Source organism: Pseudomonas sp. 14P_5.3_Bac1, from assembly GCF_025466135.1.
Lineage (GTDB): Bacteria > Pseudomonadota > Gammaproteobacteria > Pseudomonadales > Pseudomonadaceae > Aquipseudomonas.
Window position 1 is genome coordinate 1 of record NZ_JANLOF010000010.1, and the last position, 55,393, is coordinate 55,393.

A 55,393-nucleotide genomic window follows, 5' to 3' on the forward strand; every position below is an offset into this window, starting at 1 on the left:
GGCACCCCCCCCCCCCCCCCCCCCCCCCCCCCCCCCCCCCCCCCCCCCCCCCCCCCCCCCCCCACAAAGGGTCCCAGTCGCTAGAGGGCGCGGATCACATGCTTGATCTCCTGAAACGCCGCCAAGCCCCAAGGCCCCAACTCGCGGCCGATGCTGCTCTGCTTGTAACCACCCCATGCCGTTTGCGGGAAGATCACCTGCGGGGCGTTGATCCACACAAGCCCGGCCTGCAAGGCATTGGCCACGCGTTCGGCGGTGTCGACATCGGCACTCACCACACTGGCGACCAGGCCGAAATCGCTGTCATTGGCCAGGGCAATGGCTTCCTCGGCAGTGGTAAAACGTCGTACACACAGCACCGGGCCGAAGATCTCTTCGTTCCACAACGCACTGCTCAACGGCACATCGGTAAACACGGTCGGGCGAATGAAATAGCCCTTTGCCAGTTCGGCCGGTCGTTCACCGCCGCACAGCAAACGCGCGCCGTCTGCGATGCCACGCTGAATATGCCCCAGCACCCGCTGATACTGCGCACGGTTGATCAACGCGCCCATTTCCACCTCATCGGCAAACGGGTCTGCCACGCGAATCCCTTCGGCCCGCGTCTGCAAACGCTGCAGGAACGCGTCCGCCAAGCTGTCAGCCACCAGCACGCGGCTGGTGGCCGAACACATCTGCCCGGCGTTGAAAAAACCACCACCACAGGCCAGTTCCACCGCCAGGTCGAGGTCGGCATCCGCGAGCACCAGCAACGAGGATTTACCGCCCAGCTCAAGGCTTACACCCTTGATGGTTTCTGCCGCGCGTTGCATCACCTGCACGCCGACGGCGTTACTGCCGGTGAAGGACATCTTCGCCACGCGGCGGTCTGCCGCCAGCGGTGCGCCGACCGCCAGGCCCGTGCCGCAGACCAGGTTGAACACACCCGCCGGCAGCCCTGCCTGGGCAATAATTTGCGCCAGTTGCAACTCGGCCAACGGCGTGACTTCCGATGGCTTGAGCACCACGCAACATCCGGCCGCCAGGGCCGGGGCGAGTTTCCAGGCGGTGGTCACCATCGGGAAATTCCACGGCACAATCAGCCCGACCACACCACAGGGCTCACGGCGCAGGCGTGCGCCGAAGTCCTCGCCGGGCAGTGACACCGGGCGGTCTTGCGCGGCGTCCATGTCGTCGCACATGCCGGCGTAGTAGTCGAAGGTGGCGATCACATCGTCCACATCAATGCCGGCCTCAAACAGCGGCTTGCCATTGTTGCTCGACTGCAACTGCATCAGCTGCTCGCGCTGGGCGCTCACGCCCTGGGCGATCTTGCGCAGCACGGCGGCGCGGTCCCGGCCGGTGCTTTTCGACCAGTCGATGAACGCCGCGCTGGCCGCCTCCACCGCTTGGGCCACGGTGCTCGCATCGCCCACGCTGACGTGGGCCAGGCTGGCTTCGGTGGCAGGGTTAATCACCTCGATGACGTCATGGCCTGCACGCCATTCGCCCGCAATAAACACACCGTTCAATACTGCGCTCATACCGCGACCTCCTGCATCCACAGCCTCTGGTCGATTTCGATCAGCGTCGGCCCCTGGCGATCAGCGGCGGCGCGCAATGCCGTGCGCAGCTGCGCGATACCCTGAATGCTCTCGGCGGCGCAGCCCAAGGCTTTGGCCACACCGATAAAGTCCGGGGTGTAGATGTCCACACCGACCGGCTCGATGGCGCGGTTGAGCATGTACTTCTTGATCTCCTCGTAGCCCTGGTTATTCCACAGCAGCACGATGACCGGCACGCGCGCCTCGACCGCGCTGGCCAGTTCCGGCAGGCTGAATTGCAGGCCGCCGTCGCCGATCAGGCACACCACCGGTTGCCCGTCGCCGCGTCCCAGCCAGGCGCCAATCGCTGCGGGCAGGGCGTAGCCCAAGGTGCCGTAGCCGGTGGAGGAATTGAACCAGCGGCGTGGGTGGTCGAGGTTCAGCGTCAGGTTGCCGCTGTACACCGGTTGGGTGGAGTCGCCCACCAGCACGGCGCCGGGCAGTTCCGCCAGCACGGTGTTGAGAAACAGGGTTTGCGCGCGGGTGGCGGCGTCCCAGGTGGGCGTCAACTCAGCCCACAGGCGCGCGACGCGTGGGCTGCCCCAGTCGGGATCGCGCTCGCCCAATACCTGGCTGTCCAGCGCGGCCAACAACGCTTCGGCTGCGATCTGCGCATCGGCCACCAGTGCGACCTGAGGCGGGTAATTGCGCACGGTCTGGTCGGGGTCGATGTCGATGCGCAGCAGCGCGCCGGGGATCTCGAACCCCCCGGCGAAGGTCACGTCGTAATCGGTTTCCGCCAGTTCGGTGCCGATGGCCAGCACCACATCGGCTTCGGCGACCAGGGCGCGGGTGGCGACCAGCGTCTGGGTCGAGCCGATCAGCAACGGGTGCGCGGCCGGCAGCATGCCTTTGGCGTTGATGGTCAGGGCCACCGGTGCGCCAAGCCGTTCGGCCAGGCGGGTCAATTCGGGGGCCGCCTCGATGGCGCCGCCGCCGGCGAGAATCAGCGGGCGTTTTGCTGCCGCCAGCAACTGGCTCATCTGCTTCACCGCCGCCGGCGCGGCACCGGCGCGCGCCACGCTGATCGGCTCGCTGCCGAGCAGGGCATCGGCGTTTTCAACCAGCACATCCAGCGGAATCTCGATGTGCACCGGGCGCGGTCGCCCGGCCTGGAACAGCGCAAACGCGCGGGCCAGCACGCCAGGCAACTCCGCCGCCGACATCAAGGTGTGCGAGAACGCCGCCACGCCCGCGATCATCGCGCTCTGGTTCGGCAGCTCATGCAGTTTGCCGCGCCCGCCACCCAATTGGCTGCGCGATTGCACACTGGAAATCACCAGCATCGGGATCGAGTCGGCATAGGCCTGGCCCATGGCGGTGGTGATGTTGGTCATGCCGGGGCCGGTGATGATGAAACACACGCCAGGTTTACCGCGGGTGCGCGCATAGCCGTCGGCCATGAAGCCTGCGCCCTGTTCGTGGCGCGGGGTGACGTGGCGGATGCTCGAGCGCGCCAGGCCACGGTACAACTCGACGGTGTGCACGCCGGGAATGCCGAACACCTGGTCTACGCCGTAGCGTTCCAGGAGGTTGACCAATACTTCGCCGCAGGTCGCCATACATGTCGCTCTTGTTGTTGATTCGAGGCGCTATTGGAGCGGCAGGCCGGTAGCGCCAACAATCGATAAAAAGTCATACTAGCCATGTCCCCACGTCATGGCTGCGCCCAATGAAACGCTTGCCACCGCTGCCCGCGCTGCACACCTTCTGGGTCACGGCCCAGTGCTGCAACTTCACCCGCGCCGCTGAGCAACTGCACATCACCCAAGGTGCGGTGAGCCGGCAGATTGCCGGGCTCGAAAGTCATTTGGGCTATGCCTTGTTCCAGCGCCAGGCGCGGGGCTTGAGCCTGACCGAAGAGGGCCGCGAGTGGTCGCTGCGGGCGCAGCAAGTGTTTGGCTTGATCGGCGACGCGGTGGAGCAGATCGGCGGCCGCCGCCAGACCCTGCAACTCAAGGCCTCCACGTGTGTGATGCGCTGGCTGCTGCCGCGTTTGCTGCAGTGGCAAAAGGAGCGCCCGGACGTGCCGGTGGAACTCACCACCACCGTGGCCTACACCGTGGACTTTCGCCGCGAGCAATTCGACGCGGCGGTGATCTATGCGCCCATCGCCGAGCAGTCGGCGCAGGCGCGGCATTTATTCGATGAACAACTCACCCCGGTCTGCGCGCCGGTGTTGCTCGCCAGCCTGCACACACCGGCTGATTTGCAGCGCCAGGTGCTGCTGCACCCCACGCGGGACGAGCGCGATTGGGCGTTGTGGCTGAAGGCTGCGAACACGCGCTTGAGCAACCTGGCCCAGGGGCATCATTTTGAAACGCTGGACCTGGCAATGACGGTGGCGTCCCAGGGCTCGGGAGTGGCGATTGGCGACAGTGCGTTGATTGGCGAGGATGTGAAGGCGGGGCGGCTGGCGACACCGTTTGAACTGCGCGTGCCGACCGGGATGGGGTATTACCTGGTGTACCCGCCAGGCACTGAGCCTTCGGCCGGGCTTGAAGCGCTGATGGAGTGGCTGGTGAGCCAAGCCCAACCGTCGTAATACCGCAGACCCAAAAGTGGCAGCGGGCTTGTGTGGGAGCTGGCTTGCCTGCGATGCAGGCACCTCGGTGTGTCAGTCATGCCGCGGTGATGCTATCGCAGGCAAGCCAGCTCCTACAGGGGTCGTCAGTAGCCGACGGTGAAACGCTGGCGCGAGTGCTTCGGCGTTTCTACTTCGTCGATCAACGCGATGGCGTAGTCAGCAAAGCTGATCCAGCTGCGCCCTTGCGCGCTCACCAGCAAATCATCCTGGCCCACGCGGAATGTTCCGGTGCGCTCGGTCTCAACGAACTCCGCCGACGGCGACAGGAAGGTCCAGTCCAGCTCTTTTTCCTGGCGCAGCGCATCAAGAAATTCAGCGCCGGCGCTGGCCTCGGCCTTGTACTCCGCCGGGAAGCCAGGGCTGTCGATGACTCGGCTGCCATCCGGCAACAACAACGAACCTGCACCGCCAACCACCAGCAGGCGTTTCACCCTGGCGTTCTTCACCGGGCCGATCACCGCACTGGCCGGCAGTGTGGCGAAGTGCGCCGCACTGATCACCACGTCGCTGCCGCTGACAGCCTGTTGCAGGGCGTTGGCATCCAGGGCGTCGACCTGTTTGACGGTGACGCCCGGGCGTGCGGTCAGCGTGCCGGTATTACGCGCAAGGGCGGTGACGGTATGCCCACGACGCAGCGCTTCTTCCAACAGTTGGCTACCGGCGCGGCCGGTGGCACCAATGATTGCGATCTTGCTCATGACGCTCTCCAGTACGTTAAGGTTTAAAACCATTCACCACTTCATTTCGCCCTTGGCGACTTTGGCACCGAGTTCCAGGCTGCTCTCATCTTCAAGTTTCGGGTAACGCTTTTTCATGGCCGCGATCAGCGCAGTGGAATCCTTGGCCTTGGCGGTTTCCTCATCGAACGCTTTGATATAGCCCGCGGTGAATGCCACGGACTGCACAGTGGGTGTACCCAGGTAGTGACCCGGAATCACGGTGCGCGGTTTCAGGTCTTCGATACGTTGCAAGGTTGCCAGCCAGTCAGCGTGGGACTGGGCGGTTTGCGTATCGGCCATCCACACGTGGGTGTTCTCGAACACCACAACGCCGCCCACCACGGCCTTGATCGATGGAATCCACACGAACGTGCGCTCCGGCTGCGGGCCGTCCAGGCCGACCACTTCCAGCGTCTTGCCTTCCAGGGTCAGGCTATGGCCTTGGAGCACCTGCGGGATGATGGCTTTGGCCGGTTTGTCGGCACCCAGCTTAGGGCCCCAGAACGCGAGTTTCTGCTCGGCGGTGGCCTTGATATGGTCGACCACCGGCTGGGTGGCTACCACCTTGGCGGCGGGGAACGCCTTCGTCAGCACTTCAAGGCCGAAGTAGTAATCCGGGTCGCCGTCACTGACGTAGATGGTGGTCAGGCGCTTGCCGCTGGCGCGAATCTTTGTCACCAGTTGCTCGGCTTGGGCATTGCCGAATTGCGCGTTCACGAGGATGACGTCGTGCTCGCCGCTGACCAGTACCGAGCTGACGGGCATCATTGCCGAGGTACCAGGGTTATAAGCATCCAGCGTCAGATCGGCTGCCGCGGCATGGGCGGCGAATGCCAGGGCGGCCATGGCCGTGGCCAATCGTTTAAGCGTCGAGATCATGTGCAGCTCCAGCAGCAGGTAAGTGATGCCCAGAGCTTAGTTGCACCAAACGTCACAAAAAATGCCATGCTTGAACATAGTTTGTTTCTGAAAGCGTGCAAATCATGGATCGTCTTCAAGCAATGCGGGTGTTTGTCACGGTCGTCGACCTGGGTAGCCAGTCGGCGGCGGCGGATCAGTTGGACCTGTCGCGGCCGGTCGTTTCACGTTATCTGGCAGAACTTGAGGATTGGATGGGCGCGCGGCTGATGCATCGCACCACGCGCAAGCTCAGCCTCACCGCGGCGGGTAGCGAAATGCTGCCCCGAGCGCGGCAGTTGCTGGAGTTGTGCAACGACATGCAGGCCGCCGTCAGCGAGCCGGACGAAGCGCCGCGCGGCCAGCTACGGCTGAGTGTCAGCAGCTCGTTCGGCCAGGCGCAATTGGCGGACGCCGTGGCCGAGTTCGTCAAGCGCAACCCGTTGGTCAGTATCGATCTGCAGATGCTCGACCGTACGGTGAACCTGGTGGATGAGCGTATCGACCTGGCCATTCGCACCAGTTTTGAGCTGGACCCCAACCTGATCGCTCGCAAGCTGACCCTCTGCCGCTCGGTCATTTGCGCGTCCCCGGCCTACCTGCTGGAGCACCCGCGTCCGCAGCACGTGCACGACCTGGCGAAGCATAACTGCCTGACGCACACTTACTTCGGCAAAAGCCTGTGGCACTTCACCGAAAACGCAGAGCCGGTGTCGGTGGCGGTACAGGGCAATATCAGCGCTAACGAGGCGACCGCCCTGTTACGGGTGACATTGGCGGGGGCAGGGGTGGCGCGGCTCCCCAGTTATCAGGCGGGGGATTACATCCGCAGCGGCGAACTGATCCGTTTGCTGCCCGAGGCGGAGCCCCAGCAAATGAATGTCTACGCGGTGTACGCCTCGCGCAAGCACATGCCGTTGGCGCTGCGCAGCCTGCTGGATTTTCTGGTGCTGCGCTTTCCTGAGGAGCCGGTGTGGGATGTCGGCCTTTGAATCCGACATAAAGATCTTGAATGGCGTCCAATAATGGCAACTCTTGCTGGCTGACCTATGCTTTAAACAGCACCGAGTCGATCAGTTCAGAGGTGTGCCATGACTCTAAAAATCAGAAAGTACCTGATGATTTTCATCCTGTGCGCCCTGGCTACCGCGCTGTACGGCACTGCTGCGTACCGGGTTGAACAGACCCGCATGCAGCCGACCTTTGCGGTCAGTTGCCATCAGGACATGTGCCTGCCGCGTACCGGCAGTTTCAGCGCGCTCAGGTAGGCTGTTCGGCCTTCAACTGCTCGCGGAATGCTTTGGGCGAGAACCCGACCCGGCGCCGAAACAGTCGCGAGAAGTTGGTCGGGTCGGAAAACCCCAGCACCTCCGACATCTCATTGATGGTCATGCTGGTGTAGGTCAGCAGGCGCTTGGCTTCCAGCAACTGGCGGTCATGCATGATCTGCAGCGCAGGTTGCCCACCCAATTCCCGACACGTGCCGTTCAGGTGTGAAACCGAGATGCCCAGCTTGTGGGCCAGGTCTTCGATCTTGGGGTGTTCGCGATAATGCTGTTCGACCAGTTGGGTAAACCGCCGGAAATATTCACGCCCTCGCGGTGCCCGCGCGTGGCGACGCTGGATGGCCTGGCGGCTGATCCACACCAGCAGCACGCTGACCAAGGCGTGCATCATCATGTCGCGCGCCGGTTGCTCATCGGCGTATTCGTCCTGCAGGCGCGCAAACAGGCTGTTGAGGTAGTCGCTGTCCTTGCCGGCCGGGTAGTTGCCCAAGGCTTGCAAGCCGTCCACCGTCGAGCCCAGCTGCGTCTGCAAATGGCTGACCAGCGGCGCTGACAGCGTGACGATGAACCCTTCGACATCTTCGGCAAACCGAAACCCATGCACACACAAGGGCGGCAGCACCTGCAAGGTCGCCTCGTCGAGCGTGGTGCGCTGGCCTTCGATTTCCAGTTGCGCCTGGCCTTTATGCACGTACAACAACTGGCACAGGTCCGCGTGCCGGTGGGGCTGGATTTCCCACTGGTATTCCCGACTGCGCCGGGAAATGGTTTCACAGTGCAACAAATCGGGCGTCGGCCATTGCTGGCTTTCCCCGTAAAGCTTGAAGACCGGAATCGCGGTACTGGCAGTTTTGGTCATGGTTTCAATCCGATACTCAGGATAGTGGTTCGGTAATCGCCCCGATTGGCAAAAAGCGCAGGCTTTGTCTCAGTTTTCACCTTCTTATGGCGGTCACTCAAGTGAAAAATGTCAGCAACAAGATCAATGACAACTCTTTCACCTCATCCGTTCGGGTGAGCCTTGCGGACCCTAAAAATAATGAAAACGCTGAAAACCCAAGTCGCCATTATCGGCGCCGGTCCCTCCGGACTGTTGCTCGGTCAACTGCTGCACAACGCGGGTATCCAGACCCTGGTGCTAGAGCGCCAGCGGGCCGATTACGTGCAAGGCCGCATCCGTGCCGGGGTGCTGGAGCAAGGCATGGTCGACCTGCTGCGCGAAGCCGGTGTCAGCCAGCGCATGGACGCCGAAGGCCTGGTGCATGACGGTTTCGAGCTGGCGCTCAATGGCCAGCTCAGCCATATCGACCTCAAGGGCTTGACCGGCGGCCGGTCGGTGATGATCTACGGCCAGACCGAAGTGACCCGCGACCTGATGCAAGCGCGTGAAGCCGCCGGCGCCCTCACGCTGTACGAAGCGCACAACGTGCAGCCCCATGACCTTAAAAGTGATCGACCGTGGCTGACCTTCGAGCATCAGGGCGAAGCCTTTCGTGTGGAGTGCGACTACATTGCCGGCTGTGATGGTTTCCATGGCGTGGCGCGCCAATCCATTCCGGCTGATTCGTTAAAGGTTTTCGAGCGCGTCTACCCCTTTGGTTGGCTGGGCGTCCTTGCCGACACGCCACCGGTGCATGCCGAACTGGTCTACGCCAAGCACCCGCGCGGCTTTGCGCTGTGCAGCATGCGTTCGCCGACCCGCAGCCGTTATTACCTGCAAGTGCCGGCTGAAACGGCGCTGGATGAATGGTCGGATGAGCGTTTCTGGGATGAGCTGAAAACCCGCCTGCCCAGCGCCCTGGCCGCACAGTTGGTGACCGGGCCGTCGATCGAAAAAAGCATCGCGCCGCTGCGCAGCTTTGTGGTGGAACCGATGCAATACGGGCGCCTGTTCCTGCTCGGGGATGCGGCGCATATCGTGCCGCCAACCGGGGCCAAGGGGTTGAACCTGGCGGCCAGTGACGTGAATACGCTGTTTCGCATCCTGCTCAAGGTGTATCGCGAGGGGCGCGTGGACTTATTGCCGCAGTACTCGGCGATCTGCCTGCGCCGGGTGTGGAAGGCCGAGCGGTTTTCCTGGTGGATGACCTCCATGCTGCACCAGTTTGCGGACGCGGATGGCTTCAGCCAGCGCATCGCCGAGAGTGAGCTGGCGTATTTCGTCGATTCGCAGGCCGGGCGCACAACCATTGCAGAAAATTACGTCGGGCTTGCTTACGAAGCTATCGAGTAGCCTGCTATCGTATCGAGCATTCCCGCGGGCCCTTTCTGCCCGTGGGCCTTGCTCGAAGGTTCTGCCGTGACCAACCTCAACCAGCCCACCCAACCCGTTCCCGCCGTGCGCAGTGTGCTCGCCGCCTTGATGATGGCGATCTTCCTCGGCGCACTGGACCAGACCATCGTCGCCGTGTCCATGCCGGCCATCTCCGCGCAGTTCCATGACGTCAACCTGCTGGCCTGGGTGATCTCCGGCTACATGGTGGCGATGACGGTGGCGGTGCCGATTTACGGCAAGCTCGGTGACTTGTACGGGCGTCGCCCGATGATGTTGATCGGCATGAGCGTGTTCACCCTGGCGTCGCTGTTTTGCGCCATGGCGCAAAACATGGAGCAACTGGTGCTGGCGCGCATTCTGCAGGGCATCGGCGCCGGCGGGATGATCTCGGTGAGCCAGGCGATCATTGGTGACATCATTCCACCGCGCGAGCGCGGGCGTTATCAGGGTTATTTCAGCAGCATGTACGCGGTGGCCAGTGTGGCCGGGCCGGTGCTGGGCGGGTACATGACCGAGTATCTGTCCTGGCGTTGGGTGTTTCTGATCAACCTGCCGCTGGGCGCCGGCGCCTGGTATGTGGCGCATCGCACCCTGGTCGGGTTGCCGGTGCCGCAGCGCAAGCCGATCATCGATTATGTCGGCACCTTGCTGATGATCATCGGCCTCACGGCCTTGCTGCTGGGCATCACCGAGATCGGCCAGGGCCATCATTGGCGCGACCAGCAAGTGCTCGGGCTGCTGGTGTGTGCGGGGGTGGCGCTCACGCTGTTTGTCTGGCATGAACGCCGCGCGCGCGAGCCTTTGCTGCCGATGCACCTGTTTGCCAATCGCAGCGCCGTGTTGTGCTGGTGCACGATTTTTTTCACCAGTTTTCAGGCGATTTCCCTGACGGTGTTGATGCCGCTGCGGTATCAGACGGTGACCGGTTCGGGGGCGGACAGCGCCGCGCTGCACCTGCTGCCGCTGGCCTTCGGCCTGCCGGTGGGGGCTTATTTTGCCGGGCGCATGACCTCGGTGACCGGGCGCTATAAGCCAATGATTCTGAGCGGCGCGTTGCTGAGCCCGTTCGCGATTCTGGGCATGGCCTACAGTGCGCCGCAGGCGGTCGGGATGACGGCGATGTTCATGTTGCTGTGTGGGATTGCGGCGGGGATGCAGTTCCCGACGTCGCTGGTGGGGACGCAGAATTCGGTCGAGCAGCGCGACATTGGCGTGGCGACCAGCACCACCAACCTGTTCCGCTCCCTTGGCGGGGCCGTAGGCGTGGCCTGCATGTCGGCCTTGTTGCTGGCGCTGTTGCAGGATTCGAGCTTTGCGCATTTGGCCAGCGGCGCGCTGGTGGCCGAAGGCAGTTCCGGCAACGTCTTGCTGGACGGCTTGAACGCCGCGCCCGGCCCGGCGCAGGATGCCCTGCGCGGGGAGTTGGCGGTGACGTTCCGGCATTTGCTGATGGTGAGTGCGGCGGTGTCGTTGCTGGGGTTGGCGGCGGCGATTGCGATGCCTAACCGAGTGCTGCGTGGGCGTGAAGACAAGGCCAAGTAACTGACCCCATGATGATCAAATTGTAGGAGCTGGCTTGCCTGCGAAGGCGGTGTATCAGTGCCGGCTATGCAAACTGACCCACCGCTTTCGCAGGCAAGCCAGCTCCCACAGGTGACTGCATTCCAAGCCTGATCAGGGGCTGTAATACCCGACCGCCACCATGAAATGTCCGGTCTTGCGCAAGTAGGCGTGCTTGTTCTCGACCTTGTTGGTCACCGGGTTTTTCCAGCGGTACTTGTACTCACCTTGATCCTGCTCGGCCATCAGCTTCAAAATCGGCTCGCCCACCGGCTTGCCGTCCGGGTCCCTGATCTTGGCAAAATCGGTGTCCACCAGCCGCAGGTTGGTGCCGTGGGCCACATAGCGCCCGGTATTCAGGTCAACCACGAACACATACAGGTCATCCTGCAGGAAGTCGCCCTGCAACGAATTGATCGCCTTGAGCGTGCCGGCTTCATCTTTGACCAGTGCTTTCACCGCCTTGTCGCGCAAACCGCGAGCCTGCTCTGGCGTGGCGCGTGGCAGGTAATAGCCGACGGCCAGAATCCGCTCGCCGATGCGTTGATAAAACACATGTTTGTGCTCAACCTTGCCGTCGTTCCAGTTCTGCCAGCGATAATCGGCCTGCTGGATGCCTTGGCCTTCGGGCACCGCCAGCGCTTGTTTGAACGAGGCTTGCAAGTCGGGCCCGAGCAACTCGGACACATCGCGGCCGATCAAGGCCGAGGAGGGCCCGCCACTGGCCAGCAACACGCCCTGGGTGTCGACCACAAACACATAACGGTCATGGTCGACAAACTCCCCTTGGCGACTGAACGCGGCAAACGCCTTGTCGCCATTGCTCTGGTAATAGGCCAAGGCCTTGGTCAGCAGCGCCTTGGCGGCCTGGGCGTCCTCCTCCTGAGTGGCCGCGTGCACCTGGCTGCAACACAACAGCAGCAGCCAGGTGATTCGGAGCAGTCCCTTCATTACTCATCCCTCGTTATTGTTTGATGTGAGCACAGCGTAGACCGCTGCGGCTCAGGGCGCCGCCAGCCATTGATTGACGATGGCGTCGTACGCCCCGGTGGCGACGCTCAAGTGCAACCACTGGTCGACATAGCTTTTCCACGCCACGTCATCGCGGGGCAGCAGGAAGGCTTTTTCGCTGTACTGCATCTGCTGCTGCGGGTTGACCGCGCACAGCCCGGGCTTGAGCTTTTGCTGGAAGCGCGCCTCGCTGGCGTCGGTGATCATCACGTCCGCCTTGCCCGCCAGCAACTCGTCGAAGATGGTCACGTTGTCATGCAGGCGGATCTGCGCCTGGCCCAGGTGAGCGCGGGCAAACACTTCGTTGGTGCCGCCGGCCGGCTCGATCACCCGCACCTGCGGCTGGTTGATCTGCTCGACGCTCTGGTAGCGCTGCACGTCGGCGCATCGCACCAGCGGGATTTTGCCGTCCACACCCAGCGTCTGGCTGAAGAAGGCCTTTTTCTGGCGCTCCAGCGACACCGAAATACCGCCCACGGCGATGTCACAGCGTTGAGCCAGGAAGTCCGGCATCAGGGTTTTCCAGGTGGTCGGCACCCACGTGATCGTCGCATTCAGGCTTTTGGCCAGCGACTCGGCCATGGCAATGTCGATGCCTTCATAACGGCCATCGGCGCGCAGCGACGTGTAAGGCTTGTAGTCGCCGGTGGTGCAGACGGTGAGCGTGCCGCGCTGCACCACCTCATCGAGGCGCGAGGGCGCGGCATCGGCCAGGGCGGTGGTTGCCAAACCCGCCAATACACACAGGGCCAGGGGAGCTTTCATGCGGTCGAGTCCTTGGGGCAAGATCGGGGCGGCCATTATTTCCAGGAGCGCGCCGAGGTAGCAAGCGGCGTGAATGTTTAGCCAAGCTGCAACCAAACTCCGTCAACCCTGAATTTAAACCCCCTGTGCAGGCGTGTGACGCTGCCGGGCATCTACCTCACTGTGAATCCCGCATGGACGGTTCCCCCGACACTCATCCCGCGACATTGCCTGGTGCTTTAGTGCCCAGCTGTACCGCGGTTGTCGAGGCCCTTCCTTCCGAGCTGGCCTTCTGGGCCTTGTTCCACTGCCGACACGCGCGCCCACCGGATACCGCTCTCCTACGTTGATCTTTCCCATAGACCCAGCGCCCCTGCGCGCGTTGCCTATGTTCCTGCCTGACGCAAACGTATGAGACTTGCCATGAGTGATTTCGCCTGCCTGCACGAAGCCCGATCTTTCCTTGAACAGCACCCGGACATCGAGATGTTCGAGCTGTTTATCCTCGACAACAACGGCGTGCCGCGCGGCAAATGGCTGCACCGCGATGAGCTGCTGGCGGTGTACGAAAGTGGCCGGCCGTTGCCCAGCACCATCCTCGGCCTGACGATTAATGGCGACGACGTGGAAAACTCCGGGCTGGTGTGGGAGGTCGGGGATATCGACTGCCGCGCCTACCCAATCAGCGCGAGCTTGCAGCGCATGCCGTGGCGCCTGATTCCCACGGCCGCCGTGCAAGTGAGCATGCACCCCACCGAGGGCATGCCCGCCACCGTGGCCGACCCGCGGCATTTGCTCGCCAAGGTCATCGACGGGCTGAAAGCCGACGGTTACTACCCGGTGATGGCGGCCGAGCTGGAGTTTTACCTGCTCGACCAGACACCCGACAGCAACGGCCGCCCACAACCGGCGCGGGATGTGGACGGCAATCGCCCGCGCTCGACCCAGGTGTACGGCCTGCGCGAGCTGGAGCAGATCGAACCGTTCCTCGCCGACCTTTATAGCGCGTGCAAACTGCAAGGCATCCCGGCGCGCACGGCAATCTCCGAATACGCCCCGGGCCAGGTTGAAATCACCCTGGAACATCGCGCCGATGCTTTGCAGGCCATGGACGAAGCCGTGCGCTACAAGCGCCTGGTCAAGGGCGTGGCGCATAAACACGGGATGACCGCCTGCTTCATGGCCAAGCCGTTCGACGACCTGGCGGGCACCGGCATGCACATGCACGTCAGCCTGGCGGATGCCCACGGCAATAACCTGTTCGCCAGTGAGGCTGCCGACGGCACGCCGCTGCTGCGTCAGGCCGTGGGCGGCATGCTCAGCACCTTACTCGATTCGTTGCTGATGTTCTGCCCCAACGCCAACTCCTATCGCCGCTTCCAGACCAACAGCTACGCACCGCTGGCCGCCACCTGGGGCGTGGACAACCGCACCGTGAGCCTGCGTGTGCCCGGCGGGCCGGCCAATTCCCGGCACATCGAGCACCGCATCTGCGGTGCTGACGCCAACCCTTACCTGGCGGCCGCCGCAATCCTGGCGGGTATCCATCGCGGTGTCCGCGAGCAACGCGACCCCGGCGCCCCGGTGGAAGGCAATGGCTATGCGCAAGCCAAACAATTGCTGCCCACTGACTGGCTCACCACCCTGCGTGCGCTTGAAGGGTCAAGCTGGGCGCGGGATGCGTTCGGCAGTGAGTTCCTGGGTGTGTACCTGGCGGTCAAGCGTGCCGAATATCGGCAGTTTATGGGCGAGGTAGGCGAGCAAGACTGGCGCTGGTATCTGCACCAGGCGTAATCCACTGTGGGAGCCGGGCTTGCCCGCGACAGCGGTGTGTCAGCCAGTGGTGGGTTGCCTGACCCACCGCCATCGTAGCCTCGCTGAAGCTCGACAACTCCCACAATGGATCTTGGATGTTTGGTGGCCGTGACGGCTTCGACCTTTTTTTCACGTTGCAGTGGGTAAGCTGCGGTTCAAGGTCGTTCACTACCGTTCCACACACATGAGCCCGTGATGCCGTCACAACCACCTTCCGCCATCGAAATTGAATTCACCGAGCGCTGTGACCGTGAGCATGCCAGGGTCTGCGGCGACACACGCCCGCCGCGCCTGCGCCAGCGCGTAGCGGCGTGGCGTGATGAGCGGTTGGTGCGCCAGGCGTTGAAAGTGGCCGGCGAGCCGGGGCTGATCCTCGACCTGGCCTGCGGTTCCGGCCGGTTCTGGCCGGTGTTGGCAGAACACATCAACCGCGTGATTCTGGCCTCTGACAATTCCCAGGCCATGCTCGACCATGCGCGCACTCATCACCCGGCAGCGCTGCTCAAGCGCGTCAAAACATTCCAGGGGTCGGCGTTTTCCATCGGCTTGTCGGCCAATGCGGTGGACTGCATTTTCTGCATGGAACTGTTTCGCCATGTGCCCAGCAGTGAAGGGCGTTTGGCACTGCTGCGCGAGTTCCATCGGGTCAGCCGCGACACCGTGATCGTTTCCGTGAACGCACACACACCTGTCGAGGGCGAGTTTCGCCAAGCCGGTTTCAAAATACTCAACCATCAGGAATTCCTGCCGGGCTCCAAGCTGTGGCGGGTTTACGTACTGCGTAAGAGAAGCTAACTCCCGTCCGTCGGACTATTCTTCCTGTCTTGTCGGAGTTTTCATGAAGGCGTGTGCACTGCGGATGCTCGCAAGCGTCTTTCGCGATATATACTGCGCGCCATTCTTCAAGGGAGAGCCGTGTGGCCATCGATATTCACTGGATCTGCGACAACGATAGCCTCGGCCAGCATTGCGCCGAATGGCAGCAGTTGCCATTCGTCGCCCTCGACACCGAATTCATGCGGGTCGATACCTTTTATCCCATTGCCGGGCTGATCCAGATCGGCGATGGCGTACGCGCTTACCTGATCGACCCTCTGACCATCGACAATTGGCAACCCTTGGCCGCCTTGCTGGAAAACCCGGCGGTGATCAAGGTGGTGCACGCCTGCAGCGAAGACCTGGAAGTGTTGCTGCGCCTGACCGGCAGCCTGCCGGTGCCGTTGTTCGACACCCAATTGGCGGCGGCTTACCTGAACCTCGGTTTCTCCATGGGCTATTCGCGCCTGGTGCAGGCCGTGCTGGATATCGATTTGCCCAAGGGCGAAACCCGCTCGGACTGGCTGCAGCGGCCGTTGTCCGAGACCCAAGTGAGCTACGCCGCCGAAGACGCGGTGCACTTGGCCGAGGTCTACATCCGCCTGCGTCCGCAGCTCTCAGACGACAAATACGCCTGGGTGCTGGAAGACGGCGCCGAGTTGGTCGCCAACCTGCGCCGCGAAGTCGACCCCTACGAGGTGTACCGCGACGCCAAGCTGGCGTGGAAGCTTTCCCGCGCCCAGCTCGCCGTGCTGCGTGAACTGTGCGCCTGGCGCGAGCAGCAGGCCCGTGCCCGCGACCTGCCGCGCAACCGCATTATCCGCGAACACTCGTTGTGGCCCCTGGCCAAATCCCAGCCGGACAACCTTGCCGCGCTGGGCAAAATCGAAGACATGCACCCGCGCACCGTACGTCAGGACGGCCAGTTTCTGCTGGACCTGATCAAGCGCGCCGGCAGCGTGCCCATGGACCAATGGCCGCCGGCGGTTGCCGAGCCGCTGCCGGTGGACGCCGCCACGCTGATCAAGCATCTGCGGGCCTTGGGCCAGGCCGAAGCCGAACGCCTGGACATGGCGCCGGAACTGATGCTGCGCAAGAAAACCCTCGAAGCCCTGGTCAAAAGTGGCTACCCCGATGGGCCTTATAAATTGCCAGACTCGCTGCGTGGCTGGCGCCGCGAGTTGATGGGCCAGGCGCTGCTCGACAGCCTGGCCACTGCCGGAGAACAGCCTTGAAACGTATTTGCTCCATCTACCGCAGCTTGAAAAAAGACGGGATGTACCTCTACGTGCTCAAAAGCGACGCGTTGGAGCGTGTGCCGGAACCGTTGATGGCGGCCTTCGGCAAGGCCCATCTTGCGTTCGAGATGATCCTGACGCCGGAGCGCAAGCTGTCCCGCGAGGACATCAGCGTGGTCCTGGAAAACCTCGACAAGCAGGGCTACCACCTGCAAATGCCACCGGCCGAGGATGAGTACATCGAACACTTGCCCGAAGAGCTGCTGCGCCGCAACGACCCGATGTGATCGGTCAGTGCCCAACCCGGGCACCTTCTTCAATGCAAACGTATTCGTTGGCGGTGGCCGTAAGGATGCGGGCGGCCGTCTGCAGTGTTTTTGAAAGGTTTGAACCATGCGTGTTCTGATTGCTGAACAGGATTACCCGCTCTACGCCAAGCTGCTGAGCGAAGCGGCACCGGACCTTGAGGTGCTGACCAGCGGCGACTCGGCCGAACTGTCGCGCCTGGCCGCCGATTGCCCGGTATGGCTTGGCCAGCCGGATCTGCTTGCCACCCTGTTGCGCCAGGGCCACCAGCCGCAATGGCTGCAATCGACCTGGGCGGGCATCACGCCGCTGCTGGCCGATGGCTTGCCACGCGACTATCGCCTGACCCGTGCGGTGGGCATTTTTGGCCAGGTCATGGCCGAATTTGTACTCACCTACATGCTCGGCCACGAGCGCGAAGTGCTCGCGCGGCTGGTCAGCCAGGTTGAGCGCAAGTGGGACAACCGCATGGGCCAGAGCCTGGCCGGGCGCAAGGCGCTGATCGTCGGCACCGGCGATATCGGCCAGAGCGTTGCCGATTTTCTGCTGCCGTTTGGCGTCAAGCTCTACGGCATCGCCAGCACCGCGCGTGAGCAGGCGCCGTTTATCGAAGTGGCCGGGCTGGATCAACTGGGCCGTCTGGTGGGCGAGGTGGATTACGTGATCAACCTGCTGCCCAACACGCCAAACACGCATGATTTGTACGATGCGGCGTTGTTCAAGCAATTCAAGCCGACCGGCTTGTTTATCAACGTTGGTCGCGGCGTGGCCGTGGTTGATGCTGACCTTGTCGAGGCGCTGAAAGAAGGGCACCTGGCCGGCGCGGTGATCGACGTGTGCCGCCAGGAACCACTGCCGCAACGCCATCCGTTCTGGACCGCGTGGGGGCTGCTGCTGACCGGGCACAGCTCGGCGCCAACCTCGCCGGGGATGATGGTGGAGTTGTTTGTGCAGAACCTGCGGGCGTATCAAGCCAAGCAAGCGTTACGCGGAGAAGTAAGCTTCGAACGCGGTTACTGATGTGGGAGCGGGCTTGCCCGCGATAGCGGTGTGTCAGTCAAGGATGCAGTGACTGACCTTGCGCTATCGCGGGCAAGCCCGCTCCCACAGGGGATATCAGCAAGGCTTACAGGCTGAAGTCGCCTTCGGACACCAGCTCGCTCAACGGCTTGCGTGGGCTTGGCGCTTCACGGCCCTGCAGGTACTCCGGCAGGCTCGACTTGTCGCCCAGCTTGCCCACGGCCACCGCCGCGTGCAGCGCGTAGCCTTCAGGAATCTTCAGTTCTTTGCGGGTCAATTCCTGATCGAAACCGGCCATGCCGTGGGTGTGCCAGCCGCTCAGGCTGGCTTGCAACGCCAGGTGGCCCCAGGCCGAACCGGTGTCGAAGGTGTGCCACAGCGCCGGGGTTTCTTCGCTGGCGCCGGGGGCGGTGAAGTCGGTTTTTGACGCGATGATCACCAAGGCCGACGCATGCTGCGCCCAGGTACGGTTGAATTCATTCAGCAGGCCCAGGAAGCGTTCCCAATCCGGCGTGTCACGGCGCGCGTAGAGAAAACGCCAAGGTTGCGAGTTGTAGGCCGATGGCGCCCAGCGCGCGGCCTCGAAAAAGCTCAGCAGGGTGTCTTTCGGGATGCTCTCGCCGGTAAAGGCGCGAGGCGACCAGCGTTCGGTAAATTGGGTGTGGATCGGGTAGTCGGCAACGCGTGTCATGGGGCAGTTCCTGAGGTGCGATTCGGCGTTCAAAGCTACTGCGCGCCCACTGCACTGACAAGTGTTGTTACACCGCCAGTCGCAAGCGCTTGGCCCCAGAGGCCTTGGGCACTAGACTGGCGGCCTTTTCACCGACCGATACTGATGTAGAGCCATGGCCGCTAAAGTCGAACCTTTCTGGATACGCAAAACCCTTGAACACCTCGACCAGAAGGAGTGGGAGTCGTTGTGCGACGGCTGTGGCCTGTGCTGCCTGCAAAAGCTTGAGGACGAGGAGGACAACAGCGTTTATTACACGCGCATTGCCTGCAAACTGCTCGACTTGAACACCTGCCAGTGCACCGATTACCCCAACCGCCGCGCCTCGGTGCCCGACTGCATCCAGCTCACGCCGGGCCAGGCCGACCAGTTCAAGTGGTTGCCGCCAACCTGCGGCTATCGCCTGGTCAGCGAGCGCAAGGACCTGCCGCTGTGGCACCACCTGGTCTGCGGCGACCGCGATGCAGTGCACCACGAACGCATTTCCCAGTCCGGTCGCATGCTCGCCGAAGGCAGCGTGCCCGAAGACGACTGGGAGGATTACCTGATCTTCCGCGCAGGCTGAAAAAGGAGTGTGTATGACGGTGGCAACCAAGCTGGCGGCCTCTTTTGTGTTGCTGGCGCTGAGCCTGCCCGCGTGGTGCGCGAAGAAAGTCGACCTCGACTACCACGTCAAACTGCTGCCCCAGAGTGATCAAGCCGAGGTGCGTGTGAGCCTGTCCCAAGGCTCGGCGGTGCGCAGCCTGAATTTCGACCTGGGCCGCGACGGTGATTACAGCGACTTCAAGGCCGATGGCCAGTGGACGGTCACCGGCAACCGGGGCCTGTGGCAACCCAGCGCCGACAAGGCCAGCCTGAGCTACCGGGTACGCCTGACCCACGCGCGCAAACCTGGCGTGTATGAAGCGCGGATGACGCCGAGTTGGGCGTTGTTCCGAGGCGAAGACCTGGTGCCGGCTGCACGGCTAGACCAGCAGGACGGCGTCGAGCTGGTCTCGCGCCTGGCGTTCGAGTTGCCGGCAGGCTGGAAAAGCGTCGAAACCGCCTGGCCGCGCATCGGCAAGTACAAATTCCGCATCGACAACGTTTCCCGCCTGTTCGATCGGCCCACCGGCTGGATGCTCGCCGGCACCCTCGGCAGCCGTCGTGTGCGCCTGGGCGAAACCGAGGTCACCGTGGCCTCGCCCAAAGGCCAGGCCATGCGCCGCATGGACGTGCTGACGCTGCTGACCTTCGTCTGGCCTCAAGTGGAGGCCGCGTTTCCGCGTCACCCGGCCAAGCTGCTGGTGGTGGGCGCCAGCGACCCGATGCGCCGTGGCGTGTTTGCGTCGCGCGACTCGGTCTACCTCAACAGCCGCACCCCGCTGGTCAGCGAGAACGGCAGCAGCGCGTTGATCCGTGAGGTGGTGCAGGCGATCGGGCGCTTCAATGATCACGACACCAGTGACTGGATCAGCGAAGGGCTTGGCGAGTATTACGCCATCGAGCTGCTACGCCGCGCGGGCGGGATCACCGATGAGCGGTATGCCGCGATTCAGGCGCGCTTGAGCAAAGAGGGCAAGGACGTGACCACGTTGCGTGGTGAGCACGTCAACGGCGCGACCGTCGCGCGGGCGGTGGTGGTGTTGCAGGAGCTGGACCGCGAGATCCGCGTGAAGACCCACAACAAGCGCTCGCTGGATGACCTTGCGCAGGCGGTGATGCGCGCGAACAGCATTACGACGGCGGAGTTTGTGCAGTTGGCCGACAGTGTGATCGGCGAGTCGTCGGTGGTGTTGGATAGCAAATTATTGCGCTGAGCTTAGGCCATACACAAAGCCAAAATGTGGGAGCGGGCTTGCCCGCGAAGGCGGTGGATCAGTCAGCACACCTGTCGACTGATACACCGCCTTCGCGGGCAAGCCCGCTCCCACATTTAGATCTCCAACAGGTTGGAGAGGGGCGTCAGCCGGTGGTTTTGGTGGTTTTTTCAGCGGCGACTTCGGCCTTGGTCTTCAGGTTTTTCAGCTCTTCGCCCGCGCGCTCGATTTTGGTACGCACGCTGTTCATTTCCTGGCGGCCCTGTTCCAGCTTGTCTTTGAGCGAGCTGCGCCCGGTCACGCCGCGCACCAGCGCCACGCCACCAATCGCCACCTGGATGAGCCCGAAGATCCCGCCACGGCGCAGGCCTTTGCCAACCATCATCACGCCACCGGCCACCGAGCCAATGCGCTCCCAGCCGTGCACGTTTTGAGGCGGTTGGGTTTCAAGCGGCGTGTGTTCGATGATAGGTCGCAGGATTTTGCTGTCGCTCATGATCTGTCTCCAACAAGGCAAGTGATATGTAGCTGACTGCTTGCAGGCGCCGGATGTTCCCAAAAAATCAGTACTTGGGGCCCGAGCGGGTGTTGTTGCCCTTGGCCAGGCGATCGTAGAGCACCACGTTGACAGTGGCGGCGAGGTTCATGCAGCCGGTGGTCGGGATGTACACCACGTCTTCACACCAGTCGCGAATCTCCTTGTCCAGCGAGCCGTCTTCGGGGCCGAAGATGTACAACGCGCGATCAGGATGGGTGTATTCGGGCAGCGGGCGGGCGCCTTCGACCAGCTCCACGGCGACCGGGATGCAACCCAGCGGCAGGATTTTTTTCAGGTCGTCGATGCCGATCAGCGGAATGTCGTGATGGACCTTCTTGGTGTCGGTGATGAAATCCCGGGCGCGCTCGTAACGCACGCCGGTGTAGAACACCGAGGCCACGCCGTAGCAGCCGGCGGCACGCATCACCGAACCGACGTTTTCGGGGGATTTGGGGTTATACAGACCGATGCAGCTGTAGCGTTTATTGCCCACGGGGAAGGGTGCCTTGGAGAAAAACGGCGATTATACGGCTTGGGCTGTTGGGTTGCTTGGGCGATCGCTATCGCGCGCAAGCCCGGCTCCCACAGGGGAATGCGTTCCAAATGTGGGAGCGGGCTTGCCCGCGAAGAGGCCATAACAGGCAACGACGAACCTCAGTCGTCTTTTTTCATCAACCCGGCCAACGCCGCAAACGGGTTGTGTGTGGCCTTGGCAATCGTCGGGCTGCTGGTGGAGCCTTCGCCGAAGTACTGCTGGTCGGTGTAGCGCGAGTGCTCGTTGTCGTGGCAATACAGGCACAGCAACTCCCAGTTGGAACCGTCCTGGGGGTTGTCATCATGGTTGTGATTGCGATGGTGCACGGTCAGTTCGCTCAAGCGCTTGCCGGCAAATTCACGCGCGCAGCGGCCACACACGTGCGGATACATCTTCAAGGCTTTGTCGCGATAGCCCATTTCCCGGTCACGCTGGGCATCGGCGAGGATGCGGTCCAGCTTGGCGGTGTGGGAGGGCGGGTTGGTCGAGCTCATCATGGCTCCTGGCTATTTGGGGGTTCACGGATAGGGTTGATTCTAGCCGCTTGCGGGGTAAATGACTGCTGGCTTTTTCAGCTGCGGTACAGCCTTGCAGTGGCAATCGTTTGTAGTATCGGCTCACTTCATTCTCAAGGATCTGACACCAATGCGTTTATACACATGGACCGCAGCACTGCTACTCAGCGTCCTGGCGGCCCAAGCCCAGGCATTCTCCACGCCAAAGCCTGGCCAGATCATCGAGGTAGCCCTTGAACAATTGCACCCGACCCAGGCCGTCGTGGGCTTTGACCAGATTTACTACAGCCTGGGTCTGTTTGCCGACAAGCCGGCCAAGGTCTTCGACGAATACTGCGAAACCAACGGCCAGGGCGCGGCCGACAAGGTGCCCAAAAAGGCCGACCTGCACCAACCCGCCAGCTTCAGTTGCAAGGACCCGGTGGGCACGCATCCCGATGACATGAAAACCGTCGTGGTCGGCCCTGGTGGCCAGTTGTACCTGACCGACGGTCACCACAGCTTCACCACCTTGTGGGAAGTCCAAGGCGGCGGCCCGCAGCTGAACATGTGGGTCAAGGTGACCGATGATTTCAGCAACAGCCCCGACATGGCCACCTTCTGGCAGCGTATGCAAGCAGCGCGCAAGGTCTGGCTCAAGGGCGATCATGGCCAGCCGCTGTCACCGCAGCAACTGCCGGCGCACCTGGGCTTCAAGAACCTGCAGGATGACACCTTCCGCAGCCTGGTGTATTTCACCCGCAAGGCCGCCTACGGCAAGCCGGACGATGGCGCCGTCGCGCCGGAATTCCTGGAGTTTTACTGGGGCAATTGGCTGCGCACGCAGATCGACCTGAGTGCTTTCAACCTGAACAAGAAGGGCGGTTACAAGGACGCGATTGAAGCCGTCGCCCAGCGCATGGTCGGCTTGGCGCCGGGTTCACAGGTAGGCGATAGCGGCTTCACGGCCCATCAGTTGGGCGGCATGACCTCGTTGGATCAAGCCGAGCTGAAGAGGACTGTCGAGAAAAAAGTGCCGTATGTGATCGATTACCGCAAATCCCGAAGTTAACCCCGATCAAAAATGTGGGAGCTGGCTTGCCTGCGATAGCGGTATCTCAGTCAACATGTGTATCGACTGATGCGGCGCAATCGCAGGCAAGCCAGCTCCCACAGGGGATTTAGGGTGCCTGCGGAATTCAGCCCTTGAGTTTTTCGGCAATCCAGATGGTGTGCCGGGTGCCTTTGTTGCCATGGGCAAACACCTGCACTTCCTCAGCCTTGAAACCCGCCTTGCGCAGTTTGTCGCTGAACAGCTTGTCGGCACTGGCCGACCACACGGCCAGTACGCCCTTGGGGCGCAGGGCTTTGGCGCAGGCAGCCAGGCCGCCAGCCGAGTAGAGCCAGCTGTTGGCCTTTTGCGTAAGGCCTTCGGGGCCGTTGTCGACATCCAGCATGATCGCGTCAAAGCCTTGAGGCTCGGCCTGCAGCACCTTGGCCACGTCTTCCATGCGGATCACGGTGCGTGGGTCGAGCAGCGGGCGACCGGATTTTTCACCCAGGGGCCCACGGTTCCATTCCACGACGCCGGGCACCAATTCGGCGACCACCACTTCGGCCGTCTTGCCCAGATGTTTGAGCGCCGACGCCAGGGTAAAGCCCATGCCCAGACCGCCGATCAGCACCCGCGAACCCGGGCGCCCGGCGACTTTGCGGCAGGGAATTTCCGCCAGCGCGTCTTCGGAGCCGTGCATGCGCGTGTTCATCAACTGGCCGCCGTCACCGCCCTGGATCTTGATGACAAAATCCTCGCCGTATTCGAACAGGCACAAGGCACCGCCGTTATCGGGGATCGGAGTGGTGTCGAGCAGAACGAAACGTTTCATTGAAATCTCATTGGGAAGGGCATTCTTGCGCGGTTGGGAGTAGCCTTACGACATTCCGGTCAGGCCATGGAGCCATCGATGAAGTGCAGCATTCTAACGGTCATTGTGCTTGGCGCGCTCACATTGGGTGCGGCCCAGGCTCAGGAGGTGCAAACCGTTCCGGTCGCACCCGCGCCAACGCCCGGTGCGCCGGGGACACCGACACCAACGTTGTACCCGCAAGTCACACCGCCTGTGGCGCCCAAAGCCACCGCCAACGGTTCACCCGCGCTGGTGCCGATTGTGTTGCCAACGCCGCCCAAGGACCAGAGCGTGCCTGGCCTGCTGCAAAATGACAGCAAGCCGAAGACGCCCGGCGGTTAAAACGGTTGCGAGAGCAATTGCCCGTCGGCCATGCGCAGGCGTTTGGACAAGGCGATCGCAATCGCGCGGATGATCTTGGCCGCGATCCTGGGCGCTTCGTTGAGCATTTTTTCCAGGGAATCCTTGCCCAGGTTCAGCAGCACGCAATCACTGGCCGCCAGGCAACTGGCAGAGCGCCGCTCGCCATCGAGCACCGCCATTTCGCCAAACGCCCGCCCACTGCGCAGGGTGGCGATGGTCAGGCGCTGGCCTTCATGGTTGGTTTTCTGCACGGCCACCTGGCCGCTGTGGATGATGCACATGAACGAGCCGGCATCGCCCTCAACGAAGATCGCTTCGCCCTGGGCGATGCTGCTGATGTTGAAGTAGCCGGCGGCGACGTGAAAATCTTCCGGCAGCAAAGGGTCGAACAGCCCGCAGTCCATGAGCATGTCGCGGATTTCATTGTTCAATAAAGTTGGTTGAGGCATAGCTGCAATCTTGGTCCATCAATCAAGTAGGCGGTCTGTGTGTTCAGACAGGACCGCCGTCCTAAGTTCCTTAAATCAAGCCCAGCGCCTTGAACACAAATGCATATTCGAGCGCTACATCACGTAATCCCTGATAACGCCCGCTCATGCCACCATGGCCGGCGCCCAGTTCGGTCTTGAGCAGCAGCAGGTTGTCGTCCGTCTTGGTGTCGCGCAGTTTGGCCACCCACTTGGCCGCCTCCCAATACTGCACGCGGCTGTCGTTGTAGCCGGCGATCACCAGCAGCGCCGGGTAGGCCTGGGCGCTGACGTTCTCGTACGGCGCGTAGGCCTTGATGCGCTCGTACACCTCTGGTTCTTCAGGGTTGCCCCACTCGTCATATTCGGTGATGGTCAGCGGCAGCTCCGGGTCGAGCATGGTGTTGAGCACATCGACGAACGGCACTTCGGCAATCGCCGCCTGGAACAGCTCCGGGCGTTGATTGAGCACCGCGCCGATCAACAGGCCGCCGGCACTGCCGCCGCTGATGGCCAGTTGTTTGGAGGTGGTCAGGCCCTCGGCGATCAGGTGCTCGGCGCAGGCGATAAAGTCGCTGAAGGTGTTCTGCTTGTGTGCCTGCTTGCCGTTGCGGTACCAGGCTTCACCCAGTTCGCCGCCGCCGCGTACGTGCGCGATGGCAAACGCCACGCCACGGTCCAGCAGGCTCAGGCGCGCGTGCGAGAACCAGGGGTCGAGGCTGTGGCCGTAGGCGCCGTAGCCATAGAGGTACAGCGGCACCGGTTTGCCCAGCTGGTCGCGTTTGACCACCAGGCTGATCGGCACCTGGGTGCCATCGGCAGACGTGGCCCACAGGCGTTGGCTGACGTAGTCGTCGGCGTTGAACACGCCGAGTACCGGCGTTTCCTTGAGCACGGCTTGCGCGCCGCTCGCCAATTCCAGCTGGCGCACCTGGGCCGGACGGTTCAGCGCTTCATAGCGCAGACGGATTTTGTCGCTCGGGAATTCCAGGCTGTTTTGCACATAAAGGCTGTAGGCGGCGTCGGGCAATTCGACGCGATAGGCCGGCACGTCCTGAGGGTGCACTTCGATCACCGGCAGGCCGCCGATGCGCAGGCTCAAGGTCATCGCGCTGGCATTGAGGCTCACGCCGTCGAGCATCACTTCGTCGCTGTGCGGGATCAGGTTTTGCCATTGATCTTCGGTGGGCACGCTGCCGGTGTCGGCGGCGACGAACAGCGCGTAGTTGATACCGTCGCGGTTGCTGCGGATAAACCAGGTCCACTCGCCGTTGCGCTGGCCGTGGTCGACATCGTATTCGTGGTCTTCGACCCGTGGCGCCAGGCAAGTGAAGTCGAGGTGCGGCTGGTTGGCGTCCAGCGCCCAGATTTCACTGGTGGTCTTGCTGCCCAGGGCCAGCAGCAATTGACGTTCGGAACTGGAGCGGTAGCAATGCAGGAAGAAACGTCCGTCAGGCTCGTGGAACACTTCCTGCGCCGCCGTGCCATCCAGGCGGTAGCGATACAGTTTGTGTGGGCGATGGGTGTCGTCCAGTTCGCCGAAGAACAGGGTCAGGCTGTCATTGGCCCAGGTCATGCTGCCGTCGCAGTCCTGAAACTCCAGTTCGCTGACTTTGCCGTTAGCCAATTCCTTCACGTACAGGGTGTAAATTTCTTCACCGCTGGTGTCCAGGCTGTAGGCCAGGCGCTGGTGGTCGGGGCTGATGCTGAACGCGCCCAGCGAGAAAAAGCCGCCGTTGGCGAGTACGTTGGGGTCGAGCAGCAATTCTTCGCTGCTGTCGTCCACAGTGTTGCTGTCATCTGCCGGGCGGCGGCAGCGGTAATGGCGGGCGTATTCGTCACCGGCGGTGGTGCGCGTATAATACAGGTACGGGCCCCACGGCGAGGGCAGGGACAGGTCGGTTTCGAGAATGCGGCCCTTGATCTCGTCGAACAGGGTGTCGCGCAGCGCCTGCTGATCGGCGAGTTGCGCCTCCTGCCAGGCGTTTTCGGCTTTGAGGTAATCGAGGACTTCAGCCGTGTCACGCGCTTGCAGCCAGGCGTACGGGTCCTGGCCTTCGGCCTTGCGGGCAATCGGGGCGGCAGTGATGTGGGTCGATGAAGGCATGGATCGCTCTCTGTCTGGCGGATGGTGGCAGGCATTGCAGCCGAGACACGCAAAAGCCGTTATCATAGCCGCCTGTTTGCCTACCTTGCCATGGACACCATGACCGAGAACGACTATCTGACCGCTTGGGGCCTTTACGCCTTCGCCGCTTTGGGCTGCCTGTTGGTGTGGTGGCGCATGACCCGCTGGATCTGGCGCTGGCTGCGCGAGCCGCTGCAGTTGCTGATGGCGGTGCTGCTGTTCAGCCCGACCATCGTCGATCCGGTCAAGACCCAGTTCGCGCCGGCCGTGGCGATCACCGCGTTGGATCTGGTGCTGCATGTCGGCAATAACGCCTGGCGGGCCATCTCCGATCTGTTCATGTACACGATGATCGCCTTTGGCGTGTATATCGTGTTTGTGCTGATCCGCTGGCCCATCGAGCGCGCCGCCAACGCCCGGCGTGAGCGCAAGGCCGCTGTCGACGCCGCCCTGGCTGCCGAGACGGTTGACGAGGACGACGAGCCGTTCCATCGCCCGGCGCCTGCCAGCGGAATGCGCGTCGAACCGCGCCTTTGACGTCGTCCGCCCTGCAGCGAGAGCCCTGGCATGTGTGAATTATTGGGCATGAGTGCCAACGTCCCCACCGACATCGTGTTCAGCTTTACCGGGCTGATGCAGCGGGGCGGGCGTACCGGCCCCCACCGCGACGGTTGGGGCATCGCGTTCTACGAAGGCCGCGGCCTGCGCCTGTTTCAGGACCCGGCCGCCAGCAGTGAGTCGGAAGTCGCGCTGCTGGTGCAGCGTTATCCGATCAAAAGTGAAGTGGTGATTGGCCATATCCGCCAGGCCAACGTGGGCAAGGTGAGCCTGGCCAATACCCACCCGTTCGTGCGCGAGCTGTGGGGCCGCAACTGGTGTTTTGCCCATAACGGCCAGCTGGCGGACTTCAACCCGCGTGCCACCTTCTACCGGCCGGTGGGCGATACCGACAGCGAAGCAGCGTTCTGCGACCTGCTCAACCGTGTGCGCGAAGCCTTCCCCGAGCCGGTAGAGATCGAACAAGTGCTGCCGGACCTGATTGTCGCCTGCGCCGAGTACCGCAGCAAAGGCGTGTTCAACTGCCTGCTCAGCGACGGTGACTGGCTGTTTTGCTACTGCTCGACCAAGCTGGCGCAGATTACCCGGCGCGCACCGTTTGGCCCGGCGCGCTTGAAAGATGTCGACGTGATCGTCGATTTTCAGGCCGAAACCACGCCAAATGACGTGGTCACTGTGATCGCCACCGAGCCGTTGACCGATAACGAAAACTGGACCCGCTACGAACCGGGCCAATGGAGCCTGTGGCGACGCGGTGAATGCGTCAGCCAGGGCATTACCGAGTAAGGATATCGACCATGCTGCTCAGTTATCTGCGGTTGGTGCTGTTTGCCATTGGCTTGTTGGTCGGTGTGCAGCTGCCGGGTTTCATCAACGACTACGCCAAGCGCGTCGAGGCCCACCTGATCGAGGCCCAGACCGGCCTCAGCGGGTTTGAAAGCACCGCACGGCAGTTCTTCAACGGTGATTTGCAGGCATTGGTGGCGCATTACCGTGCCAGTGATGATCCGGTGTTCCAGAGCGACGCCAACAGCCTGGGCACCCTGCTTGATCGCCAGGTGGCGTTGGACAAGCAATTCCAGGCCATGCAAGGCCCGTGGTACATCCGCGCCCTGCAGGTGGCGGTGGCCGCGGACCCGGCGATTCGCCTGGAAACCTGGAATGGCTACAGCTATCAGATCCTGCTGACGCCGGAGGCGATGGGCTGGGGCCTGGGCGGGGCGATGCTGTTGTCGTTCGGCATTGAATGCCTGTTCCGCTTGATTGACTGGGTGGTGTTGGGCGGCAAGCGCCTGCGCCAGAGCCGGCCGATTGAAGAGCGAGACCTGAAGGGGCTCTAAAACTCAACTTGGTCAACTGTGGGAGCTGGCTTGCCTGCGATAGCGGTGGGTCAGCTTGCCCATCTGCCACGGATACACCGCTATCGCAGGCAAGCCAGCTCCCAAGGGTTTAATCCGATTTCGTCAGAACCATATTCGCTTCGCCGACCTCTTCGGCATAGCGGGCCACCACCTTCTGGCACAGCCCGACAATCTCCTCAACCAGCTCAACACCCACCCGCCACGACACCACCACCTGCAAATTCGGCAGCTTCTGCCCCATCGGCAGCATCACCAACTCCCCGCGCGCCAGTTCCTCGCTGACCAGCACCGGCGGCAGTGCGCCAATCCCGAAGCCATCGCGCAGCAGGCGGGTAATCGCCGACACCGAATTCACGCAGTTCATGCGCGGTGCGGCGACGCCGTTGGCCTGCATCAGGCTCAGCACGTCCTGGTGCGGGTGGGAGTTTTTTGAGTAGGTGATGATGCGCTCCTGGGCCAGTTCGGCGAGGGAGGCGTAGTCGCGGTTGTAGAGGGAATGGCTGGCGACGATCCAGGCCATCGGGTGGCTGGCCAGTTCCAGGCTGCGCACGGTTTCCAGGCGCAGCAGGTCGGTTTGCAGGATCAGGTCGAGGAAACCTTTTTGCAGCTGATCGCTGAGGTTCAATGCGGTATCGGCGACCAATTCGATTTCCACCAACGGAAAGTGGTCCATCAATTCGGCCACCAAGGGGCTGAGCCAGGTGTGAATCACCGTGTCCATCGCGCCGATGCGAATCCGCCCGACCTTGCTGCTGGTGGTTTCCAGTGACTGCTTCAAGCCCTGCATGGTCACCATCATCTGCTCGGCGTAATCGAGCACCTTCAAGCCTTCCGGGGTCAGGCTCACGCCGCGTGAGTCGCGTAGAAACAGCTTCACACCCAACTCGCTCTCGAGCACGGCAATGCGGCTGGAAATCGAGGCCTGGGTGGTGAACAACTTCTCGGCGGTCAGGCGAAAGCTCTTGAGCTTGGCCACCCAGACGAAGGTTTCGAGGAACTTCAAATTCATGGGATCAACTTTTCTTATGCATGGATCGGTTTTTATTAGTTGGACGCCGCGCCGGGCAAACGCCAAAAATCGAGCTATTCCACGATAAGCGTCGTTGGGGTGTGAGGACAAGTTGCCAGTTCTGTACGAAAAATCCCACACTACAAAAAATACAACGCCTGAAAAACAACGCCTGGAGGAGCACCCACCGTGAGCCGTCTGCTATTGAATTGCGACATCGGCGAAAGCTTTGGCAACTGGACCATGGGTCTGGACGCCGAGGTCATGCCGTTCATTGATTGTGCCAACGTGGCGTGTGGCTTTCATGCCGGCGACCCGAGCATCATGCGCAAGACCGTCAGTCTGGCCTTCAAGCACGGCGTGCAAGTGGGGGCGCACCCGGCGTACCAGGACCTGCAAGGCTTCGGCCGCCGCTCCATGGCCTACACACCGCAGGAAATCCAGGACCTGCTGCACTACCAGATCGGCGCCCTCGACGGCATCTGCCGTGCGCAAGGCGGGCGGGTCAGCTACGTCAAACCCCATGGCGCGATGTACAACGACATGATGGCCAACCCTGCGCAATTGCGCGCAGTGATCCAGGCCGTGGCCGCGTATGGCGACCTGCCGCTGATGCTGCTGGCCACCCACGACAACAGCGCGGCCCAGGCCTTGGGCGATGAGTACGGGGTGACCTTGTGGTTCGAGGCTTTTGCCGACCGTGCCTACGACCACAAAGGGCATCTGGTCTCGCGCCAGTTGCCGGGCGCCGTGCACCATGACTCCGAAACCATCGTGCAGCAGGCCCTGACGATTTCCCGCGGCGACGCCCTGACCGCCAGCGATGGCAGCGCCTTGGTGTTGCAGGCCAACACCTTGTGTGTGCACGGCGACAACGCCAGTTCGGTGGCCGCCGTGAAGCGTATCCGCGAGGCGCTGAAGCCAGCATGAAGCCACGCATTGAAGTGGTGGCGATCGACTGCCTGATGGTGCGTCTGTTTGATGTGATTGCCGAAGCCAACATGCCGTGGATGCTCGCTGCCACTCAACGTCTGCGCGAAGGTTTTGGCCCAGCGTTGGTGGACCTGGTGCCGTCCTACACCACGCTGATGGTGCATTACGATCTCACCGCGTTGAGCCCGGCGCAGGCCAGGGAGTTGATCGGCCAGGCGCTGGCCGACCTGCAGCCTCAGGCCCAGGGCAGCGGCCAGCGTCACGTGTTGCCGGTGTGGTACGACCTGAGTGTCGGCCCGGAACTGAGCTTGCTCAGCCAGCGCAGCGGTCTGTCGGTTGAAGACGTGATCCGCCGCCACAGTGCCCATGAATACCAGGTGTTCGCCCTCGGCTTTGCCCCCGGTTTTGCGTTTATGGGGTTGGTGGACGAAATCCTCGCGACGCCGCGCCTGAATACCCCGCGAAAGCGCGTGGCGGCTGGCAGCGTCGGCATCGCCGAGCGGCAAACCGCCGCGTACCCGGTGGTCTCGCCCGGTGGCTGGAATCTGATCGGTCGCACTCCGGCCAAGCTGTTCGACCGCGAACGCGACGGTTACAGCCTGATGCAGCCCGGCGATACGGTGCGTTTCGAGGCGGTCGGCCACGCCGAATTTATCAACCTGGGTGGCGATGACACGCCGTTGGAGGCGCAGGCATGAGCCGCTTGTTGATCGAGGCCAGCACGCCGCTGTGCCTGTTGCAGGATGCCGGTCGCTTTGGCGTGCGGCACCTGGGCGTGACCCAGGGTGGCGCGCTGGACTGGGTGTCGATGTCCTGGGCCAACTGGCTGCTGGGCAACGCGCTGGATGCGCCGGTGGTGGAAATCACCTTGGGCGGGTTCACCGTGCAGGCCGAGGAGTATTGCTTGCTGGCATTGGCCGGCGCGGATCTGGGCGCGTACATCGATGAGCGTGCGATCAGCCCGGGACGCAGCTTTATCCTGCAAAAGGGCCAGCGTTTGCGCTTTACCCAGCCGTTCAATGGCGCGCGGGCCTACCTGGCGGCGCCAGGCGGCTTTGATGCGCCGCAGGTGCTGGGCAGTTGCGCCACGGTGGTGCGAGAGGAATTGGGCGGGCTTGACGGTTTCGGCAAGGCATTGGTCGAAGGCGGGCGGTTGATGTATTCCGGAACGGGCGGTGCGATGAAGGTGTTGAGTAGCGCGGATTTGCAACCCGCTGCGCCACTGGACGTGATAGTCGGCGCACAAATCGGTCAATTCAGCGGCCAGAGTTTGTTCGATGCCTTCAACACCGAATGGGCACTGGACAGCCGCGCCGACCGCATGGGCATGCGCCTGCTGGGCACGCCGTTGCAGTATCAGGGGCCGTCTTTGATCTCCGAAGGGATTCCGCTGGGAGCGATCCAGGTGCCGCCGGATGGGCAGCCGATTGTGTTGCTCAATGATCGGCAGACCATTGGCGGCTACCCGCGTTTAGGCGCGTTGACGCCCTTGGCGCTGGCGCGGCTGGCGCAGTGTTTGCCGGGGGAGAAGGTGCGCTTGGCGCCGGTGGTGCAGGAGACAGCGCATCGCCAGCATGTGGACTTTTTGCAGCGCTTCAGCGAAGGCTAACAATGTAGGAGGGGCTTGCCCCCGATAGCGGTCTTTGAGTGCCAAATACATTGACTGAGGCGCTGCTATCGGGGGCAAGCCCCCTCCCACATTGGATTTATGGTGCATGTGAGTTACTTGGAGAGAAAGCGCATCCCTTCTTCCAGGCCCCGCAGCGTCAGCGGGTACATCTGATCTTCCACCAACTCCCGCACAATCCCCGTCGACGCCGTATACCCCCACGTGTCTTTCGGGTACGGGTTAATCCAGATCAGCTTCTTGTACTTGGCCATGAAGCGCTGCATCCACACGTACCCAGGCTCCTCATTCCAGTGCTCGACGCTGCCGCCGGCCTGGGTGATTTCATACGGCGCCATCGACGCATCGCCGATAAAAATCACTTTGTAATCGGCGCCGTATTTATGCAGCAAGTCCTGGGTGGAGGTGCGTTCGGAGGTGCGCCGCTGGTTGTTCTTCCACACCGACTCGTATACGAAATTATGGAAGTAGAAGTACTCCAGGTGCTTGAACTCAGTCTTGCACGCGGAGAACAGCTCTTCGCAGATCTTCACGTGGGCGTCCATTGAGCCGCCGATGTCGAACAGCAACAGCAGTTTGATGGTGTTGCGCCGCTCCGGACGCATCTGGATATTCAGCAGCCCGGCATCGCGGGCGGTGTGGTCGATGGTGCCGTCGATGTCCAGCTCTTCGGCCGCACCCTGGCGCGCGAACTTGCGCAGGCGGCGCAGGGCAATCTTGATGTTGCGCGTGCCCAGCTCCACCTGATCGTCGAGGTTTTTGTACTCGCGCTGGTCCCAGACTTTTACCGCCTTGCCCTGGCGCTTGCCGGCGTCACCCACACGGATGCCTTCCGGGTTGTAGCCGCCGGAGCCGAACGGGCTGGTGCCGCCGGTGCCGATCCACTTGTTGCCGCCGGCATGGCGCTCTTTCTGTTCTTCCAGGCGTTTCTTGAACTCTTCGATGAGCTTGTCCAGGCCACCGAGGGACTGGATCTGCGCACGCTCCTCATCGCTCAACGAGCGCTCGAATTCCTTGCGCAGCCACTCTTCGGGAATCAGCGCCTGCAGGTGGTCGTCGAGCTTTTCCAGGCCGTTGAAATAGGCACCGAACGCGCGGTCGAACTTGTCGAAATGCCGTTCGTCCTTGACCAGAATCGCCCTGGCCAAGTAGTAAAACTCGTCCATGTCGGCGAAGACCACACGCTGTTTCAGCGCATTGATCAGGTCGAGCAGCTCGCGCACCGACACCGGCACCTTGGCGGCGCGCATCTCATTGAACAGGTTGAGCAACATTATCGATTACCGCGACGGCTCATGAAGGCCAGACGTTCCAGCAACTGCACGTCTTGCTCGTTTTTCACCAGGGCACCGGCCAACGGCGGGATGGCTTTGGTGGGGTCGCGTTCGCGCAGCACGGCTTCGCCGATGTTGTCGGCCATCAGCAGCTTGAGCCAGTCGACCAGTTCGGAGGTGGACGGCTTTTTCTTCAGGCCTGGCACCTTGCGCACGTCGAAGAACACGTCCAGTGCTTCGCTGACCAGGTCTTTCTTGATGTCGGGGTAGTGCACATCGACGATCTTTTGCAGGGTGGAGCGGTCGGGAAAGGCAATGTAATGGAAGAAGCAGCGGCGCAGGAACGCGTCCGGCAGCTCTTTCTCGTTGTTGGAGGTAATGATGATGATCGGGCGTTTCTTGGCCTTGATGGTCTCGTCGATTTCGTAGACGTAGAACTCCATCTTGTCGAGTTCTTGCAGCAGGTCGTTGGGGAACTCGATGTCGGCCTTGTCGATTTCATCGATCAGCAGAATCACCCGCTCTTCGGACTCGAAGGCTTCCCAGAGCTTGCCCTTCTTCAGGTAGTTGCGCACATCGTGGACCTTGTCCACGCCCAGTTGCGAGTCGCGCAGGCGGCTGACCGCGTCGTACTCGTAGAGGCCCTGATGCGCCTTGGTGGTGGATTTGATGTGCCAGGTGATCAGCTTGGCGCCAAAGGATTCGGCCAGTTGCTCGGCAAGCATGGTCTTGCCGGTGCCGGGCTCGCCCTTGACCAGCAACGGCCGTTCCAGGGTGATGGCGGCGTTGACGGCCAGTTTCAGGTCATCGGTAGCCACATAGGCCTGGGTGCCTTCGAACTTCATCGGTCATTCCTCGAATTCATCAATGCCCGGACTATACCGCGCGGCCCCGGCGACTGTGAACGCAGACGGGTTATTCAGTCTCTGAATGGCCGGTCACACGCGACCCTTGGCGGCTTTCTCCAACGCGTACGCCCGCGCGTCCGCTTTGTCCCTGAGCTTGCTGCCGCCCCACAGGGCCAGCGCAGCCAAAACCAGTGTGCCGATGCCGGCGAGGATCATCATGCCGGCGAGGGGGCCGCCGTGCATGGCGAACCCCACTATTTTCACGAAGCCTGAATAGGCCAAGAGGTAGCCAAGAATTGTCAGTATCCAGCCTGTGATGCGCATGCTCAGTGTCCTTACTCGTTGTTGTCATTGATCCGTCGGCACGCTAACCGATAGCCCGTCTCCCGGTAGGGCGTGCGGCTCAGTTTGCACTGGGCTTGGGTTGTTCATACCGGGCATTGAATGCCTGGATAAAACCATTACGCAAGATCGCCAAAAATGCCGAGAACGCGCTGATATTTTGCTGGTGCACGCTGCCGCTGAGTTCCACGCGGGTGGCAAACTGGTTTTTGTTCTGGTTCTTTAATACGGTCTCGCTGGCGCCGACCACGGCTTCCCAGATCGAGCGGAAGATATTCTTGTCCTTGTTTTCGACATCCTGTTTCCAGTCGAACACCTCTACGTCGCGCAGCAGCGGCTTGATATAACCGCTCAGTTGGCCTTTTTCGGCCTGGGCTTCGACCACCACATCGCCCGTGCCGGCCTTGAAGTCGAACTTGCCGTACGCCGACGCGAAGTCATTCAGGCGTTTGAGTTGAATATCCTTGGCGCGAAAGCGGAATTCGAAGTCTTCGAAGTTGCTCAGTGGGTCGAAAGCAGCGGTAGCTTCCAGGGGCGCCTGGCCGAGCAATTGCGCCTTGCCTTCAAAGGTGGCGTCCCGCTTGCCTTTGATGTCCACCACATTGGTCAGGTTGTAGAAGCTGGCGTTGACCTGGGTGGCGTAGATATTCACCGCGGGCTTGGAATTGAAGTTGTGGAAGGCGATCTTGCCGTCCTGAATGCGGACTTCGTTGAGGGTGATCGGCAACAATTTGCCCAACTGTTCACGCCAGTCGGTGCCTTTACCAGTCTGCGATGCCTGTTGGTTGCCACCGTCGACGAAGTTCAGCTCGGGTTGGAAGAACTGCACCTCGGCCACCACCGCATGGTCGTACCACAACGAATGCCAGCTCACCGACACGTCGATCACCGGCGCTTTGACGAACGGAACCGGCACTTTGCCGTCGACTTTGACGATCTGCAGGCCGTTGATTTTATAGGCCCCGCGCCACAGCGCCACGTCCACATCCGTGACCTGGCCGCGGTAATCACCCATGTCGGCGAGCTTGTCGTTCAGGTAGTTGCGCACCAGGTAGGGCAGGGCGAGGTCCAGGGCAATCAGTACTACCACCAGTATGGCGACGATCCATAGCAGCCCACTGTAGCGACGTTTCATGTGCAGGTTCTCCAACGTTATAGGCGATGGACCGCGCGCACCGGCGCAACGTTCCTCTGACTGGACGCCCACCAGCCCGAGGCATACCCTTGTGGCCTTGTTGAAATTGCCTTAAGGACCCGTCATGAGCCGTATCTTTGCAGACAACGCGCACTCCATCGGTAACACGCCCCTGGTGCAGATCAACCGCATCGCACCGCGTGGCGTGACCATCCTGGCCAAGATCGAGGGGCGTAACCCGGGTTATTCGGTGAAGTGCCGCATTGGCGCGAACATGATCTGGGACGCCGAAAGCACCGGCAAACTCAAGCCGGGCATGACCATTGTAGAACCGACTTCCGGTAACACCGGCATCGGCCTGGCGTTTGTCGCCGCCGCCCGTGGCTATAAGCTGCTGCTGACCATGCCGGCGTCGATGAGCATCGAGCGACGTAAAGTGCTCAAGGCGCTTGGCGCCGAGCTGGTGTTGACCGAGCCGGCCAAGGGCATGAAAGGTGCGATCGACAAGGCTGGCGAGATCGTCGCCAGCAACCCGGCCACCTATTTCATGCCGGCGCAGTTCGAAAACCCGGCCAACCCGGCGATCCACGAAAAAACCACCGGCCCGGAGATCTGGAACGACACCGATGGTGCCGTGGACGTGCTGGTGGCAGGCGTCGGCACCGGCGGCACCATCACCGGCGTGTCGCGTTATATCAAGAACACGGCGGGCAAGCCGATTCTGTCGGTGGCGGTCGAGCCGATCGTTTCGCCGGTGATCACCCAGGCGTTGGCCGGTGAAGAGATCAAGCCGAGCCCACACAAGATCCAGGGCATCGGCGCCGGGTTTGTGCCGAAAAACCTCGATCTGTCGATGGTGGACCGCGTAGAGCGGGTGACCGACGAGGAATCCAAGGCCATGGCCCTGCGCCTGATGCAGGAAGAGGGGATTCTGTGCGGTATTTCCTGTGGCGCCGCAATGGCCGTGGCCGTGCGTCTGGCCGAGAAACCGGAAATGCAGGGCAAGACCATCGTGGTGATCCTGCCCGACTCCGGTGAGCGCTACCTGTCGAGCATGTTGTTCAGCGATTTGTTCACCGACCAGGAAACCCAGGCCTGATCGGTTCTCGGTGGCAAGAAGGCTTGTTGTGGCGAGCGGGCTGGTTGTGGCTTGCAGGCTGTCGTGGCGAGCGGGCTTGCCCCGCGTTGGGCTGCGAAGCAGCCCCCAAAACCTGACGCCGCGGTTTATCAGTTGCACCGCGGCGTCTGAAGTGGGAGCGCTGCGCGCTCCAACGCGGGGCAAGCCCGCTCGCCACAACAAGTCTTCTTGCCACAACCAGCCCGCAGGCCACTACAAACCCGCCAGCCACAAGGGCCCCAGGGTGTTGATTTATGTCAGCCGGTCGGCCTGGGCCTTCTGCATAATGGCCCAAGTGTTTATCATGGCCGGCTGCTACGTCTGGTTTCCCGTCGACGGGAGGCTGTTGGCCAGGCGCTTATTTCCAGGAGTTGCTGCATGACCTTTTCTTTGGCCGCCAAACTGTCGGTGTTGCTGTTGTTTATCGGCAGCACGCTGTATGTGCACCTGCGTGGCAAGGCGCGTTTGCCGATGTTGCGTCAGTTCGTCAACCATTCGGCGCTGTTCGCACCCTATAACGCCCTGATGTACCTGTTCTCGGCCGTGCCGTCCAAACCGTACCTGGACCGCAGCAAGTTCCCGGAGCTGGATGTGCTCAAGGACAATTGGGAAGTGATCCGCGAAGAGGCCATGCACCTGTTCGACGAGGGTTATATCCGCGCCGCTGAAAAGAACAACGACGCCGGTTTCGGTTCGTTCTTCAAGAAGGGCTGGAAACGTTTCTACCTCAAGTGGTACGACAAACCGCTGCCATCGGCCGAGGCGCTGTGCCCGAAAACCGTGGCCCTGGTCAGCAGCATCCCCAACGTCAAAGGCGCGATGTTCGCGCTGTTGCCGGGCGGCAGTCACCTCAACCCGCACCGCGACCCGTTTGCCGGTTCCCTGCGCTATCACCTCGGGCTGTCTACGCCAAACTCCGACGATTGCCGCATCTTCGTCGATGGTCAGGTCTATGCCTGGCGCGACGGTGAGGACGTGATGTTCGACGAAACCTACGTGCATTGGGTGAAGAACGAAACCGACCAGACCCGCGTGATCCTGTTCTGCGACATCGAGCGCCCGCTGAGCAATCGCCTCATGACCCGCGTCAACCGCTGGGTCAGCATGCAGTTGGGCCGCGCAACCGCGCCGCAGAATCTGGATGATGAACGTGTTGGCGGGATCAACCAGGCGTATGCCTGGAGCAAGACCTTCAGCGATAAGTTCAGCGGCGTGGTCAAGCAATGGAAACGCAAGCACCCCAAGGCCTACCGCATTGCGCGGCCGGTGCTGGCGGTGGTGGTGCTGGTGCTGCTGTGGAAGTGGTTGTTCAGCTGATTTGAAAGGTTAAACACAGGTTGAAATGTGGGAGGGGGCAAGCCCCCTCCCACATTGGTTTTGCAGTGTTGCTTAAGAGGCGATCAACTGGCGCAGCACATAGTGCAAGATGCCGCCCGCCTTGAAGTATTCCACTTCATTGAGGGTGTCGATCCGGCACAGCACCTCGACTTTCTCGCTGCTGCCATCCTCACGCGTAATCACCAACGTCAGGTTCATGCGCGGCTCGATCTCGGCATGGGTCAGCCCAAGGATGTCGATCTTCTCCTTACCGGTGAGTTTGAGCGCCTTGCGGTTCTGATCCAGCTTGAACTGCAACGGCAGCACGCCCATACCCACCAGGTTGGAACGGTGAATCCGCTCGAAGCTCTCGGCGATCACCGCCTTGACCCCCAGCAGGTTGGTGCCCTTGGCTGCCCAGTCGCGGCTGGAACCGGTGCCGTATTCCTGGCCGGCGATCACCACCAGCGGTGTGCCCGACGCCTGGTATTTCATGGCCGCATCGTAGATCGGCATCTTCTCGCCGGTGGGGATGTACAGCGTGTTGCCGCCTTCTTCGCCGCCGAGCATTTCGTTGCGGATACGGATATTGGCAAACGTGCCGCGCATCATCACTTCATGGTTGCCCCGGCGTGAGCCGTAGGAGTTGAAGTCACGCGGTTCCACGCCCTGCTCGCGCAGGTAGCGCCCGGCGGGGCTGTCGGCCTTGATGTTGCCAGCAGGGGAGATGTGGTCGGTGGTTACCGAATCGCCCAGCAAGGCCAGTACATTGGCGCCTTTGACGTCCTCGATGACCGGCAATGGCCCGGCGATGTCGTCGAAGAACGGTGGGTGCTGGATGTACGTAGAGTCTTTCTGCCATACGTAAGTCGCCGCTTGCGGCACTTCAATCGCTTGCCACTGCTCATCGCCGGCAAACACCTCGGCATATTCCTTGTGGAACATGCCGGTGCTGACTTGAGCCACGGCGTCGGCGATTTCCTGGCTGCTTGGCCAGATGTCTTTCAGGTACACCGGTTGGCCGTCTTTGCCTTCGCCCAGCGGTTCGCTGCTGATGTCGATGCGCACCGTGCCGGCCAACGCATAGGCGACCACCAGGGGCGGCGAGGCAAGCCAGTTGGTTTTCACCAGGGGGTGTACGCGGCCCTCGAAATTGCGGTTGCCCGACAACACCGAGGCGACGGCGAGGTCGGCTTTCTGGATGGCTTTCTCGATCGGTTCAGGCAATGGCCCCGAGTTACCGATGCACGTGGTGCAGCCGTACCCCACAAGGTCGAAGCCCAGTTGGTCAAGGTATTGGGTGAGGCCCGCTGCCTTGTAATAGTCGGTGACCACTTTGGAGCCAGGCGCCAGCGAGGTTTTTACCCAGGGTTTGCTGGTCAGGCCTTTTTCCACGGCTTTTTTTGCCACCAGGCCTGCGGCCATCATCACGCTGGGGTTGGACGTGTTGGTGCACGAGGTAATCGCGGCAATCACCACGGCGCCGTTTTTCAGGCGATAGGTGTGGCCGTCGTACTCATAGTCGGTTTCGCCCACCAAGTCGGCGTTGCCCACGGCGACACCGCCGCCGCCTTCGCTTTCCAGGCGGCCTTCTTCTTTGCTGGTCGGTTTGAATTGCAGGTCGAGGAAATCGCTGAAGGCCTGGCCTACATTCGGCAGAGACACACGGTCCTGCGGGCGTTTCGGCCCGGCGAGGCTGGCTTCGACGCTGCCCATGTCCAGCGCCAGGGTGTCGGTGAACACCGGCTCCTGGCCGGCGTTGCGCCACAGGCCCTGGGCCTTGGTGTAGGCCTCCACCAGCTTGACGGTTTCGGCAGGGCGGCCGGACAGGCGCAGGTAGTCCAGCGTCACCTCATCCACCGGGAAAAAGCCGCACGTGGCGCCGTATTCCGGAGCCATGTTGGCGATGGTGGCGCGGTCGGCCAGCGGCAGGTCGGCCAAGCCGTCGCCGTAGAACTCGACGAACTTACCCACCACGCCTTTTTTACGCAGCATCTGGGTCACGGTCAGCACCAGGTCGGTGGCGGTGATGCCTTCCTTGAGTTTGCCGGTGAGTTTGAAGCCGATCACTTCCGGAATCAGCATCGACACCGGCTGGCCGAGCATCGCCGCTTCTGCTTCGATGCCGCCCACGCCCCAGCCGAGTACGCCCAGGCCGTTGATCATGGTGGTGTGCGAGTCGGTGCCTACCAGCGTGTCCGGGAACGCGTAGGTACGGCCGTCTTCGTCCTTGGTCCACACGGTGCGGCCCAGGTATTCAAGGTTGACCTGGTGGCAGATGCCGGTGCCCGGTGGCACCACGCTGAAGTTGTCAAAGGCGCTTTGGCCCCAACGCAGGAAGGCGTAGCGTTCGCCGTTGCGCTGCATTTCGATGTCGACGTTTTGCTCAAACGCGCTGGTGCTGCCGAATTTGTCGACCATCACCGAGTGGTCGATGACCAGGTCCACGGGGGAGAGCGGGTTGATGCGCTGCGGGTCGCCACCGGCCTTGGCCACGGCGGCGCGCATGGCGGCCAGGTCGACCACTGCGGGCACGCCGGTAAAGTCTTGCATCAGCACGCGGGCCGGGCGGTATTGGATTTCGCGGTCGGACTGGCGCTCTTTGAGCCAGGCGGCGATGGCCTTGAGGTCGGTGCCGGTGACGGTTTTGCCGTCTTCCCAGCGCAGCAGGTTTTCCAGCAGCACCTTGAGGGACATCGGCAGCTTATCCAGGTCACCCAGGCTCTTGGCGGCTTCGGGCAAGCTGAAGTAGTGGTAAGTCTTGTCGTCGATTTGCAGGGTTTTAAGGGTTCTCAGGCTATCAAGGGATGACATTACATGACTCCTTATGGTCCGCACGGCTACGGACCTGACGGGACGAACAGAGCTTTCAACTTAGCCCTGTTTTCATTAGCAGGCTAATAACTGGACTCTATCGTTAAGTCCAAGGTTCCGAACTCGGCTATCATGCGCGCGTTTTCATGACAGGTAGTGCGATAGCGCAATGCCGGTTGATTCACCAGGAGAGTTGATGAACACCCTTTTTATGCACTGCCGGCCGGGTTTTGAAGGCGAAGTCTGTTCCGAGATCGCGGAACACGCCGCGCGCCTGAACGTTTCCGGCTATGCCAAGACCAAGACCGGCAGCGCCTGCGCCGAATTTGTCTGCACCATCGAGGACGGCGCACAGCGCCTGATGCACGGCCAGCGCTTTGCCGAGCTGATCTTCCCAAGGCAGTGGGCGCGCGGGGTGTTCATCGACCTGCCGGAAACCGACCGTATCAGCGTGATCCTCGCGCACCTGCAAGGCTTCCCGGTGTGCGGCAGCCTGTGGCTTGAGATGGTCGACACCAACGACGGCAAGGAACTGTCGAACTTCTGCAAGAAATTCGAAGTGCACCTGCGCAAAGCCTTGTTGAATGCCGGCAAGCTGGTCGATGACCCGAGCAAGCCGCGCCTGCTGCTGACCTTCAAGAGCGGCCGCGAAGTGTTCATGGGCCTGGCCGAGTCGAACAACTCGGCGATGTGGCCGATGGGCATCCCGCGCCTCAAATTCCCGCGTGAGGCGCCCAGCCGCTCCACCCTGAAGCTGGAAGAGGCCTGGCACCACTTCATCCCCCGCGACCAGTGGGATGAGCGCCTGCACAGCGACATGACCGGCGTCGACCTCGGCGCAGCCCCCGGCGGCTGGACCTGGCAACTGGTCAACCGTGGCATGTTGGTAACGGCCATCGACAATGGCCCAATGGCCGAAAGCCTGATGGACACTGGCCTGGTTCAGCACCTGATGGCCGACGGCTTTACCTTTGTGCCCAAGCAGCCGGTGGACTGGATGGTCTGCGATATCGTAGAGAAGCCGGCGCGTAACGCGGCCCTGCTGGAAACCTGGATTGGCGAAGGCTATTGCCGTGAGGCGGTGGTGAACCTGAAATTGCCGATGAAGCAGCGTTACGCCGAGGTGAAGCGTTTGCTGGAACGCATTGAAGACGGCTTCAAGGCGCGTGGTATTCGTGTTGAGATCGGCTGCAAGCAGCTGTACCACGACCGTGAGGAAGTGACCTGCCACTTGCGTCGGCTGGTGGATGTGAAGAAGCAGAAGTCCCGCTGACACCTTGAGGTAACCACAAGACCAATGTGGGAGCGGGCTTGCTCGCGAAAGCGGTATAACAGTCGAAATTTATGTTGAATGTGCCCGCGTCTTCGCGAGCAAGCCCGCTCCCGTATGTTGAGCGGCGCCCGTTTCAGGAGTGATGTATGAATCAGCCCCTCGATTTGCCGGCAGACGCCGTGCTCGACGCCACCGGCCTCAACTGCCCTGAGCCGGTGATGATGCTGCACCAGCACATCCGCGACTTGCCGCCCGGCGGCTTGCTCAAGGTGATTGCGACCGACCCGTCGACCCGCCGCGATATTCCAAAATTTTGCGTGTTCCTTGACCACGAACTGGTGGATCAGCAGGAACAGGCCGGTACGTACCTGTACTGGATTCGCAAGAAGGCCGATTAAACCAGGCGAATCCGCCGGCGCGCGCTGCGTGTCAGGCGGATCACCAGCATCGCGGCGGCGCAGCTCAAGCCCACGATCAGTCCCTGCCACAGGCCGCTGGGTCCACTGGCGGCGCCCAGCCAATCGGTCAGCCCCAGCGCGTAACCCACCGGCAACCCCACGCCCCAATACGCGAACAAGGTCAGCACCATGGTCACCCGTGTGTCCTGATAACCCCGCAGCGCGCCGGCGGCCGTGACCTGGATCGCGTCCGAAAACTGGAACAGCGCCGCAAACACGATCAGCATCGACGCCACGTGGATCACCGACGGGTCAGGCGTATAGATCGTGGCAATTTGCTCGCGAAACAGCAGCATCAGGCTGCAGGACAGGCACGCGTAGGTCAGTGCCGTGCCCATGCCGACCCCTGCGGCAAAACGCGCTTCACGCGGCTCACCGCGGCCAAGGGCCTGGCCGACACGCACGGTAACGGCCATGCTCAGCGAGTAAGGGATCATGAACACCAGCGAACTGAAGTTCAGCGCGATCTGGTGCCCGGCCACTACGCTGGCGCCCAGGCTGCCGATCAGCAGGGCGATCACCGCAAAGATGCTCGATTCGGCAAACACCGCAATGCCAATTGGCAGGCCGATGCTCAGCACACGCTTGATCACCGACCATTTTGGCCAGTCGAAACGCTTGAACAACTCGCTGCTCTGATAGGCCGGTGCCCAGCGGGTCCAGGCGGCCAGGCCGAGCATCATCACCCACATCACGATTGCCGTGGCCCAGCCGCAACCCACGCCGCCCATGGCCGGCACGCCGAAGTGGCCATAAATGAACACGTAGTTCAGCGGAATATTCAGCGCCAGCCCGCACAGGCCCATGACCATGCTCGGCCGCGTGCGACCCAGGCCGTCGCTGAAGCAGCGCAGCACGTAATACAGGGCGATGGCCGGCATGCCGGAGGCGATGCCGTGCAAGTAGGCCATGCACGGTTTGATCAGCTCGGGGTCGACATTCATCGCATGCAGGATCGGCTCGGCGCTGACCAGCATCAGCAGCGCGGTGAGCCCGACCACCACGGCCAGCCACAACGATTGACGCACCAGCGGGCCGATCTCGGAGTAGTGGCCGGCACCGAAGCGCTGGGCGACCTTGGGCGTGGTGGCCAGCAAGGTGCCGGTCATCAGCAGGTACACCGGAATCCAGATCGAGTTGCCCAGGGCCACGGCTGCCAGGTCTCGCGGGCTCACACGCCCGGCCATCACCGCGTCGACGAAGCCCATGGCGGTGGTCGCGAGTTGGCCGATCATGATCGGCAGGGCCAGGGTCAGCAGGCTGCGCACCTCGCGGCTGACGCGGGCGGGGCGGGAGAGGGCGGTGGTGGCAGTGTTCACGTGCGAGTGTCCAGTAAAAGTGTTGCAAAGGACGGCGCAGTCTACGCGCTGACGCACCGGTCAGGAAAAAACCTGTGTTAGCGATTTGTAAGCGCTCCTGCGGCAGCCGCATTAATCCTGTGTGGACTGGCTTATGTGGGAGCTGGCTTGCCTGCGATGCAGACGCCTCGGTCTATCAGCTGTACCGAGGTGATGCTATCGCGGGCAAGCCCGGCTCCCACATCAGCACTGCCCACCTGGCATCTGCGTGTTACGCAAGTCGCATCCCTGTACACTGCTGGTCCGCGAAAGGAGCCTGCCATGCTGATTGTTGCCGACGAAAATATCCCGCTGCTCGATGCATTCTTCGAAGGGTTTGGCGAGATTCGCCGGGTGCCCGGCCGGTCCATCGACCGCGCCACGGTCGAGCAGGCCGACGTGCTGCTGGTGCGCTCGGTGACCAACGTCAATCGCGCGTTGCTGGAAGGCACACCGGTACGGTTTGTCGGCACCTGCACCATCGGCACCGACCATCTGGACCTCGATTACTTCAAGCAGGCCGGCATCACCTGGTCCAGTGCGCCGGGCTGCAATGCGCGTGGCGTGGTGGACTATGTGCTGGGCAGCCTGCAGACCCTGGCCGAAATCGAAGGCGTCGACCTCAATCAGCGCACCTACGGCGTGGTCGGTGCCGGTGAAGTCGGCGGGCGGCTGGTCAAGGTGCTCAAGGGCCTGGGCTGGAACGTGCTGGTGTGCGACCCGCCGCGTCAGATCGCTGAAGACGGCGATTACGTCAGCCTCGAACAGATCATCCAGCAGTGCGACGTCATCAGTCTGCACACACCACTGAGCAAATCCGGCAACGGCTCCACCTGGCATTTGTTTGACCGCGAGCGCCTCAACCGCCTCAAGCCTGGCGCCTGGCTGATCAACGCCAGCCGTGGCCCGGTAGTGGACAATGCTGCCCTGCGTGAAGTGTTGCTGGAGCGTGAGGACCTGCAAGCGGTGTTGGACGTGTGGGAAGGCGAGCCCGAAGTGGATGTCGATTTGGCTGACCTGTGTGTGCTGGCAACCCCACATATCGCCGGTTACAGCCTCGACGGCAAGCAGCGCGGCACTGCACAGATTTATCAGGCGTTCTGCGCCCATCTGGGCCAGGCGCCGAGCATCCAGCTAAGTGATCTGCTGCCGCAGCCGTGGCTGGCCGAGGTGCACTTGAACGCTTCGAGCGACCCGGCCTGGGCGTTGGCGACCTTGTGCCGCAGCGTGTACGACCCGCGCCGTGATGACGCGGATTTGCGCCGTAGCCTAGTAGGCTCTGTGGACGAGCAGCGCAAGGCGTTCGACCTGCTGCGCAAGCATTACCCGCAGCGCCGAGAGATTGACGGCTTGAAGGTGCGAATCAATGGCGACTCTGCCGCGCTGTCGGCGATCGTCACCGCCCTGGGCGCCGAACTGCTCTGACGCGCGGCGCCGGCAAGGGGCGTGCGCATACGCGCGGCATAAAAAACCCGGCCACAGGGGCCGGGTTTGAAAGAGCTCGGGCGTATCAGCCTTGCTGCGCAGGCTTGACCAGGCGCTGTTCCAGTTCGCGGCACGCTTGCTGGATCATCTCTTCGGTAATCTGCACTTCGCGGCCTTGAGCGTCGATCACGGAGCAAGGCAGATGCTGCGGTTGGCGGATCACTTCAATCTTGGCATCGCTGCTGTTTTGCAAGGTCATGGCCTGTCTCCTCATCAGGTTGTGTACCTACTGTGTTTCTTACATTAAGCCCCCCCCGCGTGACCAAGCTATTACAACTCCTTACAAAGTCACCGGTTCGAACAACCAGTCCACCAGAAAGCGATACAAATTTCCAGCGGGGGGTTAGACCGATAACCTCTAGGGATCAGCATCGGCGGGCATAATTAACCTGACTCATTGTTATTTACTCAAGTTCCCCCAATGTTGTGGTGTAGATACTTATCTCCCCTGCGCAGGTGATGCCCTCCATGTTCTCAGTCCGTCAACGCCGTGCGATCCGCTTGGCCAGCCGCTTTATCGCGCCCTACCGTTGGCAGGCACTGGGTGCCTTGCTGGCGCTGATCGTCACGGCGGGCATCACCTTGTCCATGGGGCAGGGCATTCGCCTGCTGGTCGACCAGGGCTTCATGACGCAATCGCCACACCTGCTCAACCAGTCCATCGGCCTGTTCATGATTCTGGTGCTGGGCCTGGCCGTGGGTACGTTTGCGCGGTTTTACCTGGTGTCGTGGATCGGCGAACGGGTGGTGGCGGATATTCGCCGGCAGGTGTTCAACCATTTGATCTACCTGCACCCCGGCTTTTACGAAAACAATCGCAGCTCGGAAATCCAGTCGCGGTTGACCACCGACACCACCTTGCTGCAATCGGTGATCGGCTCCTCGCTGTCGCTGTTCCTGCGCAATGCCCTGATGGTCATCGGCGGCATCGTGCTGTTGTTTGTCACCAACCCCAAGCTCACCAGTATCGTGGTGATCGCGCTGCCACTGGTGCTGGCGCCGATCCTGATTTTCGGCCGGCGTGTGCGCAGCCTCTCGCGCCTGAGCCAGGACCGCATCGCTGACGTCGGCAGTTATGTGTCTGAGACCCTCGGCCAGATCAAGACCGTGCAGGCCTACAACCATCAGGTCCAGGACGAGCAGCGTTTTGCCGTTACCGTGGAGGAGGCCTTTGCCACGGCGCGCAAGCGTATCGTGCAACGCGCCTGGCTGATTACGCTGGTGATCATGCTGGTGCTCGGCGCCGTTGGCGTGATGCTGTGGGTGGGCGGGATGGACGTGATTGGCGGCCGTATTTCCGGCGGTGAGCTGGCCGCGTTCGTGTTTTACAGCCTGATCGTCGGCAGCGCGGTCGGCACGTTGAGCGAAGTGCTTGGCGAACTGCAACGCGCCGCCGGTGCTGCCGAGCGGATTGGCGAGTTGTTGCAGTCGAGCAACGAAATCCAGGCCCCCGCCGATGGCACCGTACAGTTACCGGAGCGCGTCAGCGGCCGCATGGAACTGCAAGACCTGCGCTTTTCCTACCCGTCGCGCCCGGACAGCTACGCCATCGATGGTTTGAGCCTGACCATCCATCCCGGCGAAACCCTGGCACTGGTCGGCCCATCCGGCGCCGGTAAGTCCACGATCTTCGACCTGCTGCTGCGTTTCTATGACCCCCAGCACGGCCGCATCCTGCTCGAAGGCCACCCGCTGACCGCGCTCGACCCGATGGACCTGCGCCGCCACTTCGCATTGGTGTCGCAAAGCCCGGCGCTGTTTTTTGGCAGCGTCGAAGAAAACATCCGTTACGGCAACCCGTCCGCCACCACCGCGCAGGTCGAGGCCGCGGCGCGCATCGCCCATGCCCACGACTTCATCCTGCAAATGCCCCAGGGCTATCAGACCCACCTTGGCGACGGCGGCATGGGCCTCTCCGGCGGCCAGCGCCAACGCCTGGCCATCGCCCGTGCGTTGTTGGTGGACGCGCCGATCCTGCTGCTGGACGAAGCCACCAGCGCACTGGATGCCCAGAGCGAGCATTTGATTCAGCAGGCACTGCCGCAACTGATGCAGGGCCGCACCACCTTGGTGATTGCGCATCGGTTGGCAACGGTGAAAAACGCCGACCGCATTGCGGTGATGGACCAGGGCAAACTGGTGGCGGTTGGCACGCATCAGCAGCTGATCGCGAGCAATCCGCTGTATGCACGGTTGGCGGCGTTGCAGTTCAATGATGAGGTCGCGAAAAGCGAGGTATAGCCGGGCTGCATTGCGCTGTTTTTGTGGCTAGAAGGCTTGGAGTGGCGAGCGGGCCTGTTGTGGCGAGCGGGCTTGCCCCGCGTTGGGCTGCGTAGCAGCCCCAAAACCTGTCTACTCGGTTTGAACGGCTATACCGAGGCGCCTGAATGGGAGCGCTTCGCACTCCAGCGCAGGGCAAGCCTGCTTGCCACACCAAACCTGCTCGCCACAACAGGCCTGCAGGCCACATTAAATCCCGCTGGCCACACCAAGCCCCCGCACCAGAAAACCCGACACAGGCTCTTCGTCAGTCAGCCTTACTGATCATCAAAATACCGCTCATGCCAATCCACCAGCGGCTGCGGTGAGTTGAGCTTTTGCCCGTAGATCACCGAATAAGACAGCACGTTCTGCACGTACTGGCGGGTTTCGTCGAACGGGATGCTTTCCACCCACACATCAAAACTCAGGTGATCAGCACCGCGCAGCCATTGGCGTACACGCCCTGGGCCGGCGTTGTAGGCGGCGGAGGCAAGCACGCGGTTGCCGTTGAACTGGCTGTGCACCTGGCTCAGGTAGGCGGCGCCAAGCTGGATGTTTTTGTCCGGGTCCAGCACCTGGGCCGAGGAGGCCAGCGGGATGCTGAACTTGCGCGCGGTTTCCTTGGCGGTGCCGGGCATCAGTTGCATCAGGCCGCTGGCGCCGACGCCGGAGCGCGCGTCGTCCATGAAGGCACTTTCCTGGCGGGTGATGGCAAACACCCAGCTGGAATGCAGACCACGCACCTTGGCTTCGCGCACCAGGGTGTCACGGTGGGCCATCGGGAAGCGGATATCCAGGTCATCCCAGTATTGGGCCTGGCTGATGGTGCGGATCGCCGGGAAGTACCACTTCATGTCGTAGGCCAGCTTGGCCTGGGCGACCATTTCATCGCGGTTGAAGTGGCGGCTCACGTGGTACCACTCGCGGCGGCCATCGACAATCTGGCCACGTGCATAAAACTCCAGCGCGCGGCGTACACCGGGCGTGTTACGGACCTTGTTGACCAGCGCCTGACTCATCACCAGCGGCTTGTTTTTCAGCTGATAGGGCGCTTTGGAGCGGTCGGCGGCGAGGAAACCGTAGAAATCCCGTTCCTGCGCGAGGTTTTTGTACAGCACCAGCGGCTGCGGGTTTTTCGGCTCGGCCAGCTCCAGGCTGCGCGCTTGCCAGTAACGCCAGCGGTTGGTGGTCGCCAGGTCTTGTGGGAGTTTGCGGGTCAACTGGTAGGCATCTTCCCAGCGTGCCAGGCGCAGCAGCAGGCGCAGGCGCCATTCGGAGACGGTGTTATCACGCAGCTCCGGGTCGTATTTGGTCATTACGTCCAGCGCGCGCGGGTCGTAGCGGCGTGCCAGGGTCAAGCCGATTTCACGGGCGATCGACACTTTTTCGTCACGGGAGAAGTGCATGCTGCTGGCGTAGCCGTCGAGCAGCGCCATGGCCTTGTCCGGGTCCTGGCGTGCCAGGCGGCGCAAGCCCAGGCCGACGGCGTCAGACATCGCCTCGTTGGCCGGCAGGAAGCGCGACGGGTCGCTGAGCATGTCCGGTTTTTGGGCCACGTCGACCATCAGGCGGCCTTGGGCGCCAAGGGTTGGCAGGGTTTTCACCAGGCTGTTGGCCAGCGCGTAATTGCGTGCTTCGGCGGCGAGCTTGGCGCGATCCCAGATTTTCTGTTCAGTGAGTTGGCCATCGGCGGCCCACTGGCCGAACGTGGCATCACACGCGGCGGGTTGGGATTTGCCGGTCAGCCAGAGTTTTTCGGTGGTCTTGTAGCCTTCGGCTTTCAAGTTATGGGTGAGCTGGTACTGACCATGCAGGCAGTCCAGTTCGACGAAATTGAGTTTGGCGTCGTAGTACTTTTCAAACGTCTGCCAGTCGCCACGGTCGGCCAGCCAGCGCAACCAGCGCAGCTTCATCCAGTTGGCCTGGGGCAGGTCGCCGTTTTTAGCGAGGAACTGTTCGATTTCCTCGTTGCTCGCGGTTTTCAGGCGCGCGGTCAGCTCGTCATAGGCCAGGTACGGCGTGAGCGGGTAGTCGGCCAGGGCCTGGCTGTATTGCATGTACGGCCCGCTGTCGCCTTTGGCGAGGGCGCGTTTGGCTTCATCGTAATATTGACGTTGGGTGGTGAGGTCCACGGCCTGGGCGGATTGAACGGCGGTGGCGGAAAGAAGCAGACAAGATAAAAAGTTGAAAAGGCGACTGCGCATGAGACGTCCGTGCAGAGAAATCACGACTAGCACCGGCACCGCCGACACTGATTGCCCCTAGCTTAGCCTTTTGCCAGCGACCGGCGAAAGCTTTGCCGGCCGGTTGGCTGAAGTTCATCGTAAATGTCCTGCAGAACGTGTCGCCAGCGAAAATGCCGACCGCATCCCACCCTCAAGTCAGGTAGAATGCGCGCCCAGTTTTTGGAGAAGCGTATGACCCTGCTCAAATTCAGCGATGTGTCCCTTGCTTTCGGCGCTATGCCGTTGTTGGACAAGGTGTCCTGGCAGATCGCCCGTGGTGAGCGGGTGTGCATCATCGGCCGCAACGGCACCGGCAAGTCCAGCATGATGAAGCTGGTTAAAGGCGATCAGAAGCCCGATGACGGCTCTGTTTGGCGTGCCCCGGGCCTGAAGATCGGCGAATTGCCGCAAGAATTGCCGGTGGCCGACGGACGGACAGTGTTCGACGTGGTTGCCGAAGGCCTGGACGGCGTCGGCGAGTTGCTCGCGCAATACCACCACCTGGCACAGAACTGCGTCACCGAAGAGGACCTGGACAAGCTGATGCACGTCCAGCAAGACCTCGAAGCCCGTGACGGCTGGCGCTTGCAGCAACTGGTCGACAGCACCCTGAGCCGCCTGCAACTGCCGGCCGACAAGACCCTCGCCGAGTTGTCCGGCGGCTGGCGTCGTCGCGTGCTGCTGGCTCAGGCGCTGGTGTCCGAGCCGGATTTGTTGCTGCTCGACGAACCAACCAACCACTTGGACATCGGCGCAATCGCCTGGCTGGAAGAAGCCCTCAAGGATTTCCAGGGCGCTGTGTTGTTCATCACGCACGACCGTTCCTTCCTGCAGAACCTGGCCACGCGCATCCTCGAACTGGACCGTGGCGGCCTGATCGACTGGAACGGCGACTACGCCAGCTTCCTGGTGCACAAAGAGGCCACGCTGGCCGCTGAAGAAACTGCCAACGCGCTGTTCGACAAAAAGCTGGCCCAGGAAGAAGTCTGGATCCGCCAGGGCATCAAGGCCCGTCGCACCCGTAACGAAGGCCGTGTACGCGCCTTGAAAGCCCTGCGCGTTGAGCGCAGCGAGCGCCGTGAACGCACCGGCAAGGCCAATATCCAGCTGGATACCGCCGACAAGTCGGGCAAGCAGGTGATGGTGCTGGAAAACGTCAGCTTCCATCACCCGGACGGCCCGTTCCTGATCAAGGACTTCTCGATGGTCCTGCAGCGCGGCGACCGTATCGGCCTGCTGGGCGCCAACGGCACCGGCAAGACCACCTTGCTCAAGCTGATGCTCAATGGTCTGCAACCGACCAGCGGTACGGTGGAAGAGGGCACGCGCATCGACGTGGCCTACTTCGACCAGCTGCGCCATCAGTTGGACCTGGAAAAAACCGTGATCGACAACGTCGCCGAAGGCCGCGACTTTATCGACATCGACGGCCAGAGCCGCCACGTGCTGAGCTACCTGGGCGACTTCCTGTTCAGCCCGCAACGCGCACGTACGCCGGTGAAAGCCTTGTCCGGTGGTGAGCGTGCGCGCCTGCTGCTGGCCAAGCTGTTCAGCAAGCCGGCCAACCTGCTGGTGCTCGACGAACCGACCAACGACCTCGACGTGGAAACCCTCGAACTGCTGGAAGAGGTCTTGCTGACTTTCAACGGCACCGTGCTGATGGTCAGCCACGACCGGGCATTCCTCGACAACGTGGTCACCAGCACGCTGGTCTTCGAAGGTGAAGGCAAGGTGCGTGAATACGTCGGTGGTTACCAGGACTGGCTGCGTCAGGGCGGCTCGCCGCGCCTGCTGGGCGTGACCGAGAGCAAGTCCGGCAAGGCCGACCTGACCTCCGCTGTCGTTGCGCCAGTGGCTGCCGCTGCTGCTCCGGCCCAGGACGCTGCACCGTCGACCAAGAAGAAGCTCAGCTACAAGCTGCAACGTGAGCTGGAAGCCTTGCCGGGCGATATCGACGCCAAGGAACAGCAGATTGCCGCAGTAGAAGCAGAAATGGCTGACGCAGGTTTCTACCTGCGTCCGGCGGCGGAAACCGCCAAGGTCATTACGTCCCTGGAAACGTTGAACCAGGAGCTGGAAGTGTTGGTTGAGCGTTGGGCCGAGCTGGATGCCTGATTGATTCAAGCGCACTAAAAAAGCCCGGCGCCCATCTGTATGAACGCCGGGCTTTTTATATGGAGTGCGATTAGACATGTGGGACGGCTTGTGTGGGAGCCGGGCTTGCCCGCGATGCAGGCACCGCGGTGTGTCAGTTGGCCTGCGGTGATGCTATCGCAGGCAAGCCAGCTCCCACATCAGCCCGCTCCCACAGTGGTTTGGCGCCGTTCTTAAGTATTTTTTACCAGTTTTACCGCCAGCACATCACACGGCGCGCCGTGCAGTACATCATTGGCGGTCGAGCCCAGCAGCAGCGCCAGGCCATGACGGCCGTGGCTGCCGACCACGATCAGGTCGCAGCCCTGTTCCTTGGCCAGGTGGTGGATTTCCTGACGAGGCTGGCCGTAGGTGAGGTGGGAGTTTTCCTTGGTTACTTCCGGGTACTTGAGGATCAACCGGTCCAGGCGCTCTTTGGCCTGGTCAAATTGTTGTTGCTGCAACTGGGAAAGGTCCATGGGCACGTCGCCACCAAACGCCATGGCCATAGGCTCGACGATATGCACGAGTGACAGCTTGGCGCCGTTGGCGATTGCTGAAGCCTGCGCGCGCTTGATCACTGGGTCGCACTCTTCGGTCAGGTCGACAGCGACCAGGATATGTTTGTAGGAGTGTTCGTTGGACATGGCGCGTTCCTCCAGGGGACTGCAATAAGTTCAGTATGGCTGCTTTCAAGCGGATGGGGTTGCGTCAGGTCAAATCCGCTCATCTAGAAATTCGGGAGTACACATATGACGGTCTGGATAGTGGTGTCAATCCTTCTCGTGGTACTGAGCCCTCTGGCATGGTTGCGCCCCTCGCGCCATCAGAGCGGGCGCATGGCCCTGCGGATGGAGGCGCGCCGCATCGGCCTGGCCATGCAATTGGCGCCGCAGGACTGGCCGTACTGGCTCAAGCACGAGCCGCCAAGCCCTTGCGCGCAGTACTGCCGACCGCGCCGCGCAAGTGCGCCGGCCCTTTGGTGTTACTGGCAGCTGGAGCCCGGGGTTTGGGTCAATCAGTGGCGCGAAGTGTGCGTCGATGAGACGTTGTTGGCGCACTTTGCGACCCTGCCGGATAACGTCTACAAGGTCGAGGCGGACAAGCAGATGATCGCCCTGTACTGGGGCGAGAAGGGCGAGGCGAGCGTGTTGAAGGACATTGATGCGCTGCTCAAGGCCCTGGCTTGATGCCTGTCGGATAAAACCCAGGCAATAAAAAGCCCGACATCATCATCGGGCTGGAGTTGGCCAGGCAGGCCGGTAAATCTGTGATGCATGCGTCGGATGTTCATCCAGGCGCATTAAGGTTGTCGCTAGCCTAGCGGCATATCCTGTTCTGTACAGTCTTTTCCTACAAAATTTCCATTATTGATTTCGTGAATAGTTGAATATTGGCCAGGCGTAAGCCGTGGGCCTGGGTTCTGAACTGACTGGAAAGTCGCGTTTTTCCTAGCCTTTCGAGCGATTGACAATTGCCCGGAATTGGATGAAGGTGACGTACCCAAATCAAACGGGCGTATGAATTGAGCGTTTGTCTGTCAGACCGCTCATACAGAACCCCGACTAGCGCGTTGGCGGGTGTGCCTGGCGGATTGGCATGAGCATTGACCCAATAATCAATGTCCAACCAGAGGCCAGCGTCCAATGTGTACTGTTCAGCTTCCATATCGTGGAGATCAGTTGATGATTTACGAAGGTAAAGCCATCACGGTTAAGGCTCTTGAAAGTGGCATCGTCGAATTGAAATTCGACCTCAAGGGTGAGTCCGTCAACAAGTTCAACCGTCTAACCCTGAATGAATTGCGTCAGGCCGTAGACACCATCAAAGCAGATGCTTCGGTCAAGGGCGTGATCGTCTCCAGCGGCAAGGACGTGTTTATCGTCGGCGCTGACATCACCGAATTCGTCGACAACTTCAAGCTGCCCGATGCCGAGCTGGTGGCTGGCAACCTCGAAGCCAACAAGATTTTCAGCGATTTCGAAGACCTCAACGTGCCAACCGTTGCCGCGATCAATGGCATCGCGTTGGGCGGCGGTCTGGAAATGTGCCTGGCCGCAGACTTCCGTGTCATGTCGGCGACCGCCAAAATCGGTCTGCCTGAAGTCAAACTGGGCATCTACCCAGGTTTTGGCGGCACCGTGCGCCTGCCGCGCATCATCGGTGCCGACAACGCCATCGAGTGGATTGCCGCCGGCAAGGAAAACAAAGCCGAAGACGCGCTGAAAGTCGGTGCCGTCGATGCTGTGGTTGCCCCGGACAAACTGGCCGAAGCTGCACTGAACCTGATCAAAGGCGCCATCAGCGGCGAATTTGACTACAAGGCCAAGCGTCAGCCAAAGCTCGAAAAACTCAAGCTCAACGCCATCGAACAAATGATGTCGTTCGAAACCGCCAAAGGTTTCGTGGCAGGCCAGGCCGGCCCGAACTACCCGGCGCCGGTTGAAGCGATCAAGACCATCCAGAAAGCCGCGAACTTCGGTCGCGACAAAGCCCTGGAAGTGGAAGCTGCAGGCTTCGTCAAACTGGCGAAAACCTCGGCTGCCCAGAGCCTGATCGGCCTGTTCCTGAATGATCAGGAGCTGAAGAAAAAGGCCAAGGCCTACGACGAAATCGCCAAAGACGTGAAACAGGCTGCCGTACTCGGCGCCGGTATCATGGGCGGCGGTATCGCCTATCAGTCGGCCTCCAAAGGCACGCCGATCCTGATGAAAGACATCAACGAACACGGCATTGAGCAAGGCCTGGCGGAAGCCGCCAAGCTGTTGGTGGGCCGCGTTGATAAAGGTCGCATGACCGCAGCGAAGATGGCTGAAGTGCTTAACGGCATTCGTCCTACGCTGTCCTACGGCGATTTCGGCCACGTCGACCTGGTGGTCGAAGCGGTTGTCGAGAACCCGAAGGTCAAGCAAGCCGTACTGGCCGAAGTAGAAGCCCAGGTTAAAGAAGACACCATTCTGGCCTCGAACACTTCGACCATTTCCATCAGCTTGTTGGCCAAGGCCCTCAAGCGTCCGGAAAACTTCGTCGGCATGCACTTCTTCAACCCGGTGCACATGATGCCGCT

Annotated in this window: 53 protein-coding genes (1 of these 53 cut by a window edge); 29 read left to right on the forward strand and 24 right to left on the reverse strand. The window is 61.8% G+C overall.

Translation table 11 applies throughout. From position 1 onward, the window contains the following. Positions 1-80: 80 nt before the first annotated feature. A complete protein-coding gene (locus tag NTD89_RS02505) occupies positions 81-1,523 on the reverse strand; it encodes an aldehyde dehydrogenase family protein (RefSeq protein ID WP_262206353.1) in 1,443 nt (480 codons plus the stop codon). After that, a complete protein-coding gene (locus NTD89_RS02510; RefSeq protein ID WP_262206354.1) occupies positions 1,520-3,145 on the reverse strand; it encodes a 5-guanidino-2-oxopentanoate decarboxylase in 1,626 nt (541 codons plus the stop codon). The genes NTD89_RS02505 and NTD89_RS02510 overlap by 4 nt, the downstream gene beginning before the upstream one ends. Before the next feature lie 110 nt (positions 3,146-3,255). Here NTD89_RS02510 and NTD89_RS02515 point away from each other — a divergent pair, with 110 nt between their 5' ends. Continuing rightward, entirely contained in the window at positions 3,256-4,128 is an 873-nt protein-coding gene (locus NTD89_RS02515; RefSeq protein WP_262206355.1) for a LysR substrate-binding domain-containing protein, read from the forward strand. 125 nt (positions 4,129-4,253) lie between these two features. Here the strand turns inward: NTD89_RS02515 and NTD89_RS02520 are convergent, their stop codons facing one another. Together NTD89_RS02520 and NTD89_RS02525 are read right to left on the reverse strand one after the other, a co-directional pair. Further along, positions 4,254-4,868 carry an NAD(P)-dependent oxidoreductase gene (locus NTD89_RS02520; RefSeq protein ID WP_262206356.1) on the reverse strand — a complete coding sequence of 205 codons (615 nt, stop codon included), beginning with the start codon at positions 4,866-4,868 and terminating at the stop codon, positions 4,254-4,256. 33 nt (positions 4,869-4,901) lie between these two features. Continuing rightward, entirely contained in the window at positions 4,902-5,768 is an 867-nt protein-coding gene (locus NTD89_RS02525; RefSeq protein WP_145162961.1) for an MBL fold metallo-hydrolase, read from the reverse strand. Positions 5,769-5,872: 104 nt separating this feature from the next. Here NTD89_RS02525 and NTD89_RS02530 point away from each other — a divergent pair, with 104 nt between their 5' ends. Both NTD89_RS02530 and NTD89_RS02535 read left to right on the forward strand, forming a co-directional pair. Continuing rightward, entirely contained in the window at positions 5,873-6,778 is a 906-nt protein-coding gene (locus NTD89_RS02530) for a LysR family transcriptional regulator (RefSeq protein ID WP_145162963.1), read from the forward strand. A 99-nt stretch (positions 6,779-6,877) separates the two neighbouring features. After that, entirely contained in the window at positions 6,878-7,054 is a 177-nt protein-coding gene (locus tag NTD89_RS02535; protein WP_164487913.1) for a hypothetical protein, read from the forward strand. Here the strand turns inward: NTD89_RS02535 and NTD89_RS02540 are convergent. Continuing rightward, positions 7,047-7,931: a helix-turn-helix domain-containing protein gene (locus tag NTD89_RS02540; RefSeq protein WP_145162965.1), complete on the reverse strand. Its 885-nt coding sequence runs from the start codon at positions 7,929-7,931 to the stop codon at positions 7,047-7,049. The genes NTD89_RS02535 and NTD89_RS02540 overlap by 8 nt on opposite strands. A gap of 180 nt (positions 7,932-8,111) precedes the next feature. Here NTD89_RS02540 and pobA point away from each other — a divergent pair, with 180 nt between their 5' ends. Together pobA and NTD89_RS02550 are read left to right on the forward strand one after the other, a co-directional pair. Next, a complete protein-coding gene (pobA, locus tag NTD89_RS02545) occupies positions 8,112-9,305 on the forward strand; it encodes a 4-hydroxybenzoate 3-monooxygenase (RefSeq protein WP_145162967.1) in 1,194 nt (397 codons plus the stop codon). 66 nt (positions 9,306-9,371) lie between these two features. Continuing rightward, on the forward strand, positions 9,372-10,889 hold the full coding sequence (locus NTD89_RS02550) for an MDR family MFS transporter (RefSeq protein ID WP_262206357.1): 1,518 nt from the start codon (positions 9,372-9,374) through the stop codon (positions 10,887-10,889). A gap of 132 nt (positions 10,890-11,021) precedes the next feature. Here NTD89_RS02550 and NTD89_RS02555 read toward each other — a convergent pair whose 3' ends face one another. After that, a complete protein-coding gene (locus NTD89_RS02555; protein ID WP_262206358.1) occupies positions 11,022-11,858 on the reverse strand; it encodes a cache domain-containing protein in 837 nt (278 codons plus the stop codon). Between the two features lie 51 nt (positions 11,859-11,909). Further along, the gene (locus NTD89_RS02560) at positions 11,910-12,683 is read right to left on the reverse strand and encodes a transporter substrate-binding domain-containing protein (RefSeq protein ID WP_262206359.1); all 774 of its coding nucleotides are present in this window, start codon (positions 12,681-12,683) and stop codon (positions 11,910-11,912) included. Between the two features lie 402 nt (positions 12,684-13,085). Between NTD89_RS02560 and NTD89_RS02565 the strand changes: the two genes are divergently transcribed. The 5 genes from NTD89_RS02565 to NTD89_RS02585 all read left to right on the forward strand — a co-directional run bounded on the left by NTD89_RS02565 (position 13,086) and on the right by NTD89_RS02585 (position 17,857). Beyond that, positions 13,086-14,456: a glutamine synthetase family protein gene (locus tag NTD89_RS02565; protein ID WP_262206360.1), complete on the forward strand. Its 1,371-nt coding sequence runs from the start codon at positions 13,086-13,088 to the stop codon at positions 14,454-14,456. Between the two features lie 216 nt (positions 14,457-14,672). Beyond that, the gene (locus NTD89_RS02570; RefSeq protein ID WP_242194006.1) at positions 14,673-15,272 is read left to right on the forward strand and encodes a class I SAM-dependent methyltransferase; all 600 of its coding nucleotides are present in this window, start codon (positions 14,673-14,675) and stop codon (positions 15,270-15,272) included. A 122-nt stretch (positions 15,273-15,394) separates the two neighbouring features. Next, the gene (gene rnd / locus NTD89_RS02575) at positions 15,395-16,528 is read left to right on the forward strand and encodes a ribonuclease D (protein WP_262206361.1); all 1,134 of its coding nucleotides are present in this window, start codon (positions 15,395-15,397) and stop codon (positions 16,526-16,528) included. Next, the gene (locus NTD89_RS02580) at positions 16,525-16,818 is read left to right on the forward strand and encodes a YcgL domain-containing protein (protein ID WP_145162981.1); all 294 of its coding nucleotides are present in this window, start codon (positions 16,525-16,527) and stop codon (positions 16,816-16,818) included. Before rnd ends, NTD89_RS02580 begins: the two co-directional genes overlap by 4 nt. Positions 16,819-16,924: 106 nt before the next feature. Continuing rightward, a complete protein-coding gene (locus tag NTD89_RS02585; protein ID WP_262206363.1) occupies positions 16,925-17,857 on the forward strand; it encodes a D-2-hydroxyacid dehydrogenase in 933 nt (310 codons plus the stop codon). 106 nt (positions 17,858-17,963) lie between these two features. Here the strand turns inward: NTD89_RS02585 and NTD89_RS02590 are convergent, their stop codons facing one another. After that, entirely contained in the window at positions 17,964-18,548 is a 585-nt protein-coding gene (locus tag NTD89_RS02590) for a nitroreductase family protein (protein ID WP_242194000.1), read from the reverse strand. Between the two features lie 154 nt (positions 18,549-18,702). Here NTD89_RS02590 and NTD89_RS02595 point away from each other — a divergent pair, with 154 nt between their 5' ends. Together NTD89_RS02595 and NTD89_RS02600 are read left to right on the forward strand one after the other, a co-directional pair. Then, positions 18,703-19,152, forward strand: coding sequence for a YcgN family cysteine cluster protein (locus tag NTD89_RS02595; RefSeq protein ID WP_262206365.1), 450 nt, complete (start codon positions 18,703-18,705; stop codon positions 19,150-19,152). A gap of 13 nt (positions 19,153-19,165) precedes the next feature. Next, positions 19,166-20,386 (forward strand): hypothetical protein, encoded by a 1,221-nt coding sequence (locus NTD89_RS02600; RefSeq protein ID WP_262206367.1) that lies wholly within the window; start codon positions 19,166-19,168, stop codon positions 20,384-20,386. A gap of 145 nt (positions 20,387-20,531) precedes the next feature. Here the strand turns inward: NTD89_RS02600 and NTD89_RS02605 are convergent, their stop codons facing one another. The 3 genes from NTD89_RS02605 to NTD89_RS02615 all read right to left on the reverse strand — a co-directional run bounded on the left by NTD89_RS02605 (position 20,532) and on the right by NTD89_RS02615 (position 21,953). Then, positions 20,532-20,882 carry a DUF2892 domain-containing protein gene (locus NTD89_RS02605; protein ID WP_262206368.1) on the reverse strand — a complete coding sequence of 117 codons (351 nt, stop codon included), beginning with the start codon at positions 20,880-20,882 and terminating at the stop codon, positions 20,532-20,534. A gap of 67 nt (positions 20,883-20,949) precedes the next feature. Continuing rightward, on the reverse strand, positions 20,950-21,417 hold the full coding sequence (locus NTD89_RS02610; RefSeq protein WP_003189607.1) for an RNA methyltransferase: 468 nt from the start codon (positions 21,415-21,417) through the stop codon (positions 20,950-20,952). A 161-nt stretch (positions 21,418-21,578) separates the two neighbouring features. After that, a complete protein-coding gene (locus tag NTD89_RS02615; RefSeq protein ID WP_003210675.1) occupies positions 21,579-21,953 on the reverse strand; it encodes a YajD family HNH nuclease in 375 nt (124 codons plus the stop codon). A 151-nt stretch (positions 21,954-22,104) separates the two neighbouring features. Here NTD89_RS02615 and NTD89_RS02620 point away from each other — a divergent pair, with 151 nt between their 5' ends. Beyond that, positions 22,105-23,025 (forward strand): ParB/Srx family N-terminal domain-containing protein, encoded by a 921-nt coding sequence (locus NTD89_RS02620; RefSeq protein ID WP_262206370.1) that lies wholly within the window; start codon positions 22,105-22,107, stop codon positions 23,023-23,025. A gap of 127 nt (positions 23,026-23,152) precedes the next feature. Here NTD89_RS02620 and NTD89_RS02625 read toward each other — a convergent pair whose 3' ends face one another. After that, positions 23,153-23,839, reverse strand: a complete 687-nt coding sequence (locus NTD89_RS02625; RefSeq protein ID WP_058411058.1) for a spermidine synthase — start codon at positions 23,837-23,839, stop codon at positions 23,153-23,155. A gap of 78 nt (positions 23,840-23,917) precedes the next feature. Here NTD89_RS02625 and NTD89_RS02630 point away from each other — a divergent pair, with 78 nt between their 5' ends. Continuing rightward, positions 23,918-24,202, forward strand: coding sequence for a hypothetical protein (locus NTD89_RS02630; RefSeq protein WP_106576962.1), 285 nt, complete (start codon positions 23,918-23,920; stop codon positions 24,200-24,202). On the opposite strand, the gene NTD89_RS02635 is transcribed toward NTD89_RS02630, so the two are convergent. Both NTD89_RS02635 and NTD89_RS02640 read right to left on the reverse strand, forming a co-directional pair. After that, complete coding sequence (locus NTD89_RS02635; RefSeq protein WP_262206372.1) at positions 24,199-24,672, reverse strand: cyclic nucleotide-binding domain-containing protein; 474 nt, start codon at positions 24,670-24,672, stop codon at positions 24,199-24,201. The genes NTD89_RS02630 and NTD89_RS02635 overlap by 4 nt on opposite strands. Positions 24,673-24,742: 70 nt before the next feature. After that, complete coding sequence (locus NTD89_RS02640) at positions 24,743-26,797, reverse strand: S9 family peptidase (RefSeq protein ID WP_145162997.1); 2,055 nt, start codon at positions 26,795-26,797, stop codon at positions 24,743-24,745. A gap of 21 nt (positions 26,798-26,818) precedes the next feature. Between NTD89_RS02640 and NTD89_RS02645 the strand changes: the two genes are divergently transcribed. The 3 genes from NTD89_RS02645 to NTD89_RS02655 are packed head-to-tail and all read left to right on the forward strand — an operon-like array spanning position 26,819 to position 28,716. After that, on the forward strand, positions 26,819-27,355 hold the full coding sequence (locus NTD89_RS02645) for an MFS transporter (protein WP_262206374.1): 537 nt from the start codon (positions 26,819-26,821) through the stop codon (positions 27,353-27,355). A 30-nt stretch (positions 27,356-27,385) separates the two neighbouring features. Beyond that, complete coding sequence (locus tag NTD89_RS02650; protein ID WP_262206376.1) at positions 27,386-28,162, forward strand: class II glutamine amidotransferase; 777 nt, start codon at positions 27,386-27,388, stop codon at positions 28,160-28,162. 11 nt (positions 28,163-28,173) lie between these two features. Next, on the forward strand, positions 28,174-28,716 hold the full coding sequence (locus NTD89_RS02655) for a DUF2937 family protein (RefSeq protein ID WP_262206377.1): 543 nt from the start codon (positions 28,174-28,176) through the stop codon (positions 28,714-28,716). 109 nt (positions 28,717-28,825) lie between these two features. Here NTD89_RS02655 and NTD89_RS02660 read toward each other — a convergent pair whose 3' ends face one another. After that, positions 28,826-29,746: a LysR family transcriptional regulator gene (locus NTD89_RS02660; RefSeq protein WP_262206378.1), complete on the reverse strand. Its 921-nt coding sequence runs from the start codon at positions 29,744-29,746 to the stop codon at positions 28,826-28,828. Positions 29,747-29,935: 189 nt separating this feature from the next. Between NTD89_RS02660 and NTD89_RS02665 the strand changes: the two genes are divergently transcribed. The 3 genes from NTD89_RS02665 to NTD89_RS02675 are packed head-to-tail and all read left to right on the forward strand — an operon-like array spanning position 29,936 to position 32,288. Continuing rightward, positions 29,936-30,676, forward strand: a complete 741-nt coding sequence (locus NTD89_RS02665) for a 5-oxoprolinase subunit PxpA (RefSeq protein WP_262206379.1) — start codon at positions 29,936-29,938, stop codon at positions 30,674-30,676. Further along, positions 30,673-31,377 (forward strand): 5-oxoprolinase subunit PxpB, encoded by a 705-nt coding sequence (pxpB, locus tag NTD89_RS02670; protein ID WP_262206380.1) that lies wholly within the window; start codon positions 30,673-30,675, stop codon positions 31,375-31,377. The genes NTD89_RS02665 and pxpB overlap by 4 nt, the downstream gene beginning before the upstream one ends. Next, on the forward strand, positions 31,374-32,288 hold the full coding sequence (locus NTD89_RS02675) for a biotin-dependent carboxyltransferase family protein (protein ID WP_262206381.1): 915 nt from the start codon (positions 31,374-31,376) through the stop codon (positions 32,286-32,288). The genes pxpB and NTD89_RS02675 overlap by 4 nt, the downstream gene beginning before the upstream one ends. 113 nt (positions 32,289-32,401) lie before the next feature. Here NTD89_RS02675 and NTD89_RS02680 read toward each other — a convergent pair whose 3' ends face one another. From NTD89_RS02680 to NTD89_RS02695, 4 genes are all read right to left on the reverse strand, one after another. Then, positions 32,402-33,580, reverse strand: coding sequence for a vWA domain-containing protein (locus tag NTD89_RS02680; RefSeq protein ID WP_017137401.1), 1,179 nt, complete (start codon positions 33,578-33,580; stop codon positions 32,402-32,404). Further along, positions 33,580-34,425 carry an AAA family ATPase gene (locus NTD89_RS02685; RefSeq protein WP_058411046.1) on the reverse strand — a complete coding sequence of 282 codons (846 nt, stop codon included), beginning with the start codon at positions 34,423-34,425 and terminating at the stop codon, positions 33,580-33,582. The genes NTD89_RS02680 and NTD89_RS02685 overlap by 1 nt, the downstream gene beginning before the upstream one ends. Before the next feature lie 93 nt (positions 34,426-34,518). Then, entirely contained in the window at positions 34,519-34,752 is a 234-nt protein-coding gene (locus NTD89_RS02690) for a hypothetical protein (protein WP_262206382.1), read from the reverse strand. A 79-nt stretch (positions 34,753-34,831) separates the two neighbouring features. After that, entirely contained in the window at positions 34,832-35,905 is a 1,074-nt protein-coding gene (locus NTD89_RS02695) for a DUF748 domain-containing protein (protein ID WP_145163014.1), read from the reverse strand. A 124-nt stretch (positions 35,906-36,029) separates the two neighbouring features. Here NTD89_RS02695 and cysK point away from each other — a divergent pair, with 124 nt between their 5' ends. Continuing rightward, positions 36,030-37,004 (forward strand): cysteine synthase A, encoded by a 975-nt coding sequence (gene cysK, locus NTD89_RS02700; RefSeq protein ID WP_262206383.1) that lies wholly within the window; start codon positions 36,030-36,032, stop codon positions 37,002-37,004. 396 nt (positions 37,005-37,400) lie between these two features. Continuing rightward, entirely contained in the window at positions 37,401-38,339 is a 939-nt protein-coding gene (locus tag NTD89_RS02705) for an aspartyl/asparaginyl beta-hydroxylase domain-containing protein (protein WP_145163021.1), read from the forward strand. A gap of 72 nt (positions 38,340-38,411) precedes the next feature. Here the strand turns inward: NTD89_RS02705 and acnA are convergent, their stop codons facing one another. Further along, positions 38,412-41,153 carry an aconitate hydratase AcnA gene (acnA, locus tag NTD89_RS02710; protein ID WP_145163023.1) on the reverse strand — a complete coding sequence of 914 codons (2,742 nt, stop codon included), beginning with the start codon at positions 41,151-41,153 and terminating at the stop codon, positions 38,412-38,414. Positions 41,154-41,349: 196 nt separating this feature from the next. Between acnA and rlmM the strand changes: the two genes are divergently transcribed. Together rlmM and tusA are read left to right on the forward strand one after the other, a co-directional pair. After that, positions 41,350-42,426 (forward strand): 23S rRNA (cytidine(2498)-2'-O)-methyltransferase RlmM, encoded by a 1,077-nt coding sequence (gene rlmM, locus NTD89_RS02715; RefSeq protein ID WP_242193964.1) that lies wholly within the window; start codon positions 41,350-41,352, stop codon positions 42,424-42,426. A gap of 146 nt (positions 42,427-42,572) precedes the next feature. After that, entirely contained in the window at positions 42,573-42,824 is a 252-nt protein-coding gene (tusA, locus tag NTD89_RS02720) for a sulfurtransferase TusA (RefSeq protein ID WP_145163027.1), read from the forward strand. On the opposite strand, the gene NTD89_RS02725 is transcribed toward tusA, so the two are convergent. Next, positions 42,821-44,203 (reverse strand): MATE family efflux transporter, encoded by a 1,383-nt coding sequence (locus NTD89_RS02725; RefSeq protein ID WP_145163029.1) that lies wholly within the window; start codon positions 44,201-44,203, stop codon positions 42,821-42,823. The two genes, tusA and NTD89_RS02725, sit on opposite strands and share 4 nt — an antisense overlap. A 300-nt stretch (positions 44,204-44,503) precedes the next feature. On the opposite strand from NTD89_RS02725, the gene pdxB reads away from it, so the two are divergent. Next, complete coding sequence (gene pdxB, locus NTD89_RS02730) at positions 44,504-45,646, forward strand: 4-phosphoerythronate dehydrogenase PdxB (RefSeq protein ID WP_262206384.1); 1,143 nt, start codon at positions 44,504-44,506, stop codon at positions 45,644-45,646. An 85-nt stretch (positions 45,647-45,731) separates the two neighbouring features. Here the strand turns inward: pdxB and NTD89_RS02735 are convergent, their stop codons facing one another. Beyond that, a complete protein-coding gene (locus tag NTD89_RS02735; protein ID WP_027604248.1) occupies positions 45,732-45,905 on the reverse strand; it encodes a PA1571 family protein in 174 nt (57 codons plus the stop codon). 260 nt (positions 45,906-46,165) lie between these two features. On the opposite strand from NTD89_RS02735, the gene NTD89_RS02740 reads away from it, so the two are divergent. After that, a complete protein-coding gene (locus NTD89_RS02740; protein WP_262206385.1) occupies positions 46,166-47,947 on the forward strand; it encodes an ABC transporter transmembrane domain-containing protein in 1,782 nt (593 codons plus the stop codon). 296 nt (positions 47,948-48,243) lie between these two features. Here the strand turns inward: NTD89_RS02740 and NTD89_RS02745 are convergent, their stop codons facing one another. Then, positions 48,244-50,172, reverse strand: a complete 1,929-nt coding sequence (locus NTD89_RS02745; protein WP_262206386.1) for a transglycosylase SLT domain-containing protein — start codon at positions 50,170-50,172, stop codon at positions 48,244-48,246. Positions 50,173-50,385: 213 nt separating this feature from the next. Here NTD89_RS02745 and NTD89_RS02750 point away from each other — a divergent pair, with 213 nt between their 5' ends. Beyond that, complete coding sequence (locus tag NTD89_RS02750) at positions 50,386-52,308, forward strand: ATP-binding cassette domain-containing protein (protein WP_262206387.1); 1,923 nt, start codon at positions 50,386-50,388, stop codon at positions 52,306-52,308. Positions 52,309-52,520: 212 nt separating this feature from the next. On the opposite strand, the gene NTD89_RS02755 is transcribed toward NTD89_RS02750, so the two are convergent. Continuing rightward, entirely contained in the window at positions 52,521-52,973 is a 453-nt protein-coding gene (locus NTD89_RS02755) for a universal stress protein (RefSeq protein WP_145163038.1), read from the reverse strand. A gap of 105 nt (positions 52,974-53,078) precedes the next feature. Here NTD89_RS02755 and NTD89_RS02760 point away from each other — a divergent pair, with 105 nt between their 5' ends. Together NTD89_RS02760 and fadB are read left to right on the forward strand one after the other, a co-directional pair. Beyond that, a complete protein-coding gene (locus tag NTD89_RS02760; RefSeq protein WP_106576938.1) occupies positions 53,079-53,516 on the forward strand; it encodes a hypothetical protein in 438 nt (145 codons plus the stop codon). A 495-nt stretch (positions 53,517-54,011) separates the two neighbouring features. After that, a protein-coding gene (gene fadB / locus NTD89_RS02765; RefSeq protein ID WP_124416715.1) for a fatty acid oxidation complex subunit alpha FadB crosses the window boundary here: on the forward strand, positions 54,012-55,393 show its 5' portion. 766 nt of this gene lie beyond the right edge of the window; only the first 1,382 of its 2,148 coding nucleotides appear in the window; its start codon is at positions 54,012-54,014; the stop codon falls past the right edge of the window.

What these genes read in the sequence shown, in the direction of transcription:
- NTD89_RS02505 (WP_262206353.1), bottom strand. Translation starts at nt 1,523, where the DNA reads ATGAGCGCAGTATTGAACGGTGTGTTTATTGCGGGCGAATGGCGTGCA.
- NTD89_RS02510 (WP_262206354.1), bottom strand. Translation starts at nt 3,145, where the DNA reads ATGGCGACCTGCGGCGAAGTATTGGTCAACCTCCTGGAACGCTACGGC.
- NTD89_RS02515 (WP_262206355.1), top strand. Translation starts at nt 3,256, where the DNA reads ATGAAACGCTTGCCACCGCTGCCCGCGCTGCACACCTTCTGGGTCACG.
- NTD89_RS02520 (WP_262206356.1), bottom strand. Translation starts at nt 4,868, where the DNA reads ATGAGCAAGATCGCAATCATTGGTGCCACCGGCCGCGCCGGTAGCCAA.
- NTD89_RS02525 (WP_145162961.1), bottom strand. Translation starts at nt 5,768, where the DNA reads ATGATCTCGACGCTTAAACGATTGGCCACGGCCATGGCCGCCCTGGCA.
- NTD89_RS02530 (WP_145162963.1), top strand. Translation starts at nt 5,873, where the DNA reads ATGGATCGTCTTCAAGCAATGCGGGTGTTTGTCACGGTCGTCGACCTG.
- NTD89_RS02535 (WP_164487913.1), top strand. Translation starts at nt 6,878, where the DNA reads ATGACTCTAAAAATCAGAAAGTACCTGATGATTTTCATCCTGTGCGCC.
- NTD89_RS02540 (WP_145162965.1), bottom strand. Translation starts at nt 7,931, where the DNA reads ATGACCAAAACTGCCAGTACCGCGATTCCGGTCTTCAAGCTTTACGGG.
- pobA (WP_145162967.1), top strand. Translation starts at nt 8,112, where the DNA reads ATGAAAACGCTGAAAACCCAAGTCGCCATTATCGGCGCCGGTCCCTCC.
- NTD89_RS02555 (WP_262206358.1), bottom strand. Translation starts at nt 11,858, where the DNA reads ATGAAGGGACTGCTCCGAATCACCTGGCTGCTGCTGTTGTGTTGCAGC.
- NTD89_RS02560 (WP_262206359.1), bottom strand. Translation starts at nt 12,683, where the DNA reads ATGAAAGCTCCCCTGGCCCTGTGTGTATTGGCGGGTTTGGCAACCACC.
- NTD89_RS02565 (WP_262206360.1), top strand. Translation starts at nt 13,086, where the DNA reads ATGAGTGATTTCGCCTGCCTGCACGAAGCCCGATCTTTCCTTGAACAG.
- NTD89_RS02570 (WP_242194006.1), top strand. Translation starts at nt 14,673, where the DNA reads ATGCCGTCACAACCACCTTCCGCCATCGAAATTGAATTCACCGAGCGC.
- NTD89_RS02585 (WP_262206363.1), top strand. Translation starts at nt 16,925, where the DNA reads ATGCGTGTTCTGATTGCTGAACAGGATTACCCGCTCTACGCCAAGCTG.
- NTD89_RS02590 (WP_242194000.1), bottom strand. Translation starts at nt 18,548, where the DNA reads ATGACACGCGTTGCCGACTACCCGATCCACACCCAATTTACCGAACGC.
- NTD89_RS02595 (WP_262206365.1), top strand. Translation starts at nt 18,703, where the DNA reads ATGGCCGCTAAAGTCGAACCTTTCTGGATACGCAAAACCCTTGAACAC.
- NTD89_RS02600 (WP_262206367.1), top strand. Translation starts at nt 19,166, where the DNA reads ATGACGGTGGCAACCAAGCTGGCGGCCTCTTTTGTGTTGCTGGCGCTG.
- NTD89_RS02605 (WP_262206368.1), bottom strand. Translation starts at nt 20,882, where the DNA reads ATGAGCGACAGCAAAATCCTGCGACCTATCATCGAACACACGCCGCTT.
- NTD89_RS02615 (WP_003210675.1), bottom strand. Translation starts at nt 21,953, where the DNA reads ATGAGCTCGACCAACCCGCCCTCCCACACCGCCAAGCTGGACCGCATC.
- NTD89_RS02620 (WP_262206370.1), top strand. Translation starts at nt 22,105, where the DNA reads ATGCGTTTATACACATGGACCGCAGCACTGCTACTCAGCGTCCTGGCG.
- NTD89_RS02625 (WP_058411058.1), bottom strand. Translation starts at nt 23,839, where the DNA reads ATGAAACGTTTCGTTCTGCTCGACACCACTCCGATCCCCGATAACGGC.
- NTD89_RS02630 (WP_106576962.1), top strand. Translation starts at nt 23,918, where the DNA reads ATGAAGTGCAGCATTCTAACGGTCATTGTGCTTGGCGCGCTCACATTG.
- NTD89_RS02635 (WP_262206372.1), bottom strand. Translation starts at nt 24,672, where the DNA reads ATGCCTCAACCAACTTTATTGAACAATGAAATCCGCGACATGCTCATG.
- NTD89_RS02640 (WP_145162997.1), bottom strand. Translation starts at nt 26,797, where the DNA reads ATGCCTTCATCGACCCACATCACTGCCGCCCCGATTGCCCGCAAGGCC.
- NTD89_RS02645 (WP_262206374.1), top strand. Translation starts at nt 26,819, where the DNA reads ATGGTGGCAGGCATTGCAGCCGAGACACGCAAAAGCCGTTATCATAGC.
- NTD89_RS02650 (WP_262206376.1), top strand. Translation starts at nt 27,386, where the DNA reads ATGTGTGAATTATTGGGCATGAGTGCCAACGTCCCCACCGACATCGTG.
- NTD89_RS02655 (WP_262206377.1), top strand. Translation starts at nt 28,174, where the DNA reads ATGCTGCTCAGTTATCTGCGGTTGGTGCTGTTTGCCATTGGCTTGTTG.
- NTD89_RS02660 (WP_262206378.1), bottom strand. Translation starts at nt 29,746, where the DNA reads ATGAATTTGAAGTTCCTCGAAACCTTCGTCTGGGTGGCCAAGCTCAAG.
- pxpB (WP_262206380.1), top strand. Translation starts at nt 30,673, where the DNA reads ATGAAGCCACGCATTGAAGTGGTGGCGATCGACTGCCTGATGGTGCGT.
- NTD89_RS02675 (WP_262206381.1), top strand. Translation starts at nt 31,374, where the DNA reads ATGAGCCGCTTGTTGATCGAGGCCAGCACGCCGCTGTGCCTGTTGCAG.
- NTD89_RS02680 (WP_017137401.1), bottom strand. Translation starts at nt 33,580, where the DNA reads ATGTTGCTCAACCTGTTCAATGAGATGCGCGCCGCCAAGGTGCCGGTG.
- NTD89_RS02685 (WP_058411046.1), bottom strand. Translation starts at nt 34,425, where the DNA reads ATGAAGTTCGAAGGCACCCAGGCCTATGTGGCTACCGATGACCTGAAA.
- NTD89_RS02690 (WP_262206382.1), bottom strand. Translation starts at nt 34,752, where the DNA reads ATGCGCATCACAGGCTGGATACTGACAATTCTTGGCTACCTCTTGGCC.
- NTD89_RS02695 (WP_145163014.1), bottom strand. Translation starts at nt 35,905, where the DNA reads ATGAAACGTCGCTACAGTGGGCTGCTATGGATCGTCGCCATACTGGTG.
- cysK (WP_262206383.1), top strand. Translation starts at nt 36,030, where the DNA reads ATGAGCCGTATCTTTGCAGACAACGCGCACTCCATCGGTAACACGCCC.
- NTD89_RS02705 (WP_145163021.1), top strand. Translation starts at nt 37,401, where the DNA reads ATGACCTTTTCTTTGGCCGCCAAACTGTCGGTGTTGCTGTTGTTTATC.
- acnA (WP_145163023.1), bottom strand. Translation starts at nt 41,153, where the DNA reads ATGTCATCCCTTGATAGCCTGAGAACCCTTAAAACCCTGCAAATCGAC.
- rlmM (WP_242193964.1), top strand. Translation starts at nt 41,350, where the DNA reads ATGAACACCCTTTTTATGCACTGCCGGCCGGGTTTTGAAGGCGAAGTC.
- tusA (WP_145163027.1), top strand. Translation starts at nt 42,573, where the DNA reads ATGAATCAGCCCCTCGATTTGCCGGCAGACGCCGTGCTCGACGCCACC.
- pdxB (WP_262206384.1), top strand. Translation starts at nt 44,504, where the DNA reads ATGCTGATTGTTGCCGACGAAAATATCCCGCTGCTCGATGCATTCTTC.
- NTD89_RS02735 (WP_027604248.1), bottom strand. Translation starts at nt 45,905, where the DNA reads ATGACCTTGCAAAACAGCAGCGATGCCAAGATTGAAGTGATCCGCCAA.
- NTD89_RS02740 (WP_262206385.1), top strand. Translation starts at nt 46,166, where the DNA reads ATGCCCTCCATGTTCTCAGTCCGTCAACGCCGTGCGATCCGCTTGGCC.
- NTD89_RS02745 (WP_262206386.1), bottom strand. Translation starts at nt 50,172, where the DNA reads ATGCGCAGTCGCCTTTTCAACTTTTTATCTTGTCTGCTTCTTTCCGCC.
- NTD89_RS02750 (WP_262206387.1), top strand. Translation starts at nt 50,386, where the DNA reads ATGACCCTGCTCAAATTCAGCGATGTGTCCCTTGCTTTCGGCGCTATG.
- NTD89_RS02755 (WP_145163038.1), bottom strand. Translation starts at nt 52,973, where the DNA reads ATGTCCAACGAACACTCCTACAAACATATCCTGGTCGCTGTCGACCTG.
- NTD89_RS02760 (WP_106576938.1), top strand. Translation starts at nt 53,079, where the DNA reads ATGACGGTCTGGATAGTGGTGTCAATCCTTCTCGTGGTACTGAGCCCT.